Origin of the sequence: Brevundimonas alba (genome assembly GCF_011927945.1) — a bacterium.
GTDB classification, from domain to species: domain Bacteria; phylum Pseudomonadota; class Alphaproteobacteria; order Caulobacterales; family Caulobacteraceae; genus Brevundimonas; species Brevundimonas alba.
Map to the genome: position 1 here is coordinate 110602 of NZ_JAATJM010000002.1, position 52099 is coordinate 162700.

The window sequence follows — 52099 nt, forward strand, 5'->3', positions numbered from 1 at the left end:
CCTACGCCGACGTCAGCGGCGAACGCGCCTTTGTCGAGCCGCGGGGCGAGTGGGCCGAACACTGACCTCGACAGACGCCGCGCGCCCGGTCAGTCTGGCCGGAAACGGGGACCGTCCATGAAACGCCTTCTGCTCGCCGCCGCGATCACCCTCCTGAGCGCCACTTCGGCGCTGGCCCAGACGGTCATCATCGTCCGCCATGCCGAAAAGGCCGACGCCAGCGCCGATCCGGTGCTGTCCGAAGCCGGGCAGGCGAGGGCGCGGGCGCTGTCCGCCGAACTGGCCGACGACCATCCCAGCATCATCCTGACCAGCCCGCTACAGCGCACCCGACTGACGGCCGCGCCGACGGCGGAGGCCAATTCCGTGATCTCCGAGGCCATCGCGCTGGACGGCGGCGTTCAGGCGCACCTCGCGGCCATTCTGGCGAGGGTCGAGGCGGCGCCGGACGACGCGGTCATCCTCATCGTCGGCCACAGCAACACCGTGCCGCTGATCGCCCGCGCGCTCGGCTACACCGACGCGCCGGATATGCCGGACTGCGAATACGACCGGCTGATCACCCTGCATCTGCTGGGCGAGGGCCGCGCCCACGCTATCCCCGGCCGCTACGGCGCATCGACGACCTGCTGAGGCCGAACCGCGGCTAGGGGTCGACCTTGCCGATCTGCGGACCGTTGACCTCGAAAATACGGTCCCCGGCGATCACATAGATCGGCATCCGGTTCTGCAGCGACAGGAAGACGTGCGTCTCGACGGGGCCTTGCGACACGATCTGCGAGACGGCGAGAGCGACGGGCTGGCCCTGGTCGTCCGTCGGCTGGCGCGGCATGTTCAGGCAGCCGTTGCTCAGCATGTCCCGCCGCAGCACCGTCGAGCCATCAGCGCTGATCCGGAAGCGGTAGTGGCCGCCCATCGGTATGATGTCCGCGTCGGTGGTCGCGGTCAGAAGCCAGACAAGCCACCCATCGCTGTCCGAATCATCCAGCACGACTGTGTTGAAGCTCTGCGAACAGCGGAGCCGGCCAATGTTGGCGATGGCGGTCTGGCGGGCGAGGAAGCTGGCCTTCTCCTGCGCCGAAAGGGCGCCGTCGGCCACCACCTCGACCGGGCCGGCCCGGCCCTCGCGCACCAGCACATCGAAGGCGGATTTCAGAGACCCCTGGTCCTGCCTGACGAAACGCACCCGCTGGGTTTCGCCCTCATCGACGACGATCCAGCCTGAGGTTCCCGGCGGCGGCGGGGCGCCGGCGAGATGGGCCAGCAAGGCGTCGGTCGCGACCCAGGCGGCCACATCCTGCTGGTAGATTGCCTGCCCCATGGCGCCGACCTTCTCCAGCGACCATTCCTCGATCGGAACCGGATCGGGCGCGGACTGGGCGAGGGCGGGTGCCGTGGCGAGGCCCAGCAGGGCGAAGGCCAGGGCGAGACTGCGGCGCATGGATGGACTCCCTTGTTACGGGAGCCATCCTGACATCACACGTCCAGCTCATCCACCACGAAGCGGGCGTTGTCCTGGATGAAGCGGTAGCGTTCCTCGGCCTTCTTGCCCATCAGCCGCTCGACGAGGTCTTCGATCTCGTCTTCCGAAGCTGGCACCGTAACCCTCGCGAGGGTGCGCTTCTTCGGGTCCATGGTTGTCTCCTTGAGCTGGGAGGCCATCATCTCGCCGAGACCCTTGAACCGCCCAATCTCGACCTTCTTGCCCTTGAACACCGTGGCCAGAAGCTCGTCGCGGTGGGCGTCGTCGCGGGCATACTCCGACAGCGGGCCCGCCGAAATCCGGTAGAGCGGCGGCAGGGCCATGAACAACCGCCCCTGACGGATCGTCTCGGGCATCGCGCGATAGAAGAAGGTGATCAGCAACGCCGCGATATGGGCTCCGTCCACGTCGGCGTCGGTCATGATGACAATGCGCTCGTAGCGCAGGTCTTCGATGTTGAACCGGCTGCCCGGCTGGACGCCCAGCGCCAGCGCAAGGTCCGACAGTTCGACGTTCGCCCGCAGCTTGTCCGCCGTGGCCGAGGCCACGTTCAGGATCTTGCCGCGCAGGGGCAGGATGGCCTGGGTCGTGCGGTCGCGCGCCTGTTTGGCCGAACCGCCGGCCGAGTCGCCCTCGACGATAAACAGTTCGGTGCCCTCGGCGGACTGGCGCGAGCAGTCCGACAACTTGCCCGGCAGGCGGAGCTTCCGCGTGGCGGCCGCGCGCTGGACTTCCTTGTCCTTGCGCCGCTTCAGACGGTCCTCGGCGCGTTCGATGACGAAGCCCAAAAGGGTGTTGGCCTGTTTGGGGCTCTCGGTCAGCCAGTGATCCAGCGGATCGCGCATCAGCTGTTCGACCAGCCGCGCGCCCTCTGGCGAAGACAGGCGGTCCTTGGTCTGGCCCTGGAACTCCGGGTTGCGGATGAAGACCGAGATCATGGCCCCGGCGTTGGCGATGACGTCCTCGGCGGTGATCAGCCCGGCGCGCTTCTCATTGGTCAGCTCACCATAGGCCTTGAGGCCCTTGACCAGCGCGGCGCGGAAGCCCGCCTCGTGGGTGCCGCCGTCGGGGGTCGAAACCGTGTTGCAATAGGAGCTGACGAAGCCGTCCGCCTCCCCGAAGCCGATCGGCGACCAGCTCACCGCCCATTCGACCGCGCCGGCCTCACCCTTGCGCTCGACGCGTCCGGCGAAGGCGGGGGTGACCGTTTCCAGCTCGCCGATCCGCTCGGTCAACGCGTCCGCGAGGCCGCCGGGGAAGTGCAGGGTGGCGCTGGTCGGGGTGGCGTCGGTGATGCGCTCCTGGGCGCAGGTCCATTTGATCTCGACGCCGCGGAACAGATAGGCCTTGGAGCGCGCCATGCGGAACAGCCGCGCGGGCTTGAAGGCCGCGCCGACGCCGAAGATTTCCTCGTCCGGGTGGAAGCGGATCAGGGTGCCGCGCTTCTTCGACGGCTGGACCTGCTGGATCGGCCCCAGCACATGGCCCTTGGAGAAGGACTGCTTCCACTCGAAGCCGTCCCGCCACACCGTGACGTCCAGCCGGTCAGACAGGGCGTTGACGACGGACACGCCGACGCCGTGCAGACCGCCGGAGGTCTCATAGGCCTTGCCCGAGAATTTCCCGCCCGAGTGCAGCACGGTCATGACGACTTCGAGCGCCGACTTGCCCGGGTGTTTCGGGTGCGGGTCGACGGGGATGCCGCGACCGTCGTCGAAGACCGACAGGAAGCCGTCGGCGTCCAGATCCACGCGGATTTGCTTCGCATGGCGGGCCACGGCCTCGTCCATGGCGTTGTCGAGGACTTCCGCGAACAGGTGGTGCAGCGCTCGCTCGTCCGTGCCGCCGATATACATGCCGGGGCGTTTGCGGACGGGCTCCAGCCCCTCCAGCACCTCGATCGAGGAGGCGGAGTAGCCGGTCGCCGCCGCCAGCGGGGCGGAGGAGGGGACGTCAGCCGGCCTGGCCACCGGCGCAGGCGCCGGTTCGGGCGTGAGTGCAGGTCGGGGCGCGGCGGCCTGTGGCGTCAGCGCCGGATCGGCTGTCGGTATCGCGGCAGGCGTCGCTGCCGGGCCTTGCGGCTCGGGGATGTCATCGAACAGGGAAGGCGCGGCGTTGGGACCCATACCGATACTGTGCTGCGATTCGGGGACCGGTCTGGTAGGCCCGGCCGCGCTTCTCCACAAGCGGAACGGCGGCGGTGCTTGGCGCCGGCAGGATGGCGCGCGTCAGCACGGCGAGGAACAGCACCCACGGCAGGCCCTGGTGCGCCAGCAGGATCGACTCCGACAGGCTCAGCACGAAGAAGGCGCCCAGAAAGCCCAGCGCCCACCAGCCCTCGCGCATGCCCTGGCCCATGGACCGCAGCACCGTGACCGCGGCGGTGGCCGCCATCAGCACCCCGACCAGCACCGCGCCGGGCCAACCCAGCTGCACCAGCAGGTCGATCCAGCCGTTGTGCGCGCTGGGCACGATCCAGCCGGTCTCCTTGCGGACCCAGTCGGCGGGCACGGACTCCCCGATCCGTCCCCAGAAGGCGCCGTAGCCGTAGCCGGTCCACGGCCGATCGGCGACCTTGCGCATCAGACTGTCCCAGATCTCGGTGCGGCCGGTCAGCGAGGGATCCTTGCCCAGCGCCTCGAGCACCGCGACCGAATGGGTGTCCCAGAGCCACAGTCCGCCCCCGGCCACGACCACGGCGACCCAGATGGCGACGACGCTGAACGCGGCGCCGCCACGCTTGAGCGACCAGAAGCCTCCGATCATCGAGAGGCCGACCATCAGGCACAGCAGCGATGTCTTCGACTGGGTGGCCAGCACCAGCCCGCTCGCCAGCACAAGGGCGATGGCGGGCAACAGCCGGCGCGGGTCCGGCGAGGCGAGGCAGGCGGCGGAGGCCGTAGCGCCGATCACCATCACCGCCCCCATCTGGTTCTTCTCGTACCAGAGCCCGCGCCAGAGGCCGGCATTGTCGTACTGGTGCACGCCGATGGAGGGGAAGGCGAAGACCATGATCAGGCTGCCGACGGCCATCAGCAGCGCCGCGTGCATCAGCAGGCGCGGCAGATGCGGCCCTCTGAATACCGCGCCCAGATAGAGGGCGAAGACCCCGCTGATGGCGAGGGCGATGACCCGCCGGCTGGTGGTGGCGAAGTCGATCGACCAATAGCGCGACGCGAAGGCCAGTCCGACCAGCATCACCAACGCGATCGCCGCGGGCCAGGCGCGCCAGAGCCGGTCGATGCGGAACAGGGCCATGCCGAAGATCGCCGCATAGGCCGGCAGCCACACCAGACGCAGCACCGGCGTCTCTTCCTGCAGCGGGGCGAACACCGGCCCGATCAGGGCGCCGGTCATCATGGCGATGATGACGACGCAGATCGCCCGCTCCCAGAGACTGGGAGCGGTTTCGATCAGCACCGCGTCTGGACGGGATTCGCGCACCCGTGCAGGGTCGGCCAACGGGCTTAACGAAGGGTTGGAGCGAATGGCCGGCAGTCTGCTGCGCGAAAAGGGAGGGCAGCCCGCGAAGGTCGGCTTCATCGAGCTGTTCTTCGACCTCGTCTTCGTCTTCGCTGTCACCCAGATTTCGCACACCCTGCTCGAGCACCTGACGTGGATGGGCGCGCTGCAGGGCGCGATCATGCTGTGCGCCCTGTGGTGGGCGTGGATCGACACCAGCTGGATCACCAACTGGCTGGACCCAGAACACCCGCACGTCCGGCTGCTGCTGTTCGCCCTGATGGCGGCTGGTCTGGTCATGTCGACCTCCCTGCCCGAGGCCTTCGGCGAGAAGGGACTGGTGTTCGCCTGCGCCTTCGCGGCGCTTCAGGTCGGCCGGGGGCTCTTCACCCTTCGGGCCGTGCGGCACGACAAATCGATGCACGCGAACTTCCGTCGGATCACGGTCTGGGCCGCGGCCGGGGGCCTGCTCTGGATCGTGGGCGGAGTGCTTCAGGACGGGGCTCGGCTCGCCGTCTGGCTGGTGGCGGTCGCGCTCGAGTTCGCCGGGCCCGCCTGCTATTTCTGGGTGCCCGGACTGGGCCGCTCGCACACCAGCGAGTGGGAGGTGCAGGGCGAGCATCTCGCCGAGCGCGTCGGCCTGTTCGTCATCATCTGTCTGGGCGAGTCGGTGCTGGTGATGGGCGCGACCTTCGCCGGCCTGAACTGGACCGCGCCCGTAGTCGGCGCCTTCGCCGCGGCCTTCATCGGCACACTGGCCATGTGGTGGATCTATTTCGCCCGGGCGCATCAGGCGGCGTCGGACGCCATCGAGCAGTCCGACGATTCCGGCCGCGTCGCCCGCCGCGCCTACACCTATGCGCCGATCCTCGTGGTGGCCGGGGTCATCGGCACGGCGGTCGGGGACGAGCTGTCGCTCAGCCACCCGGGCGGCCCCATCGAGTTTCCCGCAGCCATGGCCCTGATCGGCGGCCCCATGCTGTTTCTGATCGGGGCGCTGACGTTCAAGCTGGCGAGCTTCGGCGTCTGGTCGCCGTCGCGGCTGGCCGGAGTGGCGGCTCTGGCGGCGCTCATCTTCGCCGTGCCGTGGCTGACGCCGGCGGGGCTGGCCGCGTCGGCGACGGCGGTGCTGGTCGGGGTGGCGGCGTGGGAGAGTCTGGCCCGGCGACCGACCCCCCACAAAGCAGCCCCGAAGAAGAAACGGCCAAGCTAACCTGCGAAAACTACTCGGCTTTTCAACGCAAGGTCGGGAACATCAGGCCATGGCCGCCGCTTTACCGGACACCAAGGAGGTATCCATGAAAGCGCTCAATCTTCTCACTCTCATCCTGCTGATCGTCGGCGGCATCAACTGGGGCCTGGTCGGCGCCTTCGAGTTCGATCTGGTGGCGGCGATCTTCGGCGACGGCTCGGCCCTGTCGCGTCTGATCTATGTCCTCGTCGGCCTGTCGGCCCTGTTGCAGATCATGCCGCTGATGAAGGCCTTCCGCATCGGCGAACCCCATGCCGAGGCCAATCACCGCGCCACCTCGGTGCGAATGTAAGACCGGCGGCGGCGGGCTTTCGGGCCCGCCGCGCCTCCGCTCAGACCCGCGCCAGTTCGGCGGCGTGGGCGCGGATCCGTTCCAGCGTAGAGGCGTCGCTGTCGAACACCCCGTACCATCCCTGCGGCTCATGTGGCGGATCGCCGAGGAAGGCGTCGTCGCCGATACGGAAGCGGGCATCCGGATGCGCCGCCCGGCCTTCTCCGTTCCAGGCCCAGAAGTTCGATCCCGCCAGTGGCCCGCCTTCGCGCGCGCTCGCCAGCACAGCGCCGTGCACCATGGTGTAGAAGGCGTCCCGCATCGTCGTCGGCACGTCCCCGCCATAGCGGTCGCCGTCGCGGGGATAGCCGAACTCCTCGACCACCAGCGGCTTGCCGAGACGCCGCGCCAGTTCGACGTGGCGGGCCACATAGTCCGCCGACTGCTCCATCGCCCGCGCGTGGGTGCCGGCCATGTCGGTCCGGTTCAGCCAGCCCCAGTTGCCAGGCCAGACGTGGGCGGTCGTGTAGTCGATCTCGTCGAACGCCTGTGAGGAGACGACCAGGGCCTCGCGCTCCAGCGAGCCCTTCAATCCCTCGCCGCCGGTCGAAATCAGCTGGTGCGGCGCCAGCGAGCGGATCAGTTTCGCGGTTGAGCCGATCCAGCCGTGGAAGTCCGCCAGCGTCCGGTCGCCGACCGCGTCGCTGCCGCCGGGACGGGGTTCGTTGGCCAGTTGCCATCCCATGATCGCCGGGTCGTCGGCATAGGCCACGCCGGTCACGCTGTTCACCCGCCCGATGATGCGCCGGACATGGTCGTGATACAGGGCGATGGCCGCCTCGCTGCCGTAGAAGCCCGCGACGAAGTCCGGAAATTCCGGCCACGGATGGGCCGGGTCGTTCATGTCGATGTAGCGGCCGCCGTTGGTCCACAGCAGGTAAGTCGCCATCCCGCCTGACCACTCCCAGAAATTGGTCAGGTAGAGCACCGACTTCATGCCGCGCCGCCCGATCTCGGCAACCGCATGGTCGAGGCCGGTGAGCAGCCGCTCGTCATATGCGCCGGTCTCGTCGCGGAAGGCGGGGCGGACGGAGTTCTTCAGCGGCGACTGCTCGGCCGAGGCGGCGATGCGCAGATTGGTCACGCCAAGGCCGGCGAGCCGGTCCAGCTCCCGTCCCAGCCGCGGTTGCCCGCCGATCCATGCCGCGTACCAGAGGTTGGCGCCCACGAACCGGTAGGGCCGCCCGTCGAGGGTCAACGCCATGCCTTCACGTCGCGCAAAGCCGGCGGGCGGCGCGGGGCGAGCGGTGGCGGCGCCGCCGATGGCGAAGGCGGCGGCTGAAGCGGCGAGGGCGGCGCGGCGGGTGATCATGGCGGGGCCTCCGGGCGCCTCAGAAGCCTTCCAGCACCTGATCTATTCGGCGGATGTCCTCCGGCCGGTCCTTGCGGCTGAGTTTCAGAGCCTCGCCGTCGCGGCGGACGGTGGTGCATCGAAGCTCCCGCAGATTGCGCTCGATCTCCGCCCGCCGCTCCGCGTCATACGGCTCCTCGCCCATCCAGTGCTCGCACATCTCGCCCCGCTCGACGAACCGGGCGACTGCGTCGTCGCTGTAGGAGGCAGTCGCGCAGCCCGCGAGGATGGCGCCCGAGACGGCGAGAACCAGCATACGCATCAGGTCTTCTCCAAGAGGTCTCAACGGGATGTCTGATCCCGCCGAAGTCAGGAATAACGCCATCGTCCGAACGGAGCAGCCTACCCAACCGCGGGGTTCTGGCCAATCAGTCGGGAGCAGGCGCCAACGACATGGCCTGGCCGAAGGTCAGCTCGGTAGGGAATGGCTCAAAGGCCATCGGGACGGTCAGCAGAGGAAAGGAATGCCCACATACGCTGACCGCACGCTCGCGCCGTGTTTCCTCCGCGAAGCCCATTTCATATGCCGGACCCACGAACAGCAGATACCAACCCGCCACCATCATCGGGAAGCGACCGCTACTGTTTTCGCTGTAGAGCAGAATCTCGGTCGGCGGCTCCCCCTTGAAGGTCTTGAGGGGTTGAACGACGTACTCGACGCCACTGAACTCGCCGGGTTCGGTCGTCGACCAGTCCATCCGCCCCGAGGTCACACGGCCGATGAACACGAAATCAGACGCCGCAAACTCTTCCCCGACGGTCGGATAGCGTTCGCAGGCGGCGCGAACCTCTGACGAGACGCCGATCACGCTGACGATCGTGGCGAACGCCAGGACAACGGCCGCCCACCGCATCACGTCTTCTCCACAAACGTATCGATAACCTTCTTCTCACCCGCCTTGTCGAAGGCGACCAGCAGCTTGTTGCCCTCGATGCCGGTGACGTGGCCGTAGCCGAATTTCTGGTGGAAGACCCGCTCGCCCTTGGACCAGCCGGAGCCCGCCTTGGGGTCGGCGGTGGCCACCAGGCGGCCGTCGCCCTCGATCAGGGCGTGGCGGGCAGGACGGTCGGTGGGCGACCGGCCTGCGGTGAACGACTGCGCCCGTTTCCAGCCGGGGGAGGAATAGCCGGAGCCGAAGGTCGGCATCTCGTCCCAGCGGCTCTTGGCCTCCTTCATGCCGGGCGTGACGCCGTAGTAGCCGGTGTCGCTCTCGGCCTCGACGTGGTCGATGGGCAGTTCGTCGACGAACCGGCTCGGCAGTTGCGAGGTCCAGCGGCCATAGACCAGCCGGTTGGCGGCGAATGAGATGCGCGCGTCCTGCTTGGCCCGGGTGACGCCGACGTAGGCCAGCCGGCGCTCCTCCTCGAGCCCCTTCTCGCCCTTCTCGTCGATGCTGCGCTGGCTGGGGAAGACGCCTTCCTCCCAGCCCGGCAGGAAGACTAGCGGGAACTCCAGCCCCTTGGCGCCGTGCAGGGTCATGATCTGTACGGAGTCCGCCGCGTCGCCGCGGTCGAGGTCCATAACGAGCGAGACGTGCTCCAGATAGGCGGTCAGGCTGTCGAAGGCCTGCATCGACTGGGTCAGCTCTTTCAGGTTGTCGAGCCGGGTCTGGCCGGTCGCCCGGTCGGCCTTCTGCATGTCGGTGTAGCCGCTCTCCTCGAGCACCGTCTCGGTCAGCTCCCAGTGGGTCGAGGTCTGGGCGAACTGACGCCAGCGATCGATGTCGCGCACGAAGTTGGACAGGGCCGTCCGCGTCCGCGCCTGCAGCTCGTCGGAACCCAGCAGGTCGCGGACCGCCGCCATGGCCGACACGCCCGACAGCCGGGCGATCTGCAGCACCTTCTGCACGCTGGTGTCGCCGATGCCGCGCTTGGGCACATTGACGATCCGCTCGAAGGCGAGGTCGTCGTCCTCCGACAGGATCAGCCGCAGATAGGCGTGGGCGTCCCGGATCTCGGCCCGCTCAAAGAAGCGGGGCCCGCCGATGACGGTGTAGGGCACCGCCAGCAGCACGAACCGCTCCTCGAAGGCGCGCATCTGGAACGAGGCGCGGACCAGCACCGCCATGTCCTTGTAGCCGACGCCCTGGCGCCGGGCGGTCTCGATCTCGTCGGCGATCAGCCGGGCCTCGGCCTCACCGTCCCAGACCCCGCGCACCCGGACCTTGTCGCCGGTCTGGTCCTCGGTCCACAGCGTCTTGCCGAGGCGGCCCTTGTTCGAGGCGATCAGGCCGGAGGCGGCGCCGAGGATGTGCTGCGTCGAACGGTAATTGCGCTCCAGCCGGACCACCTTGGCGCCCGGGAAGTCGCGCTCGAAGCGCAGGATGTTGTCCACCTCCGCGCCGCGCCAGCCATAGATGGACTGATCGTCGTCGCCGACGCAGCAGACGTTGCCGGTCGAGGAGGTCAGCAACCGCAGCCACAGATACTGGGCGACGTTGGTGTCCTGATATTCGTCGACCAGGATGTATCGGAACCGCCGCCGGTATTCCTCAGCGATATCCGCGTGCTTCGACAGGATGGTCAGATTGTGCAGCAGCAGGTCGCCGAAGTCGCATGCGTTCAGGGAAACCAGCCGCGCCTGATAGGCGGCGTAGAGCGACTGTCCCTTGCCGTTGGCGAAATCCTCGGTCGAGGGGAGTTTCTCGGGCGTCCAGCCGCGGTTCTTCCAGTGGTCGATCAGCCCGCTCAGCGAGCGGGGCGTCCACCGCTTGGTGTCCAGATTGGCCGCCTCGAGCAGCTGTTTGCAGACCCGCTCCTGGTCGTCGGTGTCAAGGATGGTGAAGGTCGACTTCAGCCCGACGAGCTCGGCATACCGCCGCAGGATCTGCGCCGCCACCGAGTGGAAGGTGCCCAGCCAGCGCAGCCCCTCGGCCGACGGGCCGATCAGATGGGTGATCCGCTCCCGCATCTCCCGCGCGGCCTTGTTGGTGAAGGTGACCGCCAGCAGTTCCCAGGGTCGCGCCCGCCCGGTCGCCAGGATGTGCGCTAGCCGCGTCGTCAGCACCCGCGTCTTGCCCGTGCCCGCGCCCGCCAGCACCAGCACAGGCCCGTCCACCGTCTCCACGGCCTCGCGCTGTTCGGGGTTCAGCCCCGCCAGATAGTCGGCCGGCGCCGAGGGCTCGACGCCTCCGGGGCCGCGCGAGCGGGCGAGATCGGAGATACGCGGGGAGGGGGCGTCAGGCAGACTCATCGGGAGAACATAAGGGGCACGGAGGCCGATGTCAGCGCCCGCGTCGCCGGACGCTCCGGGAACCGTCAAGCCTGACCGTCGTTCCGGTGGCTGACAGAGGGTCACAGGGAAGGGATACCGATGGCTGACAACATCAACAACACGACCGGCGGCGGCGGGAGCAACGCCGGTCTGGCCTTCATCGTCGGCGGCATCGTCGTCGTTCTGGCCGTGATCGCTTATTTCGTCTTCGCCCGCGGCGGCGCGCCGGAAACGAAGAAGGTCGATGTCGACGTCAACCTGCCCGAGGTCTCGGCCCCGGCGGTTCCCGGCACCGGAGGCTGATCGATGACCGATCCCAACATGCCTCCGCCCCGCGACGACCGCCCCGAGGTCGTGCATCACACCACGATCAACAATCCGCCCGCCGAGCGCGGCGGCGGCTCAGGCTGGATCGGCTTCCTGGTTGGCGGCCTGCTGGTGGTGCTGGTCATCATCGGCATCGTGGTCTTCTCGAACGGCGGCCTGAGCCGCGCCACGGACACCAAGGTCGACGTCGATGTCGATCTGCCGTCGCCGAGCCTGCCGGACGCGCCAAAAATGCCTGACTTGCCGGATCTGCCGGAGGTCGAGCCCCCGACCGTGCCGTCGCCGTCGCCCGCCCCGGCCAACTAGACCCGTCGCGTCGCGGCCGTCAGCGCAGCTGATAGGTGACGGTCGCGACCACGCGGACCCGCTTGTTCAGCGAGGTCGATTCGTCGTCGATGTCCTCGCGGGCGAGGATTTCGAAAGATCCCTGCGTCGCCTGCCGGATCGGGCCCAGCGGTGCGCCCGAGTCCTTGGCGAACTGCTCTGCGCCGGACCGGGCCGAGGCGGTCGCCGCCGCGATCATCGACGGCCGGACATCGTTCAGCTTGGTGAAGACGTAGTTGGGCGCGGCGAAGTCGAGCTGGACGCCCTGGCGCACCAGATCGTTCAGCGAACGCTCGGTCGTCGCCACCCTCTGCACGTCGGTGGTCCGCACCACGACGCTCTGGGTCAGGATGTAGCGAACGACGTTCTCGCCCGAGCTGTATTCCCGCGCCCGCGTGTCGACGACCTGCAGCCGGCCGATGGTCACCGCGGCCTCTGGATAGCCCTGACGCGTCAGGAAGGCCCGGACGAGACCGAGGTCGCGGTCGATCTGCGCCTGGGCGGTCGGCAGGTCGTCATTGGCCGCCTTGAAGCTCAAGGTCAGGACGGCGAGGTCGGCGACCACATCGCGCTCGGCGACGCCGCGCACCGTCACCTGCCGGTTGCCGACCTGCGCATTGACCACGCCAGACCCGATGAACGCCCCCGCCCCGATCAACCCCGCGGCGATCAGGCCTCCATAGACGGCGGCGGGCAGAAGCGATTTGTCGAACACGGGCGTGGTCCTTGCTGGAAGCTTGACCATGCGCCAACCATTTCGGCTGTCAATCGCCCGAACGGGGTTCCGCGAAAGATCGGTCGCCGCCGGTCCAGGCCAGCGCCAGAAGCCTGCAGGCCGAGGCCAGAGGGGTCCGTCCGCGCCGCTCGTCGATCCGCTTCATCAGGCCTGCGAAGGTCAGGCCCAGATCCGCGGCGATCGTGTCCAGCACGGTCCAGAATGCGGGCTCCAGCGCCACGGAGGTGGCATGGCCGGACAGGGAGACGGAGCGTTTCCTCAGCATGCGCCGAACCTAGCTGAGCGGCCCCTCCGCGGCGAGCGGTCGCTGCTTCCTGATCGCCGTTCACCTGAAGCGCCGGACGCGCTATGTTAAGTCGTCCCTGCGCAGGATCGCCGCATGACCGCCGTCGCCGACTTCCCCGACCACGACCGCTTTCGTCCGCAACGGCTCGAGCCGCTGACGGCCTTCCGCGCCTTCCGCAGACTGGTGCGCAACAAGGAAGACACCGCCCAGGTCTTCGAGATCATGCGCGCCCTCTCGGGCCGGTCGATCGCGCGCGGCTACAATCGCATGCTCCGGACCATGGAAGGCGGCCGGCAGGCCTTCCTGCGCGAGGAACTGGCTCACAAGCTCGACGATCCCGTCTGGCTGTCGCGGTTCGGCCCCGGCACCGTCGGCGCGTCCTATCGGGACTTCCGCGAGGCGCGCGGCTTCACCGCCGAGGGTCTGGCCGACGAGGCGCGCAAGGTCGCGCCGCTGGTCGACGCCCAGCACCCTGTCATCTGGTACTCGCGCCGCCTGCGCGACGTGCACGACATCTGGCATGTGCTGACGGGCTATGAGACCGACGCGCTGGGCGAGGCCTGCGTTGTGGCCTTCTCCTACGCCCAGACCCGCAACCTCGGCTTCGCCTTCATCGGCTGGGGCGCCGCGCGGGAAATCCAGCGCGAGGACCGCACCATCCCGGCCCGCCACGCCGTGTTTGAGGCCTGGCGCAACGGCCGCGCCGCCCGCTGGCTACCGGGCCTCGACTATGAGGCTCTGTTCGCCGAGCCTCTGGACGGCGCCCGCGCCCGGCTGAACCTCCGCCCGGCGACCGTCTACGCCGGCATCCCTGCCGCAGCTCGCGCCGCACTCAAACTCAGGGCCTGACGCGGTTTCCGGACGTCATAAGCGCAGCTTGTGCGGCCGGGACAAATCCTCGGCTTGCGCCTGATCGCCGCCTCATCCACTTGGCGGACATGACCGCTCCCTCCGAGTCCCTCGCGCCGCCGCCGTCGGGCCTGTCCCGCGCCACCCTGCTGGCGATCGGCGGCGTGGCCCTGTGCGCGACAATCTGGGGCACGACCTGGTTCGCGATCACGCTTCAGCTCGGGCAGGTGGACCCGCTGGCCTCCATCGTCTGGCGGTTCGGTCTGGCGGCCATCCTGATCTTCGCCGGCTGTCTGATCACGCGCCGGTCGGTCAAACTGACCCTGAACCAGCATCTGGCCGCGGCGGGGCAGGGCGTGTTCGCCTTCTCCATCAGCTACAGCTTCACCTACGCCGCCGAGGGCCGGATCGCGTCGGCCATCGTGGCCGTCATCTTCGCGTCGCTGGCCCTGCTGAACCTGATCCTGTTCAAGGTCGCCGCCCGGCAGAAGGCCGCCTGGCTGTCGTGGGGCGGCGCCGCGCTCGGCGTTGTCGGGGTGGCGGTCCTGTCCGGCTCGGAAATCCTCGGCGCGGGTCTCGACGAGGCCAGCGCCACCGGCGTCGGCTTTGCGCTGACGGCCGTCGCGGCCTCCGCCTTCGGCAACTATTTCGCCTGGCGCGGCCAGAACGCCGGTTCGGCGGTGATCCCCTCGACGGCCTGGGCCATGGCCTATGGCACGGGATTGCTGGCGCTCTACGGGCTTGTGACGGGCGTCGAATGGTCGATCGAGCCGAGCGTCCGCTACATCGGCTCGCTGCTCTATCTGTCCGTGTTCGGCTCGGTGATTGCCTTCGTGGTCTATTTCACCATCGCCCGCACGCGGGGATACGCGCTGGCCAGCTACATCTCGGCCCTGACGCCGCCGATCGCCATGCTGGTGTCGATCCTGTTCGAGGGCGCGCATTTCGGCTGGCCAGCGCTGGTTGGCCTCGTCCTCGTGCTGGCCGGACAGGTCCTGCTGATCCGCGCGCCGAAGATCTCGGCGGCCTAGCCGAACCAGCCGCGCTTTTTCTTCGGCGGTTGCGAGGTGTCTTTCTGAACGGCGGCCGCCTCCGCCTCGGCCTTGCGACGCTTGCGCTCGGCGGCGACCCGGATGGCCACCAGCACCGGGATCAGTCCGTGCCGGTTTTGCGGAACACCGCCCATGTCAGTCCTCCAGCTTGGCGCCGTCGAGCAGCTGGTCCGCGCGGTCGCGCTCCTTCTCCGTCTTCGTCCGGACGGCCTTGGGCACGCCGTGCGCCGCGCGATTGGCGGCCGCGGTCGATTTCTTCTCCGCCTTGGCCCTGTCCTTCCGGACCCGGTTCAGGTTCACGACCTCGCCCATGACGCCTCCGTTATGCAACCCGAGCTGAGCCGCGGACGTATTCCCGCCGACCCAAGCCTCAGGAGCGTACCATGGTAGACCTCTCCCTCCTTCGTGAAAGCCTAGAAGTTGTCGGCTCCGACGGCGAGCACGTGGGCCGCGTCGACCATGTCCACGGCGACCAGATCGAACTGGCCAAGCTGGACCTCGGCGCCGGCTTCAAACACCACATGATCCCGGTCAGCTGGGTCGACCACGTCGACGCCCACGTTCATCTGAACATCACCAAGGATGAGGCCAAGGCGCGCTGGACGGAGAAACATTGATCGGCGCGAGGTCGAGCAATTCTGGAGGACGCTGACTAGTCGCCGAGCCCGCGCCATTCGAGCCCACCCGGCAGATCGAAGTCCGCGTAGTCCACCTGCAGCACGCGACGACGCCGGGGCGTGACGGCCCTGTCCGAGGCATGGAGGATCGGCGTGCTGTACGCCCAGACGTCTCCGGCCTCGGCCAGACAGACCTGCTGCGGCCTTCGCGCCGCGCTCGCACCCGCATCGGTCGCTGCAACCCGCCCCAGCCGATGCGAGCCCATGGCGATCCTCAGCGGCGCGTTATCATTCTGCACGTCATCGAGATGCACCCGAAGCGTGACCATGCGCTCCAGCACCTCAAACGGGGGCGCGACATGGAGAATTCCGTCCTTGCTGGACCATGGGCCGAAACCCTCCGCCTCGACCTGTTGCCTCACGGGGATCGTGCGGTCCTGATGCCAGGCCACGATCCAGTTTGCCTCTTTCGTCTTGTCGAAAACGACCGCCCGAACCGGCCGCGCGCCCGACGACGTCAGGTCTGCTGCGATCTGTCCCACCCGACCGGAAGCGGACAACAGGCTGGTCAGCGACGGGTCCCCGACAACACGTCCACCCGGACGCCCGGCGGTCTGCGCGTTCGCAAACGCTCGCAGCGCTTCGAGGGGTTCAGAGCCGAGCACGCCCCTGAACAGCAGCGCCCCGTCCCGTCCGAACCCCTCCCGGTCGATCACCCCGGCGAGATCATCTTCTCGGGCCGCACCCATTCGTCGAACTCCTCGTTCGTCAGATAGCCGCCGCCCACGGCTTCCTCGCGCAGGGTGGTGCCGTTCTTGTGCGCGGTCTTGGCGATCTTGGCGCAGGCGTCGTAGCCCAGCTTGCCGTTCAGGGCCGTCACCAGCATCAGGCTGTTCTCCAGCCCGCGTTTGATGTTGTCCTCGCGCGGCTCGATGCCGACAACGCAGTTGTCGGTGAACGACACCGCAGCGTCGGCCATCAGCCGGACCGACTGCAGGAAGTTGTAGGCCATCACCGGATTGAAGACGTTGAGCTCGAAATGCCCCTGCGAGCCGGCGAAGGTCAGGGCGGCGTGATTGCCGAACACCTGCACGCACACCTGCGTCAGCGCCTCGGACTGGGTCGGATTGACCTTGCCCGGCATGATCGACGAGCCGGGCTCGTTCTCCGGCAGGGCCAGTTCGCCCAGGCCAGAGCGCGGGCCTGAGCCGAGGAAGCGGATATCGTTGGCGATCTTGAACAGCGACGCCGCGACCGTGTTGATCGCCCCGTGGCTGAACACCATGGCGTCATGGGCCGCCAGCGCCTCGAACTTGTTCGGGGCGGTGGTGAAGGGCAGGCCGGTGATGGCCGAGATCTGCTCTGCCACCTTTTCGGCGAACCCGACCGGCGCGTTCAGCCCGGTGCCGACGGCGGTGCCGCCCTGCGCCAGTTCCATCAGTTTCGGGAGGGTCTGTTCGATCCGCTCGATGCCGTTGGCGACCTGCTGGGCATAGCCGCCGAACTCCTGTCCCAGCGTCAGCGGGGTGGCGTCCTGGGTGTGCGTGCGTCCGATCTTGATGATGCCCTGCCAGGCGTCCGACTTGGCCTTCAGCGCCGCATGCAGATGCTTCAGCGCCGGGATCAACGTCTTCACCACCTGCTCGGCGCAGGCGACGTGCATGGCCGTCGGATAGGTGTCGTTCGACGACTGGCTCATGTTGACGTGGTCGTTGGGGTGGACCGGCGCCTTGGAGCCCATTTCGCCGCCCAGCATCTCGATGGCGCGGTTCGAGATCACCTCATTGGCGTTCATGTTCGACTGGGTGCCCGAGCCGGTCTGCCAGACCACCAGCGGGAAGTGGGCGTTGAGCTTGCCTTCGATGACTTCATTCGCGGCGGCGACGATGGTCTCGCCGATCTTCGGGTCCAGCTTGCCCAGCGCCATATTGGTCTCGGCCGCGGCGCGCTTGACGATGCCCAGCGCCCGCACGATCGGCAGGGGCTGCTTCTCCTCGCCAATCTTGAAATTGCCGAGCGAGCGCTGCGCCTGCGCACCCCAGTAGCGGTCCGAGGCGACCTCGATGGGGCCGAAGGTGTCGGTTTCGGTGCGGTTCGTCATGGCGCGGCAGGCTCTTCAGGCGTGGCGGGAGGATGCGCGGCGGTGTAGCACGGGGAGGCGAGGGGACAAGGACGGGAGACGACGATGAACTGGTTGGTGGCCGTGGTTTCCGCCGCGACGATACAGACTCCCGCAGCGTCGGTTGGCCAGACGGTCGGCCCGCCCATGCCGCCCATCATGGCGACCATCCATACCGACCGGGGGGACATCCAGCTCGCCCTCGATGTCGAGGCGGCGCCGGTCACCGTTTGCAACTTCGTGAGGTACGCCCAGGCCGGCCGCTACCGCGGCGGCCGCTTCTTCCGCACCGTGGTGGCCGAGACCAATGACAACCCCAATCCGATCGACGTCATCCAGGCCGAGACCGACGCCGGCAGCGACGACGCCGGCTTTGGGCCGATCCCGCTGGAACGGACCCGGGACACCGGGCTGCGTCACGCGGCGGGAACGATTTCAATGGCGCGGGATGGGCCCGACACGGCGACGTCCAGCTTCTTCATCGTGACCCGGGATACCCCGGCGCTCGACTTCGGCGGCGGCCGCAATCCGGACGGGCAGGGCTTTGCCGCGTTCGGCGTCGTCACCGGCGGCCTGGATCTGGTTCGCGGCATCCAGGCTCAGCCCGCACAAGACGAACAGCTTACCGAGCCGGTGGCCATTTCCGACATCGAGGTCGGACCCGCCGCTGCCTGTCTTGTCGATTGGCGGGCCAAGGGCTCGTGACGGCCGGCTGGATCGGAACGGGCAAGGTCCGCGCCCGCGAGGCCGGGGGCGCGGTCGAGATCACCATCGACGGCCTCACGACCCAGGCCAAATACTACAAGCCGCTGGTCTACGAATTCATGCGCAAGGAGTGGGCGTCACGGCCGTCCTGGGGCGACTATGTCGTCGAGATCCGTATGGAGCACGTCGGCGATCCGCCGCACATCGACCTCGACAATCTCGCCAAGGCGCTGCTCGACGCCATCAAGGGCTACCTCTTCCACGACGACGCCCAGGTCGCCCGCCTGCTGGTCGAACGCCATGAGGGCGAGCGCGAGCGGATTACCATCCGGGCGTATCCGCGGACGAAATAGTCATCGCTCGAACCTCAGCGTCGGCAGCCGAAGCTGCATTTCGGAGCCTACGAACAGCTGCGGGTCGGAGGTCAGTGTGATCCCCGCCTCCTGCTCCTTGCGCGCGACGCAGGCCCGGGCCCCGGCCGCCAGCGACAGGAAGTCCGTCGCCGTCGGAAGAGCCTCCACGACGCAGCCGTCGAACCATGGGTACGCCTCATCCGCTCCGCAGCCGAACGAGGTCCGCTCACGGCTCGCGGCGGTCAGGACCATCCGGTTCGGAGCCGCCAGGGCGTTGATGAAGATGCCCGAATAGCAGGCCGAGACGATCACCACAGTCGGCCGGGTTCCGCACCACTGCCGCACAAGATTGGCCATGTCGGACGGCTCGAGCTTCGCGTCAGGGCCAAAGATCATGCCCTCGGGCGATCCATGCGAGGTGAAATACAGCAGACAGCCGCGCGTGGCTCGCCGTGTGACATCGCTGACGCCGTCCAGCACCTCCGTCACCGTGGTCGCGCCGGTGACGTCGGGGCGCATGGAATAGTCGACAAACGTCTCGCGCGGCAGGCCGGCCGCCAGGAAACCCCGGGTCACGTCCCGGCGGGCGTTGTCGAAGGCCCGGATCGGCCGACCATCCCCATCGCGCCAGTCCGCCGCGATGACCGCCGCGGCCCAGCCGTCGAAGCGGCCGGCGTTCTGGGGGGCAGGGCTTTCGCCGCACGCCGGACCGGCCAGCAGGGCCGCGAGCATCAGCAGAAGCAAACCCGGTCGCATGCGCCCCCTCCTCCCTCGATCCCGGAGTGACGTTAGCGCAAGCCATGCAGTGGGGAAGGGGTCTTACTTCTTCCGGAACTGGTCCAGCGAGACGACCTTCGGTCCCTCGTCGCCCGTGGAAGCCGGCGCGGCGGCCGTTTCGGCCTCAGGCGCCTCCTCGACGGCTTCCTCGATCAGCGGCATCTCGAACTGCAGCAGGAACTGCACCGAGGGGTCGTAGAACCGGGTGACGGCCGTATAGGGCATCGACAGCACCTTGGGCATGCCGCCGAACTTCAGCATCACCGAGAACCGGTCGGCCTCGACCTTCAGGTCCCAGTACTGGTGCTGCAGCACCACCGTCATCTCGTCGGGATATTTGGCCAGCACGTCGGGCGGGACGCTGACGCCGGGCGCCCGGGTCTTGAAGGTGATGTAGAAATGGTGCGCCCCCGGGATGCCTTCCGGCATGGCCGCGCGGTCCAGCGCCGAGCGGATGACGCCGCGCAGGGCGTCCTGCGCCAGCTGCTCGTAATGCATCTCGTCGACTGGCGGGGTCTCGTCGGCCATCGGGTCCCTCGGCGTTGCAGTCGAGGGTTTAGACGCGCGGCGGCGCGGGCGGAAGATGGCGAGACGGTAAACTGGAAAGGAAAGTGCCGGGATTCTGTTGCCAGGCTCCCGACAGGCCCCGCCCTGGGATCTGAACCCCAAGGACTTAAGTGTTCGAAATCACCCGAACCGCTTACGCGGCGAGAGCGACTTCTCCAGCGAAGTTATCGTTCGCAGTTAGTTAAAGGCCCGATACGGTGGGCCAGGACGGGCGAAAGCAGTCCTCTTTACACGTCCGTCGATGCTAGTCGGCCCCGCACCGCCCGCCGATACACGGGAGGAAATGGTGGAGCCGCCGGGAATCGCACCCGGGTCCGGTCCGCTTATTACAGGCGCGTTTATCGCCATAGTCCGGGCGAACCCGGACAGGACCAATATAGGCCTTTCGGGCCTCTCTTCCAAGGGCGGATCGGGGTAGGTCGGGCGACTGGTGAACAAAGCGCCGCCGTCCGGCTTTCCCATACGAAAGACACACTTTAGAGCCTTCACTGTGGAACACCGGAACGTGCAGCCATGGTCGGTTTCGAGGTCGCTGGCGCTTCTCGCCGCGATCTTCGCCATCGTCATGGGCGCGACCCTGCCGTCGGCGGTGGCGGCCTCGCCGGCGACCGGTCACGCGATCCAGCTCTGCTCCGGCGATCGGATCATGGTCGTCGAGGACGCGTCCGGCCGGCCCCTCCGTCAGGATCCCGCGCCGTCCGACAGCGTGAAATGCGCCGCCTGCCTCGCCGCGGCCTTCGTCGCGGTCACGCCTCCGCCGCCGGTGCAGGGGCCCGCCTCGGTCCCGTCTCCGGCTCGGAAGGCCCAGACGGCGCCGGCTCCGTCCAGGCCGACCATCCCAGTCAAGCTCGCGCCCCGACCGCCTTCGACCGCCCCGCCTGTCGCCTGAGGACTCCTCGCGGACCGCGTCCGCAAGCTTTCCCTCTTCAGGACAGATCCATGAAATTCATGCTCACAGCGGCGCCCGGCGCCCTGCTGGTCGCCGTCATGGCGCCCGCCGTCCACGCCCAAGCATTCCGGAGCGTGTAAGCGCCATGACCGACACGTCTTCCAGCGGCCTTTCAGGCGCCTATCGAGCTGTCTGGCGCTGGCATTTCTATGCCGGCCTCTTCGTGCTGCCAGTGATGATGCTGATGGCCCTCACCGGCGGGCTTTATCTGTTCAAGGCCGAGATCGAGGGCGCCGTATACGGCCGCCTCGCCCACGTCGTTCCCCGCGCGGAGCGGGTCTCGCCCGATCGCTGGGTCGGGGCCGCGGAAGCCAGGGCCCGCGGGGAGGCCGCCTCGGTCTTCGTGCCGGCCCCGCCGGACCAGGCGGTGCAGGTGACCGTGCGAACCGGGCAGGGCGACCGCACCGTCTTCGTCGATCCCCACGATGGCCGCGTCCGCGGTTCGATCAAGGGCGAGGGGATCATGGGCACGGTGAAGCGGCTGCACAGCCTCACCCTGCTGGGCCGGCCGTTCAACATTCTGGTGGAAATCGTCGCCGGCTGGGCGGTCATCCTCGTCGCCACCGGCGTCTTCCTGTGGTGGCCGCGCAAGCGTGATGTCGCCGTCACCGTCCCACGCGCTGGCGATCCGAAGCGCCGCCCGTTCTGGCGCGACGTGCACGCGGTGACCGGCCTCTACGCCGGAGCGGTCATCGCCTTCCTCGCCGTGACGGGCATGCCGTGGTCGGCGGTCTGGGGCGACCAGATTCTCAACGTCATGCGCGAGAGCGGTCTGGGCCGACCTCCGGCGCCGGCCGCGAGCTCCTGGTCGCACGCCGGGCCTCACGAGGAACCGGGCGGGACGGGGTGGACCATGGAGCATGCGGTGCTCCACGCCCCCGGCTACGGTGAGGCGCGTCTGGCCACGGTCGTCGCAGCGGTCGAGGCCGCTGGCCTGCCCAAGCCCTGGACCATCACCATCCCCGCCGACCGGACCCTCGCCTGGACTGCCGCCCGCGCGACCGAGCGCGCCGGAGAAGCCCGCATCCTCTACGTCGATGGCCGCACCGGAGAGGTCCGGGCCGACGTCCGCTGGGAGCAGTTCGGCGCGGGTGCCAAGGTCTTCGAGTGGGGCATCGCGGTGCATCAGGGCCAGCAGTACGGCTGGGCGAACCGCATCGTCATGCTGCTGGGCTGTATCGCCGTCTGGGTGCTCGCCATCAGCGGCATGGTGATGTGGTGGAAGCGCCGCCCGCGCCGTGTTGGTCTGGGCGCGCCGCCGGCGCCGCCCGGCCCGCGTGCAAGGGCCGCCGTGCTCGGCATCGTCCTGCCTCTGGCCATCCTCTACCCGCTGACCGGCCTGTCCCTGCTCGCCGCCATCGCCCTGGACCGCCTCGGAGCGGCTGTGTTCCGCCGACGCGGGGCGGCGGGCTGAGGCCGCTCCAGGTGGCGCCGGCGCGTTGCCATGGGCGCGCGCCCTGATAGGCTCCCGTGAGGGGAGGGCCGGATGACGGACAAGCGAGACACTACGCGCCTGCGGCTGCTGCTCTTCTACGGCTTGCTGTCGCTCGCCGCCGTCGCCGCGGGCTGCGCGATCTGCGCCATGGCGGACGTGCCGACCGGCTCGTGGCTGCGCAATCTCGTGGCCTGGGCGGTGGGTTTCGCCCTCGCCGGAGCACTTGCGGCGCTGGCAGGCAGGCGCACATCCGCCGTCTTTCTTGTCGTGGCCCTTTTGGTCGTTCTGGCCAGCCTGTTCGGCCCGCCGCAGCAGGGCGTGCATCGCTGGCTGGACGTCGGTCCGCTGCACATCAACGTCGCCTTCATCGTCCTGCCGATGGCGGTCGTCGCCCTGTCGTGGAGAGTCGGCCGCCTGTGGGTCTGGGCGCCGGCCCTCGGCGTGCAGGCCCTGCTCGCCGTCCAGCCCGACGCCTCTCAGGCTGCCGCCTTCGGTATTGCCCTGGCGATCGTCGCAGTCCGGTCCGCATCGCCGGTCTGGGTTCGCATTGGCGTGCCAGTCACCAGCCTGGCTCTGGCGGTCATCGCCTGGCTCCGGCCTGACCCGCTCGAGGCTGTGCCGGAGGTCGAGGAGATCGTCGCCCTCGGCTTCAGCGTGTCGCCGCTGCTCGCGATCGCCGGAGTGATCCTGACCATCGCCGCCGTGCTCGCTCCCACCGTCGCCGCCCGCCGGACGCCGGATGCGGCGAGCGCTGGTCTCGCCCTGTCCGGCTATATGTTCGCTACGGCCGCGACGACGGTCTCCGGCGCCTTCCCGATGCCGCTGCTGGGCATTGGCATGAGCCCGATCGTCGGCTTCTGGCTCGGAGTCGGCCTGCTGGCCGCGATGGTCAGCCGGACAGCCGCGTCCAGTCCGGCGTCTGGTTCCTGAACCAGGTCAGCTGCCGCTTGGCGTAGTTGCGGGTCGCCTGACGCGTGGCCTCCACCGCCGCCTCCAGCGAGGTCTCGCCCGCCAGATGCGCCGCGAACTCGCGCACCCCGACCGCCTTCATCGCCGGCAGGTTCGGATCAAGCCCGCGCGCGGCCAGCGCCCGCACCTCGTCCAGCGCCCCGGCCTCGATCATCCGCGCCACCCGGAGGTCGCAGTTCGCGTACAGGGCGCTGCGCGCCGGCTCGATCACCACCCCGGCCCATGAACCCGGCGCCAGCAGCGGCGTGGTGTCGGCCGTCCAGTCGCTCAGCACCCGTCCCGTGTGTTCCGCCACGGCCCAGGCCCGCGTCAGCCGCTGCCGGTCGCCCGCCTCGATCCGCGCCTCGGCCGCCGGATCGACGGCGGCCAGCCGGGCCCGGAAAGGCGCTTCGGCTAGCTGATCGAAGAGCGCGCCTGCCGCCTCCCGAACTTCCAGCGGTACATCCGGAATATCCGCCAACCCCTTGGTCAGGGCCGTGAAATACAGGCCCGTCCCACCGACCAGCAGCGCCGGTCGCCCCTCCGCCGCCAAGCTCTCCAGCTCCGGCATCACCGCCCGGCTCCAGCGCCCGACAGACCAGGCCTCCGCCGCGTCGGCCACGCCATAGAGCCTGTGCTCCGCCCGCGCCTCCTCCTCGATCGAGGGCCGGGCACTGAGCACCCGCAGGTCGGCGTACAGCTGCTGGCTATCGGCGTTGACGATCACAGCGCCCGTCCGCTCCGCCGTCTCCAGCGCCAGCCGCGACTTGCCCGAGGCCGTGGGCCCCGCGATCAGCGTCACGGGCCGGGTGATCTCGAGTACGGTCAAGGGCGGTCCCGGATTTTCGTCCAGACAGGAAGGGGTGTTCGGCGATAGAACGCGGGCCCCGACCCGGCAACCCATCAGGACCCGCCTTGCCCGACCGTTCCGCCGTCCTCGCCGCCCTTGATGCCGTTTTCGACCCGAAGAGCGGGCAGGGGCTGGCCGCCGCCGGACTGGTGCAGGGGCTGGTCGTCTCGGAAGACCGCGCCGGCTTCGTGCTCGAGGTCGCGGCCGGCGATACGGCCCGCTACGCCCCCGTCCGGGACGCCGCCGAGGCCGCGCTGAAAGCCATCCCGGGGATCGCTCGCGTCTCCGTCGTCCTCACGGCCGAAACTGCGCCGGCGGCCAAGCCCGCCCGCACCGCCTCCCTCTCGCCCCAGGCCGTCGACCAGACCCGTCCGAAGGCGCCTGTCCCCACCGACCGCCCGGCCCACGTGCGCCGCGTGCTCGCCATCGCCAGCGGCAAGGGCGGGGTCGGCAAGTCCACGGTCTCGGTGAACCTGGCCGCCGCCCTCGCGGCTCGCGGCCTGTCGGTCGGGATCCTCGACGCGGACGTCTACGGCCCTTCGCTCCCGACCATGACCGGGGTCTCCGGCAAGCCCGAATACCGGGACGGCATGATGCAGCCGCACCTCGCCCATGGCCTGAAGCTGATGTCCGTCGGTCTGCTGACGGCGGCCAGCGACGCCATGGTCTGGCGCGGGCCGATGGCCTCGCAGGCCATCACCCAGATGCTGACCCAGACCCGCTGGGGCACGGAGGACCAGCCCCTGGACATCCTCGTCGTCGACCTGCCGCCCGGGACCGGCGACGTGCAGCTGACCCTGATCCAGAAGACGCCGCTGGACGGCGCCGTCATCGTCTCCACGCCGCAGGAGGTCGCTCTCGCCGACGCCCGCCGCGCCCACGCCCTGTTCCAGAAGGTCGGCGTTCCTACGCTCGGTCTGGTCGAGAACATGTCGGGCGATGTTTTCGGTCGCGGCGGCGGGGCGGCGGAGGCTGAACGTCTCGGCGTCCCCTTCCTCGGCGACCTGCCGCTGGTCGCCGCGTTGCGTCATGCGGGGGATGCAGGCGCTCCTCTGGTCGCCTCCAATCCCGACGGCGATATCGCGCGTCGGTTCGCGGTGGTGGCGGCCCGCATGGCGGACGTACTCGGCATCTAGCTCACAGCTTGCCGAACGCAACGCCCTTCCAGCCCCAGCCGCCCTCGGCCGCGGCCTTGTGCAGCGGCCCTTTGATCTCGCTGGTGTTGAACCGGTAGCTGTAGATCTCGCCCCACGACCCGTCCTCGCGAAAGGCGTGGACGCTCTCGTAGCTCATCTCCCAGCTCTGGCCGCGAAAGCCGGAAGCTGCGACGCTCATGTCGGGCACGCCGGCCCGCCACTCCACCGACCACTCCTGATCCGCCGAGCGCACCACGCCGCGCGCCTCGTCGATCTTCATCAGCACCTTGAAGACGCGCTGGATGCCAGCCTTGGCGAAGATCTCGTACCAGTCCGCCTCGACGATCCGCCATTCGGCGACCAGATCGACGCCCTCCGGCTTGCCATCCCGGATCACGAACGGCGCCGTGTCCCGGTTCAGTCCCAGAAGTCGTTTGCGAAGCGCCGCCGCGGACTCGCGAGGCACGCCGGGCGGGGCCGCGCGCGTGCCGGTCAGCCAGCTGAACATCCCCATGTCAGGTCCCCCGACCCCGCCCGCTCCGCCGGGCGCACCGACCATGGCACGAAGCCGGCCGCCACGTCCTTCCCGGATTATCGAAAAACCTGCCGCGCACGGGTTTCCAATCGCAACTCCAATCGCCACCTTGCCGGTTCCAGTAATCGCGAGCGCCCCATGTCCGTCGACGCCCTGTTCCGCCCGTTCGAGGTCAAGTCCCTGAAGATGCCGAACCGCATCGTCATGGCTCCGATGACCCGCTCCTTCTCTCCCGGCGGCATTCCGACCAGCGACGTTGCCGGCTACTACCGGCGCCGCGCCGAAGGCGGCGTCGGGCTGATCGTCACCGAGGGGACGGTGGTCGAGCGTCCCGCCGCCCGCAACGACGCCGCCGTGCCGGTCTTCCACGGCGAGGCCCTGCCTGAATGGAAAAAGGTTGTGGAGGAGGTCCACGCCGCCGGCGGTCTGATCGCGCCCCAGCTCTGGCACGTCGGCTCGGCCCGCGGGCAGGGCGCCGACTGGGCTCCCCTGGGCAAGGTCGACAGCCCGTCCGGCATGACCACGCCCGGCAACCGCAAGCTTGAGCCGATGACCGACGAGGACATCGCCGACACCATCGCCGCCTTCGGCCGCTCGGCCCGCGCCACGCGCGAGCTCGGCTTCGACGCCGTCGAGATCCACGGCGCCCACGGCTATCTGATCGACCAGTTCTTCTGGTCCGGTCTCAACGACCGCGCCGACAAATGGGGCGGCGGGACCATCGCCGACCGCGCCCGCTTCGGCGCCGAGGTGGTCAGGGCGGTGCGCGAGGGCGTCGGTCCGGACATGGCCGTGATCCTGCGCCTGTCGCAGTGGAAGTCGCACGACTTCGGCGCGAAGAACGCCCATGATCCGGCCGAGCTGGAGGCTTGGCTCGCCCCGCTGGCCGAAGCCGGCGTCGACGTCTTCCACTGCTCCCAGCGCCGCTTCTGGGAGCCGGAGTTCGAGGGCTCGGACCTCAATTTCGCCGGCTGGACGAAGAAGGTCAGCGGCCTGCCGACCATCACGGTCGGCTCGGTCGGTCTGGACGGCGAGTTCATCGCGGCCTTCGGCGGCGCCGGCTCCAAGCCCGCCTCGCTGGACGGCCTGATCGCCCGGCTGGAGCGGGACGAGTTCGACCTCGTCGCCGTCGGCCGCGCCCTGCTCGCGGACCCGCACTGGGTCGAGAAGATCCGCGACGGCCGTCTCGACGAGCTGAAGGACTTCGAACGCAGCGCGATGGCCACGCTGAGCTAGGCCTGGGCGGGCTCCACCACCACCGCGGTGCCATAGGCCAGCACTTCGGTGATCCCCGGCATGATCTCGTTGGCGTCGTAGCGCATGGCCAGGATGGCGTTGGCGCCCATGTCGCGCGCGTGGGCGATCAGCTCGTCATAGGCCTCCTGCCGCGCGGCTTCGGCCAGTTTGACGTAGGCGCCGACCCGCCCGCCGAGGATGGACTGCACGCCGCCGACCATGTCGCTGATGGCGTTGCGTGATCTCACGGTGATGCCCCGCACCACGCCCAGGGTGCGGACGACCCGATGGCCGGGAATGTCGTTGGTGGTGACGATCAGCATGGCGGCGGCTCCCTATCGGCGCTCCAGCACCCGGAAGACGAACGGATGATCGTCCTTTTCTCCGGCCGGAAACGTCTCTGACGATACCTCTTTCCATGCCGTTTCGTCGAACGGCGGGAAGACCGCGTCGCCCTCGGGCTCCGCCTCGACCTCGGTCAGATACAGCCGCTTCGCCCGCGACAGCGCGGTCTCGAACAGCGCCGTCCCGCCGATGACGCAGACCTCGTCGACCCCGTCCTCCTCGGCCGTCTCGCGCGCGATCTCGATCGCCTCGTCCAGGGTGGTGCAGACCAGCGCGCCCTTGGCTTCAAACGACTCGTCCTTCGACAGCACGATGTTCAGCCGGCCCGGCAGGGGCTTCAGCGGCAGGCTCTCCCACGTTCGCCGCCCCATGATGCACGGCTTGCCCATGGTCACCGCCTTGAACCGCTGCAGGTCCGAGCGCAGCCGCCACGGCAGGTCGCCCTCCCGGCCGATCACGCCGTTCCGGGCCCGCGCGACGACAAGGGCAAGGTGGGGGAGGGGCATCGCCTAACCTGCCGGGTCGAAATGGATTTCGACGTCGCCGCGCTCGCCAGCCCGCGGCTCGATGATCAGCAGTGAGGCCGGGGCCCAGCCCTCGGCTTGCTCCAGCCGGGTCCACAGCGCCGGGCCGGACTCATTGACCCGCAGTTCCCGCACCGGTCCGGTCCAGTCCGACCCCTCGGCGCCGACCGCCTCCCGCGCTGCCGCCACCAAGGCCCCGTCGTCGCCGATCCAGCCGCCGGCCATCAGGCCGCACTCCTGCCCGTTGCGGAATGACTGCGCGTAGTCGGCATCGGCGAGGTCCGGCAGCATGCCGGCTCCCGTCTGCTGTCCAGAGAGGCACTGTTCGAGCGTCGTGCGCACCACGGTCGTCAGCCCGGGAGCCTGCTGCGGCGCCGTGGCGAGGGCCAGCGCGGCGAAAAGCGAGGCGATCATGACGTCTTCTCCAGCCAGTGCAGCCATTTCCGCTGCATGGCCGCCTCGATGTCCACCCCCGCGCCCTGACAATAGATCAGCAGCATCCCCAGCACGTCCGCCGCCTCGTCGCCCAGCTTGTCCGCATCCGCCGCTCCGCGCGCCCGCCCGCTCATCCGCAGGTGCTCGGCCGTCAGCTCTCCCAGCTCCTCCTGCACCTTCAGCAGCGCCCAGTCTCCCGACCGTTCAATGCCATGCTCGGCCGCATAGATGTCGGAGATGCGCAGGACGTCGGCCTGCAGGGTCTTCAAATGCATGGCGTCAGACCGCCACCGGCGCCTTGATGTGGGGCCAGGGCGCGTAGCCGTCGAGCACGAAATCCTCGACCCGGTAGGCGAACAGGTCGTCCTTCGGGGTGATCGTCATGGTCGGCAGGGGCAGGGGTTCACGGCTCAGCTGCAGCGCCGCCTGCTCGACGTGGTTCAGGTACAGATGGGCGTCGCCGAAGGTGTGCACGAACTCGCCGGGCTCGAGGCCCACCACCTGCGCCACCATCATGGTCAGCAGCGCATAGGAGGCGATGTTGAACGGCACGCCCAGAAACACGTCGGCAGACCGCTGGTACAGCTGGCAGCTCAGCTTGCCGTCGGCGACGAAGAACTGGAACAGGCAGTGGCAGGGCGGCAGGGCCATGTCGTCGACATCCGCCGGGTTCCACGCCGACACGATGTGCCGCCGTCCGTTCGGATTGGTCTTCAGCCCGGCGATCAGCTTCTCGATCTGGTCAATGACACGGCCGTCGGGCGCGGCCCAGGACCGCCACTGCTTGCCGTAGACCGGGCCCAGCTCGCCCTCGGCATTGGCCCATTCGTCCCAGATGCTGACGCCGTTTTCCTTCAGCCAGCCGATGTTGGTCTCGCCGCGCAGGAACCACAGCAGTTCGACGATGATCGACCGCAGATGCAGCTTCTTGGTCGTCAGGACCGGGAAGCCCTTGGACAGATCGAACCGCATCTGCCGCCCGAACACGCCGCGCGTGCCCGTGCCCGTCCGGTCGTCCCGCACCGCCCCGTTGTCGAGGATGTCGCGCAGCAGGTTGAGGTACTGCCACTCCGGATGATCGGCCGCGACGGCTCCCGTGCGGGCGTGGACATCGGACAGGAGGACCTGGGCGTTCATAGGCCGAGTGTGCCCCCGATTCGCGTCCCATGGTCAGAGGCGCGAATCGGTTGCCCACAGCGAACGTCGCTCTGTCCTCAGGCCAGTTTGCGCCCGACCAGCAGCGACCCCAGCCGGCTCGAGGCCCCGTCATAGAACCCCGCCTCCTTCGGCGCGGACTTCGGGTTGTTCCAGGTGCCGAAGATCATGTCGATCAGCGGCAGGTCGCAGTAGTTGGAACGATGCACGCCCCGCTCGTGGTGCGCCGCATGCATCTCCGGCCGGGCGATGATCCACCCGAGCCAGCGCGGCGTGCGCAGATTGGCGTGGGTGAACATGCCCATGAAGCTGTTCAGCAATACGATCGGGATGACCGCCTCGACCGAGATGCCGACAATCCAGACCAGGGCCAGGCTGCCCTGCAGCGTCCAGGCGACCATGTCGAGCGGGTGGAACCAGAAGGCGCCCCAGACATCGACCCGCTCGGCGCTGTGGTGGGTCTGGTGCAGGTGCCGCCACAGGAAGTCCACGCCGTGAAGCGACCGGTGCCACAGGTACATGGTCAGCTGGAACATGACGAAGCCGACGCCGAGCTGCAGCCACAGGGGCTGGGCGGTCAGATCCAGCAGCCGATGTCCGGCAAGGAAGACATCCCAGACCAGCGGCGCGAACAGGGCGATGGTCATGTAGAGCATGAAGGCCGCCACGCCTTTCAATCTCCACCAGGCGGTCGCCGGGTATCGGCGCGGCCTCCAGAAGGTATCCAGCAGAATAAAGCCGACGAACATCGCCAGGATGGAAACGGTTACAACATTGATCATCTTTAACCTCGCGAGGGCTGATCCGGGGAGGCCGAAGTGATAGAAGGCGCCGCCGTGCGATATCAGTCGTCACATGGTCCAGTACCGCTGCGGGGCGTGTAACCCGTGTGTTTCCAACATCTTCCGGGTCGCTGACGCTGCTTTCGCCGCGCCGGCATGTGGCCGAAATGAGGAAAACCGCACTCATGGTGCAGACAATGACCCGTGAACGGCCCGCCCAGCGCGTCTCGCGAGGCGAGCAGACCCGCGACCGCGTCCTCGACGTGGCCGAGGCCTCCGTTCTGGCCAAGGGTTTCGCCGCCACCTCGATCGACGAGATCCTGTTCGAGGCCTGCATCACCAAGAGCGGCGTCTTCTACCACTTCCGGGACAAGAACGATCTGGCCCTGGCCCTGATCGAGCGTTTCCGCGATCGCGATCTGGACATCTTCGAACAGATGTTCCGCCGGGCCGAGGAACTGACCGACGACCCGCTGCAGGTCTATCTCGTCGGGCTCAAGCTGCTGGCCGAGACCATGGCGGACGTGCAGGCCGAACGGCCCGGCTGCCTCGTGGCCACCTTCGTCTATCAGGACCAGCAGTTTGATCACCGGGTTCGGACCCTGCTGGTCGAGATGACGGAAACCTGGCGCGGCCAGTTCCTGGCCCGGGTCGAGGCGATCGCGGTCGTCTATCCGCCGAAGGTCGCCATCGAGCTGCAGGACCTGGCCGACATGCTGATGGCCATCGTCGACGGCGGAATTCTCATCGCCAAGGCGCTGGGCCAGCCGCGGCTTCTGGAAAGCCAGGTGCTGACCTACCGCACCTTCGTCCGCACGGTGTTTCTTGGAACCTGAGAGCCGCTACTCCGTCGTGCGCTCCCGCCGGGCTTTCGCCGCCTCTGCACGCGCCTTGACGCTCCGGTCGCGCTTCACGACCTGCCCCGAGCCGGCAAGCCCCAGCCCGAGCGGCTTGCGCCTCTTTACGCCGGGCCTGATCAGCCCGTAACGCCTCCGCGAATAGGCCCGCGCGCATTCCATGCAGTGGCGATAGGTCCGCGCGGCATAGGAGGCGTGCCAGTTGCGCCCCTCCTGAAGGACCACTTCGCACTCACGGCAACGGTGCACAGGATCAGCCCCTGAACCCGTCGGCTTCGAGGAAGGCGGCTTCCTCCGCCGTCGTCTCCCGGCCCAGCGCGCGGTTCCTGTGCGGGAATCGGCCGAAGCGGTCTATGACCGAGTGGTGGTGCTCGGCCCAGCGGTCGTCTGCGGGCCGCTCCATCCCTTGGAACAGCTTCACCTGCCGGTCCTGCAGGACCCGATCCTCGGCATGCTGAAGCGGCAGGTAGAAGAACCGCCGCAGGTCATTCTCGACCGCCTGATCGAAGCCGGCGTCCAGCGCCCTCAGTGCGAACATCCGCGCCAGCGAATCGGTCGCGAAGGCATGGCCCGAGCCGCGGAAGACGTTGCGCGGAAACTGGTCTAGCAGGATCAGCAGCGCCAGCGCCCCCTCCGGCGTCTCGGCCCAGCCGTCGAACTCCCGCCGCGCCGCCGCGAAATGCGCTTCCTCGAACCGCCGGCGAAACCCAGCGTCGAACGCCTCATCCTTCGCAAACCACATCTTCGGCCCCGCTTCTTTCCAGAAGGCGACCACGTCGGAAGGCGCTATGTCTGTGCTCATGACCGATAAACTAGCCGCCCCGCTCCCCGTCTTCCATGACCGTGACTGCGATCTGTCGATCATTCGCGGCAAGCGGGTGGCCGTGATCGGCTACGGCAGCCAGGGCCGCACCCATGCCCTCAACCTCCGGGACTCCGGCGTGGCCGACATCGTGGTGGGTCTGAAGACGGCCTCTGCGACACGTGCCAGGGCCGAAGCAGACGGCTTTCCCGTCCTCACCGCGGGCGAGGCCGCCGCCGGCGCGGACGTGGTCGCCGTCATGGTTTCGGACGAGGCCCATCGCGACCTGTGGCGCGACGAGCTCGAGCCGAATATCCGGCCCGGCGCGGCCCTGATCTTCGCCCACGGCCTGTCGGTTCGTTTCGGCCTGGTGCAGCCGCGCGCCGATCTGGACGTCATCCTCGCCTCGCCCAAGGGCATCGGGCCGCGCATCCGCGACCTCTATGTCGAGGGGGAGGGGGTCTTCGCCCTGTTCGGCGTGCATCAGGACGCCAGCGGCGCGGCTCATGCGCTCGGCCTCTCCTATGCCGCCGCCCTCGGCTGTGGCCGCAAGGGCATCCTCGAAACCACCTTCGCCGCCGAATGCGAGAGCGACCTGTTCGGCGAGCAGGTGGTGCTCTGCGGCGGGGTGGGCCAGCTGATCGACGCCGCTTTCACCAAACTGGTCGAGGCCGGCTATCCGCCCGAGGTGGCTTGGTTCGAGTGCTTCTACGAGGTCAAGCTGGTCACCGATCTGATGTTCTCGATGGGCATCGCCGGCGCCTTCGGACGCATCTCCAACACGGCGGAGTACGGCGCCTATCTGACCGGTCCGCGCGTCATCGGCGAGGCCTCGAAGGCCGCGATGGACGAGGTGCTGGCGGAGGTCCGCTCCGGCGCCTTCGTCAGACAGCTGATGGCCGACTACGACGCCGGCTCTCCCGACCTGCTGGCCCGCCGCGCGGCGCTGGGACAGCGCCCCATAGAGGCGGTCGGCGAGCATCTGACCGCCGTGGCGGCGAAGGCGGGCGACTGATCGGCTCTGGCGAGCGTCGCCTTCATCTGCCAAGGCGATGAGTGACTGGATGACGGGTCGGGAGCGACGTGCGCGGCAAGGTACTCAGGGCGAATCCGGAAACGGGTTCGGGCATGATCTCGGGCGATGACGGCGAGCGCTATCCGTTCGGCCCGGGCGCCTCCAGAAACCCGCCCGGCGCGGGCGATCTCGTCGACTTCGAGCTCCGGGAGGGGCGGGCCACCGACATCCTCGTTCTGCAGACCGGATCGGCCGTGGCCGCGGAGGCGGCGGCGGCCCGCCCGCAGCCGGCGTCCCAATACCCGCAGCCCGGCGTCTGGGCCCTGTTCAGGCGCGCTGTCACCGTCCGCTATGCCGACGCGCGCGGCCGTGCCTCACGCAAGGAATACTGGTCGTTCATCCTCATCTCGTGGATCCTGGTGCTTGCGCCGATCGGCCTCGGGCGGGCGGCCGATTTCGCCGTGAGCCGGTCCTTTGACGCGCCGGGCCTGCCCAGCGACATCGGCCTGGTGATCGGGGGCGTGATCTTCCTCGGCCTGTTCTTGCCGTCGGTATGCGTGCTTATCCGGCGATTCCACGATACCGGCCGGTCGGGTTGGGCGGCGCTGTTCGGCCTGCTGCCCTATGTCGGAGCCGTGGTCGTCGTCCTCATCAGCCTGTTGCCGTCGGACGCTAGGGTGAACCGCTACGGCCGCATCACCTTCTACGATGTCTGAGATTTGCGGGCGGCGCCGGGGCCGTCGCGCGGCGCCCGGGAAGCGCCAGATCAAATGGTCGGAGTGGCAGGATTCGAACCTGCGACCCCTGCGTCCCGAACGCAGTGCTCTACCAGACTGAGCCACACTCCGACTTGAGGAGCGGGCTTATAGCGACGGGGTTCGGGGCCCGCAAGCGAGGAAACGCCACGCCGCGAAATAGTCTGGAATCCGCGTCTTGCATCCCCCGCGGCCTTGTCGTATCTCGCACGCCTTCCGGCGCTTCGGCCCCGGTTCGCCGGACCTGCTGGGGAATGGTGTAATGGTAACACTCCGGTTTTTGGTACCGTCATTCTAGGTTCGAGTCCTAGTTCCCCAGCCATCCGTCGTCGCTCGCGACATTGCCCCGGTAGGGCTCACAGGCGACTCCGTCGCCATCACCATCCATCTTCAAGCGATATGACGGTTCCCACGCGGCGATGTTCTCGTGGTCGTTGGCACGCGCCGCGTTGCAGCCGGCGTAGTGCTGATCAGTGAATCGCTTGCCGCTTTTCGGGGCCGCTGTTTCCATTTGCGAGACTTCTGCCGAGACTTCCACTGGCCTCGGCGACAAGGCGTAGGTCGTTGCGCCGAACAGAGCGACGAAGATCGCCGCCGGGAGCGCCAGGTCTCTCCAGCGTACCCAAGTTGAACCGGGCGAATATCCAGATGCCATTACGGAAATCTGACGGATCGCCGTTAGCGCACCGTCACGCGAAAAGGTAAACCGTCAGCGGCCTTAGTGCGCCTGCAGCGATTCCAGCGGCAGGCGGATGCGGACGCCGACACCGGCCTCCGGGGCGGTCTCGATGCTCATCGAACCGCCGAGATGCTCGACCAGGCCCCTGACGAGCGCCAGGCCCTCGCCCGGCTCCAGCGTCTCCGCCCCGACACCAGAATCACGCACCACCAGGCTGACGCCGCCAACAGCGCGCGAAAACGCCACGGCGATCGAGCCGCGGCGGTCATCCGGGAAGGCGTGACGGCAGGCGTTGGAGATGAGTTCGTGGGTGATGATGGCCAAAGGGAGCAGGTGGCTGTCCGGCAGCAGGGCCGACTGGCCGCGCACGTCCAGCCGCACCGGCCGGCCTTCGCAGGCCCGGGTCCAAAAGACCGCGACGTCGTCGAGATAGCCGGCGAAGTCCAGCGGACCCTGAACCGTCATCCGCCGGCTGATCAATTCCATGGCGGCGGTGACGTCGCTCAGCCAGGTCAGGTGACGCACGCTTTCAGGGTCCGTGACGCTGCGAAGGCGGATGCCGACAAGCGTCTGAAGAAGCTGATAGCCGCCCAGCAGCCGACGCTGCAGTTCGACGATCCCGTCCCCGGCGACCGTGGCCATCATACCCCCAACACTGAAAACCCCGGATTTTTCTACTCCACGCAGAACCAAATAGCCAACGAGGCGTTCTTCCGTCCGCTAGCGGACACAGTAGTGGTAAACGCGTGTGGTTAGTGCCGGGGGAACTATAGTGTCCGAGCCGCCCGACCTTCGGGTCATCATCGTTGAGGATCAGGCTCTGCTTGCCATGGAGCTGGAGCTGGTGCTCGGGGAATCGGGCTGCGACGTCGTCGGCTGCGCCATGGATCAGACCAGCGCCTTCGCCATAGCCGCCCGCGAGCGTCCTGATCTGGCGATGGTGGACGTCAACCTGCTCGACGGGATGACCGGTCCCCGAATCGCCCAGCGGCTCGTCAGCGAGTTCGGGACGGCGGTGGTTTTCCTCACCGCCAATCCCGAACAGATTCCCGAGGGATTTGCTGGCGCCCTCGGCGCGGTGTCCAAGCCCTTCGACGAGCAAACCATTCGCGCCGTCGTCGACTTCGCCCGCCGGTTCATCCACCACCGCACCGTCGGGGAGCCGCCCCGGCGCTTTCGCCTCGCGCCTTGGCTGACCACCCCGCCCGGGGACATCGCGCCGCACTGAGAGGCGGGTGCGGCGCGGTTCGCCTCAGTCGATCTTCAGCCGCATGAACAACATGCCGCCGTCGGGATCCCCGCCATAGGCGGGCTCCAGATCGCCCGGAACGCGGTTCAGGCTGTACAGGGCGCCGACGCCGAACCGGACGTGCTCCGACAGGCGCCAGTCATGGATCGCGCCGATGGAGGCCTTGGAGACCGTATACAGGTCGCCGTGGCCGCCGCCCGGGCCAGCCAGCAACTCATCCGTGTCGATCCGCTCGGCCCGCGCAAACACTGTCCACCGATCGTTGGGGCTGACCGCCGTCTCCAGCAGCCAGGCGTCCTTTGATTCGTCGTGGTCGTTGGTCTTGCGACCCCAGGCGAGGGTCGACGACCACCATCCCTGATCGCCGAGCCGGCGCGTGTGGATGGCGCTGGCGGACCATTTCCTTTCGTCCTCGTCGGGCTCGAGTTGTTCGGGCGCTTTGACATCCGCGTACGAGACCTGCAGCGACCACTCCGGGGCCGGGTTCCATGATGCCCGGACGGACCAGCTGTCCAGCTCCGGCGCTTCGATGTCGTAGCGGTCCTCGTCGGGCTCCCGGCCCCGAAACGATGAGGCCTCGACCTTGAAGCCGTCGTGCGCCCACCCCAAGGTCGCGACGCCGAACACGATGTGCGTCGAGTCCAGCCAGTGATGGGTGATCGGGGCCTCCGGGCTGTCCATTGCGCTCATGCGGTGCATGAAGGCCGGCGGCCCGAAGGCGGGCTCCCCGGGCAGGCCGACGTAGGCGAAGACGCTGTCCTTCTCGGACAATCGCCGCGCGTAGCTGGCGGACAGCTCCATCACCAGCTCGTGCGGATGCTGGCGATCAACCAGCGGCGTCATCCCGTCCGCCGTCTCGCCGGCGGCGAGCAGCAGGGGGTATCCCTCCCTGCCCATGAGCGGATCCGGGCTGACCATGGCGCGAAGGTTGAGCGTGGAGCCGTCAGCGAAATCGCGCCGGGCCGCGCCCATGATCATGCCGCTGACGAAGGTTGTCTCATCTCCGCGCGGTCCGTTCTGCCAGTCATGGGTGAGGTTCAGCTGGACGTGACCCATGAAGGACCAGTCGCCGCGACGGCCGTGCACGCCGCCATGTTCCGACAGGTCCGGCTGCCAACTGGTGCCGGACGCGTCGCGGCTCATCGGCCAGTTTCCGAGCGGGCTGGTCATGGGGTGCGCGTCTCCATCCATCGACATGGCGTGCCCCTGGTGCGGATCGTCGGGGGTCGGTTGAACGGCAGAGTCCGCGGGCATGTGGTGGCCCGCGTGGGGATCAACCGCCAGCGCGGCCGGAACCTGCGCCGTGGCCGGTACGGGCTCGGCGGCATGGTGCGAATGGTCTTGTGCGGATGCAGGCGAGGCGAGCGCCAGCAGGGACGCGCCGGCGACGGGCGCAAGGGAACGGGCAGCCATGAAGGCCTCCTGAGCAAGCTTGATGTGGCGCGGGTGATCGGCCGCGCGGGCTGTCTTCAGAGGAGGATCGGGCGGGGAGGGTGCGGCTCGGGCGCGGGCTGCTCGCCCACCGGCATCGCCGCGGGCAGTGGGAGCTTCGTGGGGCGCGGCGAGACTACCCGGACAGGCTCGGGCGAGCGTAGCTGCGGAGCGGCGACACAGCCGACGCAGCAGTCCATGGCCTTCATCATTTTGCCCGAGGCGGGCGAAGGCGTCTCCGCCGCGCCGCGATGCGACCTCTCCTGATGACAGGGCGGGGCAGATGTAGCGGCGCCGCCTGCGCTGGCCGGGAGGGCGCCGGTCATCAGCACCGCGAGGGCGCCGAGCAGCATCATCAGGGCCTGTAGGGCGCGCATGCCGCTCAACTAGGCGCTGGCGTTCGTCGCTTCAAGCGAGGCCGCCGCTGAGGTCGAGCCCGGGCGCACCCGGCGGCCCGCCATCGGGCGCGAGATCGAACTGCATCAGCGTCACGTCCAGCCAGCGGTCAAACTTCCAGCCGACCTGCCGGTAAACACCCGCATCGCGGAAGCCGAGCGACCGGTGCAGGGCGATGGATGCGGCGCTGGTGTCGCTGTCGCTGATCGCGCCGATGATGTGCCTCAGCCCCATGGCCCGGACCCGCTCCATCAGCGCCTCCAACAGGGCGCGGCCGACGCCCTGACCGCGAGCCGCCTCTTCCACATAGATCGAGCCCTCGACGCCATAGCGATACGCGGGGCGGGGCCTGAACGGCGAGGCGTAGGCGTATCCAGCAAAAGCGCCGTCCACCTCTGCGATCAGCCATGGCAGGTTGTGCCGCTTCACCGCGGCGAACCGGTGCGCCATCTCTTCGGGCGACGGCGGGTCCAGTTCAAAGGTCGCCGTGCCGTTCAGCACCTCCCGGCCGTACAGGTTTGCGATCCGGGGCAGGTCTTCGATGGCCGCATCGCGGATCGTGCACGTCATTCGATCAACTCCCGCTTGCCGCATCGTCAGTAACCATCACTGGATTCGTCGCAGACCCGTGATAGCTTGGCTGCCGCAACCGGGGGAGACCTGCCATGAAACCATCCATCGTCGCGGTGCTCGCCGCCGCTTCGCTGTCCACGCTGGCGCCCGAGGCGGCGCTGGCACAGGCCAAGCAGAACAAGTCAGTCTCGGCGACTGTCGACATCCAAGTGTGTAACGAGAGCGGCCGCAACGGCACCGTGGCCATCTCTTATGTCGAGGTGGGCACCAGCCGGTTCATCAACCGCGGCTGGTACGAAGTGGCGAACGGGACCTGCGAAAGCATCGTCAGCACCGACAATTCGAACTTCTACATGTATGGCGACACGCTCGACGGCTCGGGCCGGACGTGGTCGGGCAATCACGCGCTCTGCGTTCAGTATCCGGGGCCCTATACCTTCTGGTCGGATGGCAGCGACACCTGCCCCAGCGGTTACGAGACCCGCGATTTCGTCGTCATGCACGCCGACGAAACCGGGACCTACACCTGGACGCTGCAGCCCTGACATGGGCCGGTTGGGAGCGGTCAGGCCGGCTCCTCCCAGCCCTTGTCGATCGCCCACACCGCGAAGGCGTAGTCGTGGGCGACCTCCTTCAGATAGTCGAAGCGGCCCGAGGCGCCGCCGTGCCCGGCCTCCATGTTGATCTTTAGCAGCACCGGCTTGCCCGAGGTCGTCGCCGGCCGCAGCTTCGCCACCCACTTCTCCGGCTCCCAATAGGTCACCCGCGGGTCTGACAGGCCTCCGGTCGCCAGCACGGCCGGATAGGCCTTCGCCTCCACCTGATCGTAGGGGCTGTAGCTCATCATATAGTCGTAAGCCTCGACGTCCTCGATCGGATTGCCCCATTCGGGCCATTCCGGCGGGGTCAGCGGCAGGCTGGTGTCGCTCATGGTGTTGATGACGTCGACGAACGGCACCTGGCCGATGATCCCGGCCCACAGGTCCGGCCGCATGTTATTGACCGCGCCCATCAGCATCCCGCCGGCCGACCCGCCCTGGGCCACGATGTTCCCCGCCTTGGCGCAGTTGCGCGCAATCAGGTGCTCCGCCGCCGCGATGAAGTCGGTGAAGGTGTTCTTCTTGGTCATCCGCCGGGCGTTCAGGAACCAGTTCCAGCCCTTGTCCGAACCGCCGCGGATATGGGCGATGGCATAGATCCAGCCGCGGTCGACCAGCGACAGCCGGTTGGTGGAGAAGCTCGCCGGCATCGGAATGCCGTAGGATCCATAGCCGTACAGCAACAGCGGCGCCGAGCCGTCCACCGGCGTCGACTTCCGCCGCAGCAGGGTCACCGGCACCATCTCGCCATCCGCCGCCGGCGCATCCAGCCGCTCGACGACATAGTCAGCCGGATCATGCCCCGACGGCACCTCCTGCACCTTGCGCAGGGTCCGCTCGCGGGTCTTCAGGTCGTAGTCGTACGTCGAGGTCGGGGTGGACGGCGAGTTGTAGCCATAGCGCATCACGGTGGTGTCGAACTCCGACGCCCCGCCCAGCGACAGGGAATAGGCCGGCTCGTCGACCGCGATCTCGTGTTCGGCGCCCGACCGATCACGGATGATGATGCGGGTGTTGGCGTCGGCGCGTTCCTGGCGGCCGATGTAGTCCTTCACCAGCGCCACGCCCTCGATGTAGCGGCCCGGCGCGTGCGGGACGAGGTCCTTCCAGTTCGCCTTGCCGCCGGCGTTGGTCGGGGCCTCGACGATCTTGAAGTCGCTGGAGTCGTCGGCGTTCGTGCGGATCACCCACCGGTCACCCCAGTGGTCGGCGTCATACAGCCGCGCCACCTGACGAGGTTCCAGCACCACCGGCGTCGCGGTCGGCGTCGCGGCCGGGATCACCCGGGCCTCCGACGTCTCCTGATTGGCGATGGAGATGACCACGAAGGCATCGTCGGACGTGCGCCCGACGCTGATGAACATCCCGTCGTCGGCCTCCTCGTAGACGAGGGTCGTCTCGCCGCCGCGGGCGGGGCGGCGGAAGATCTTGTCGGGCCGGCCATTGTCGTCGCGGTTGGTCCAGAACACCCACTGGCTGTCGGGCGAGAAGGTGAAATTGCCTGTCGCCGAGCCGACCGGATCGGGCAGGACCTGGCCGGTGGCTAGGTCCTTGACGAAGATCTGGTGCACCTCCGACCCCTGCGCGTCCTCGGCGTAGGCGAACAGGGCATGGTCGGGGCTGTGCTCGGCGGCGCTGACCTCGGAATAGGCCTTGCCGGCGGCGAGGGCGTTGGCGTCCAGAAGCAGTTGGGGCTGCTCGTCGGCGTGATGGCGGGACACGATGGTCAGTTCGCCGACGGTATAGGGCAGGGGCCGCGGCCTCCGCATGAACCGCGGATGCTGATCGCCCGTCTTGAACTCGGTGTAGTACTCCCAACCGCCATCGGCGGACGGGACGGAGCTGTCATCCTCCTTGATCCGCCCCTTCATCTCCTCGAACATCTGCGCCTGCAGCGGCAGGGTCGAGGCCATCATCGCCTCGCGATAGGCGTTCTCGGCCGTCAGATGCTCCTTCACCTCCGCCTTGATCAGCGTCGGATCGCGCAGCACCGCCTGCCAATTGTCGTCCTTCATCCACTGGTAGTCGTCGACCCTGACGCGGCCCAGCTGTTCGATCCGCACCGGGATCTTCTTCGCGACGGGCGGGACGGGCGGGGTCTGAGGCATCGAGGCTCCGGTGGTGCTGGCCCGGGCGGGCAGGGCGGTCGCCGCCAGCGCGGCGGAAGCGGTGGCGAGCAGGTCGCGGCGGTTCATGATCTGGCCCCCAAGGCGGATTTCGGGGCCGACCTTGTGCGACCGGCGCCGCCGCCGTCAAATGAACAAAACGACCCCGGCGTCATATCACCCATGTTCGATCTGCAGACCCCGCCCGCACCGACACAAGAGCCGCCGGCGCCGGCCGTGACCACGCCCGCATGGGACCTCACCCTCGGCTTGATCTCCGCCACGGTGCAACTGGACCAGCGCAACGGCGAGGGCGCAGCCACCCGCCGCGTCGGAACCGGCTTCCTGATCGACGCGCCGCGGCCCGACGGCACGCCCCGAACCGTGCTGGTCACCGCCCATCACGTCCTGAACGGCATGCCCGCGCCGGACGCCCGCATCGGCTGGCGCTTCGAGACGCCCGGCGGCGGCTGGAAGTTCACGCCCGAGCCCCTGCGCATCCGCGACGAGGACGGCGACCCCGTCTGGACCCGTCACCCCGACCGCGACATCGCCGTGATGGAGGTCTCTGCCCCGCCGGAGTTCGCCCGCGCCGCCATCCCGCTCGGCTGGCTGGCGGACGCCAATGCGCTGGACGCCTGGCAGGTCGGGCCGGGCGACGAGCTGATGACCCTCGGCTATCCGCTCGGCTATTCGTCGAACACGGCGGGCTTCCCGATCCTGCGCGTCGGCCGCATCGCCTCCTGGCCGCTGACGCCGATCACAGCCTTTCCCGTCTTCCTGCTCGACTTCCCGGTCTTCCCCGGCAACTCGGGCGGCCCGGTGTTCTGGACTCCTTCGGCCCGCAAGGCGCCCGGCTCGTTCCAGCCCGAGCACCCCTTCATCGCCGGCGTGCTGGTCTCCGAGGTGCGCCCGGGCGACGAACCGCTCGGTATCGGCATCGTCGCCCACGCGGCCTATGTCCGCGAGGCCATAGCCCTGCTGGATTCCCCCGCCGGTCCCTGATCAGCCGGCCAGCACGTCGACGCTCATCCGCTCCAGCAGCTCGCCGCCCTGACCCACGGCTGCCAGCCGGCTGGAGACATGACCCAGCACATTGGCGGCATAGACCTCGTACAGTGCGATCCGCCCTTCCAGCCACGCCGGATCGCCCTCGCCGGCGTCCAGAATGGCCCGGGCCGCGAGCGCGCCCTTCGCCAGCATCCAGCCGCCGGTCACGTCGCCGACCAGCTTCAGATAGGCGTCCGCACCGGCCAGCACGTCCGCGCCCCGCGCCGGGTTCGCCTTGGCGTCCAGCAGCCACAGGGTGGCGTCCTCCACCGCTTCGACCGCGGCGGCGAACCGCTCGACCGGCTTGCCGGAATACAGCCGCGGCAGCACCGCCAGCGTCGCCTTCATCTCGGCGATCAGTTCGCGCGCCGACTGGCCGCCGTCCTGACCCAGCTTGCGCCCGACCAGATCCATGGCCTGGATGCCGTTGGTGCCCTCGTAGATCGGGGCGATCCGGGCGTCGCGATAATGCTGGGCCGCGCCCGTCTCCTCGATGAACCCCATGCCGCCGTGCACCTGCACGCCCAGAGAGGCCACCTCGACGCCTACATCCGTCGCCCAGGCCTTGGCGATGGGGGTGAACAGGTCCTCGCGGCCCTTCCAGCGCCGCCGTTCCTCCTCGGTGGCGGCGTGCTTCGCCAGATCGGCGGCCACGCCGGTCGACAGGCAGATGGCGCGCGCCGCCGCGATCTTCGCCTTCATCACCGACAGGGTCCGGCGCACATCCGGATGGTCGACGATCGGGGCGTTGGCCTCGCCGGTCCAGACCGACCGCCCCTGCCGCCGCTCGCGCGCGTATTCCAGCGCCTGCTGATAGGCGCGCTCTGCGATGCCCACGCCCTCGACCCCGACCGCCAGCCGCGCCGCGTTCATCATGACGAACATATGGGCCAGGCCCTGATTGGGCTGTCCGACCAGCTCCGCCGTCGCGCCCTCATAGGCCATGACGCAGGTGGGCGAGGCGTGGATGCCCAGCTTGTGCTCGACCCCGACGGGCCGGAAGGCGTTGCGCTCGCCCAGCGTGCCGTCCGCCTTGACCAGATACTTGGACGCCAGAAACAGGCTGATCCCCTTCGGCCCCGGCGGCGCATCGGGCAGGCGGGCCAGAACCATGTGGACGATGTTGTCCGTGGCGTCGTGATCGCCCCAGGTGATGAAGATCTTCTGTCCCGTCAGGGCATAGGTGCCGTCGCCATTCGGAACCGCCGTCGCCGTCAGCGAGCCCAGATCCGACCCCGCCTGCGGCTCCGTCAGCACCATGGCGCCCGTCCATTCGCCGGAGACCAGCTTCGTCAGATACGTCGCCTTCTGCGCCTCTGTGCCGACCGCCTCCAGCGCCTCGATCGCCGCCAGCGACAACATGGGGCACAGGCCGAACGCCATATTGGCGGCGTGCACCGTCTCGAACGCCGCCAGCTCCAGCGCCTTGGGCAGTTGCTGACCGCCGGCGTGGGCGGGGGCGGACAGTCCGGTCCAGCCGCCTTCTGCGAACTGCCGATAGGCGTCGGCGAACCCTGGAGCCGCGGTGACCGCCCCATTGGCGTAGAGCGAGCCCTTCTGGTCGCCGATCCGGTTCAGGGGCGCCAGCACGCCTTCCGAGAACTGACCCGCCGCCTCCAGCACCGCCGCCATGACCTCGGCGTCGTAGTCGGGAAACGCGCCCGTCGCGGCCACGGCGTCGACGCCGGCCACCTCGGTCAGGGTGAAGATCAGGTCGCGGACGGGGGCGCGGTAGGTCATCGGACGGGCTCTCGATATTTCTCCGACGTTCATGCCGCCTTGCCGCCGGGTCAGGCAAGGCGCGGCTTGGCGAACCTTGCGGTCTGCGCCAAGCTGCCGCTTCGATATCGCCGACAGGAGGGCCCGTGGCCGAACCGCGTAACCGTTATTCGACCGTCTCGCTGATCCTGCACTGGCTGATCGCAGCGCTGGTGTTGGCGCAGGTGCTCCTGATTTCCGCCCACGAAGCCACTGACGGGCCCCTGTCCCGTGAGTTCGTCACCATTCACAAGTCGGTTGGGCTCAGCCTCCTGCTGCTGACCCTGTTCCGCATCGGCTGGCGCGTCGCCAACCCCGCCATTCCGCTGCCGGCGGAAACGCCGCGCTGGCAAAAGCTGGCCGCGCGGGCCACCCACGTCGGGTTCTACGTCATGCTGCTGGCCATGCCGCTGCTCGGCTGGGCCGCGTCGTCGGCCGCGGGCCGTGAGATCGTCTGGTTCGGCCTGTTCGACTGGCCGCTGCTGCCCGTCGGCGGCGGTCGCGACGTCGCGCGCGATCTGATGGACCTGCACGAGGACGGCGCCAAGATTCTCTATGTCCTGATCTTCCTGCACGTCGTCGGCGCCCTGAAGCATCACTTCATCGACCGCGACAACGTCCTGCACCGGATGATCCCGCTGATCCCGCGCCGGCCGTGAGGCGGCGGGCGATCCTCCTCGCCGGAGTACTGGCGGCATCCGGTCTGGGCGCGGCCGCGCCGCCGTGGGTCGTGATCCGCGAAGGCTCGACCATCGACATGACCGTGCGGGCCCTCGGTGGATCGCATCGCGGCCGGTTCGACGACTGGCATGGCGACATCGCCTTCGATCCCGCCTCGCCGGGCGCCACGCGCGCGACGGTGGTCGTCCAGGCGGCCTCGCTCAGGATGAACTCCTCGGTCCTGACCAGCCGCGCCGTCGGCCCGGCCATGCTCGACGCGGCCCGCTATCCCGTCATCCGTTTTGAGCTGAGGTCGCTTCAGTCCTTGGGCGGAGACCGCTACACGGCTCGGGCCGATGTGTCGGTGAAGGGCCGGACCCGCCCGGTGACCTTCCCGCTGGACTTGCGAGTCACCGGCGAGCAAGCGCATCTGACCGGCGCGTTCACCCTCGACCGCACCGAATTCGGGATAGGAACCACAGGCGCGTGGAACAGACTGGTCGGCCGCGAGGTGACGGTGCGGGTGGCGCTTCAGGCGCGCCGCGCTCCGGCGTGACCGATGCCGAGGCCGCCGCGGCGCTGTCCGCCGGCCATCTGGTCATCCTGCCGACCGAAACGGTCTATGGCCTCGCCGCCGACGCCGGGAACGCCAAAGCGGTGGCCGCCATCTTCGAGGCCAAGGGTCGCCCGCGCTTCAACCCCTTGATCGCCCATGTCGCCGACCTCGCCGGGGCCGAGGCCATCGCCGTCTTCGACGAGCGCGCCCGGGCTCTCGCGGACGCCTTCTGGCCCGGTCCCCTGACCATCGTCGCGCCGGTGCGGGACCGCGAACGTGTCTGCGACCTCGCCCGCGCGGGCCTCGACAGCGTCGCCGTCCGCGTCCCCGGCCACCCCCGCGCCCGCGCCGTCCTCTCGGCCTTCGGCGGCCCCGTCGTCGCCCCCTCCGCCAACCGCTCCGGCCGCCCCAGCCCGACCACCTTTGAAGACGCTCTGGAAGAGACCGGCTTCGCCGCCTCCGCCGCCATTGACGGCGGCCCTTGCGCTGTCGGCGTCGAAAGTACGGTCGTCTCGGTTCTCGACGGCCGCGTCGCCCTGCTACGCCCGGGCTCTGTCACTCGCGACCAGATCGAAGCCCTAGTCGGCCCACTCGAGCAGGACGGGGAGGGGCATCGCTCGCCCGGCCGCACGGCGCTCCACTACGCCCCCGACGCCCCGGTGCGCATCAATGCCGATCGCGCAGGGGAGGGCGAAATCCTGCTCGGTTTCGGCCCCGGCGTCGGAGACCCGCGCTGGAGCCTCAGCCCGACAGGCGACCTCCGCGAAGCCGCCGCCAACCTCTTCCGCATGCTGCGTGAGGCGGATCGGGAAAAGCCGGTCGGCATCGCAGTGTCGCCCATCCCGGCGCAAGGGCTCGGCGAGGCGATCAATGACCGGCTCAAGCGGGCGGCGGGATTCGTCGGTTAGGCGGTGTCGGTTCGGAAGGAATATATTCCTTTTCCCGGCTTGATGATCGCTTGGCCATCCCCATGTTCTGGCTTCGACCGGTCTTTGAAAATCAGATGCGCAGGCGAAGCGGAATAGCCCGTCTGCAGATCAACATTTCCGATAATCTGGCAGGGTTTTGGCCGGCCAAATTGTCAAGCTGCTGTATTCGCGCGCTTTCGTTGGCCGATTTTGGCAGGGTTGGCGCCCCGAATTGGTAAAGGGCGCTACGGACAGAACCGGGATCAGCCGCGAGAATTCTGCGTCGGATGCCCCTACTGCGCCGTCCAGCCGCCGTCGATCGAGAAGCTGGCCCCGTTGGCGGAGGCGCCGAGGTCCGACACCAGATACAGCATCATCCCCGTCAGCTCGTCGGTGGTGACGAACCGCTTGGTCGGCTGGGAGCCGAGGATGACGTCCTTGAGGACGGCCTCCTTCGACATGCCGCGGGTGCGGGCCTGATCGGCGATCTGCTTCTCGACGATGGGCGTCTCGACGAATCCGGGGCAGAGGGCGTTGCAGGTGATGTTGTCCTGCGCCAGCTCGAGCGCCACCGTCTTGGTGAAGCCGATCACGCCGTGCTTGGCGGCGACATAGGCAGACTTGAACGGGCTGGCGACGAGGCCGTGGGCCGAGGCTACATTGATGATCCGTCCGCGGCCCTGCGCCTTCATGATCGGGATCGCAGCCCGCGTCGCATAGAAGGTCGACGACAGGTTGATGGCGATGATCTGCTCCCACTTGTCGGCCGGGAATTTCTCGACCGCCTCGACGTGCTGGATGCCGGCGTTGTTGATCAGGATGTCGACCCGGCCCAGTTGGTGCTTGCCGAAGGCGACCATGTCCGCGACCTCGTCGCCGCGCCGCATGTCGGCCCCGTGGTAGCGCACCCGCACTCCGCAGCTGGCCTCCAGCTCGGCCCGCGTGCGCTCGATCTCCGACGGATCGCCTAGCCCGTTCAACACTACGTCCCCGCCGCGCGAGGCGATGGCGCGGGCGAAGGCGAGGCCGATGCCGGAGGTCGATCCCGAGATCACCGCGACCTGGCCTTTCAGGTCGCCGATGTCGCGGAAGGGCGCGCTTTCGGCTTCCGAGCCGTCACCGCGTTTGGGCCATTGGAACATAGGTTATTGTCCGTCTTGTCTCTCGGATCAGCCTAGCCGTTCGCGATTGCGAAGGCGACAGGCCTCATGAATTTCCTGTTCTGGTGAATATCCAGTCCACATCCGTCGACCCGGCCTTGTCGAACCGGTAGCCGTCCCGGTCGAAGGCCTTCAGGTCGACCGCCTTTTCGATCCGCTCCTCGACGGCGAACCGGGCCATCGCCCCCCGCGCCCGCTTGGCGAAGAAGGAGATGATGCGGCTCTCGCCGTCCTTCGCCTCACGGAAGTGCGGCGTCACCACCGGCAGCTTCAGCGCCTTGGCGTCGACGGCTCCGAAATATTCCTGGCTCGCCAGGTTCACCAGGGTGCGGTCCGCCATGCCCTCGGCATCGGCGTTCAGCTGCTTCGAAATCCTGTCGCCCCAGAAGTCGTAGAGGCTGTTCCCACGCCGCGTCTTCAGCCGCGTGCCCATCTCCAGCCGGTAGGGCTGAATCCGGTCGAGCGGCCGCAGCAGGCCGTACAGGCCGGACAGGATGCGGATGTGATCCTGGGCGAAAGTCAGTCCCGTCTCGTCCAGCTCGCGCGCCTTCAGCCCTTCATAGACATCGCCGGCGAAGGCGAAGGTCGCCTGAACGCCATCGGTCGAATCCGCGTCGAAGGCCTGGAACCGCTCGCGATTCAGCCGGGCCAGATCGTCCGAGATGCTCATCAGCCGGCGCAGTTCGGCCACCGTGCGGCCCCGCGCCGTCCGCGCCAGCGACGCCGTGTCCTCGCGGAACCGCCGCTTCGTGGCGGGCAGGGCGGGGTCGGCTTCGGTGAAGTCCAGCCGCTTGGCCGGGGACAGGACGATCAGCAAGGCGGGCCTCCGGCGGCGGGAGGGCATCGAATAGGCCGCTTCGGTGACGAATTGAACCGGGCGCGGCGTCGCGGCTTCGCTGTCAGTGGTGCTCGCCGTACAGTGCGGCCAACACGCTAGGCAGCCGCTCCGGCAGGTCCTCCGCGATCAGTCCCGGCCCGAACCCCCGCGCCGCCTCCGCATGAAGCCAGACCGCCGCCCGGGCCGCATCGAAGCTGTCCATCCGCTGCGCCATCAGCCCGCCGATCATGCCCGCCAGCACGTCGCCCGTCCCCGCCGTCGCGAGCCAGGGTGTGCCGTTGTCGTTGACGGCCACCCGCCCGTCCGGCGCCGCGATCACGGTCGCCGGTCCCTTCAGGACCACCACCGCGCCCGCCCGCCGCGCGGCCTCTGCAGCCCCGCCCTCTCGCGCGGTCTCGAGCAAGTCGGGGAACAGCCGTTTGAACTCGCCCTCGTGCGGCGTCAGCACGTCGTCCCGGTCCAGCACCTCGAACAGGCCCTCCGGCCAGCCCTCGAACACCGTCAGCCCGTCCGCGTCCACGACCAGCGCCGCGCCCGTCACCGCCAGCGCCCGGATGTGCGCCCGTGTCGCCTCCGTCAGCCCGGCCGCTGGCCCGATCACCACTGCGTCCATGCCCTCGCACGCCTCGACCAGCGCCTCGGGCGAGCCGAACGGCGTCAGCATGATCGCCTCGACCGCGGACGCGATGACCGCCGCCGCATCGGGCGGACACAGGATGCGGACCACGCCGGCTCCGATCCGCAGCCCCGCCCGGGCCGCCAGCCGCGCCGCGCCCGTCTGCGTCGCCTTGCCGGACACCACGCCCAGCCGCCCTCGCGCATGCTTGTGCGTCTCCGCGCCTGGCCACGGGAAGCTGTCGCGCCAGTCGGGAAGGAGCGTTCCGGTCACCGGCCGCGTTCTCCGTTCACGGATGGCGCCAGTCGCTGAAAAAGGCTTGCCTTATTGTGCAATGCAATGTCCCTTTACCGCCCGAGCGCGAGGCGTATCAGGCCCGCTGGGATCGCCGATGAAAAAGATCGAAGCCGTCATCAAGCCCTTCAAGCTGGATGAAGTGAAGGAAGCGCTCCAGGACGCCGGGGTGCAAGGCATGACCGTGCTGGAAGCCAAGGGATACGGCCGCCAGAAGGGGCATTCCGAGCTCTATCGCGGGGCCGAATACGTCATCGACTTCCTGCCCAAGATCAAGATCGAGGTGGTGGTTCCGGACGACATGGTCGCCTCGGTCATCGAAGCCATCCAGACCGCCGCCCGCACCGGCAAGATCGGCGACGGCAAGATCTTCGTCTCCGACGTTCTGGACGTCATCCGCATCCGCACCGGCGAGACGGGGGCCCAAGCCGTCTGACCGCCAAGACCACCGGCCGCCTCTCGAGGCGGCCGTTTCATTATCCTCCCCAAGAAACGGACCCTCGAGAATGAGCGCCAAGAAAATCCTTTCGGAGATCAAGGAGAAGGACGTTCAGTACGTCGACCTCCGCTTCACCGACACCAAGGGACGCATGCAGCACGTCACCTTCGACATCGATCTGGTCGACGAGGAGTTCCTGGAAGAGGGGACCATGTTCGACGGCTCGTCGATCGCCGGCTGGAAGGCCATCAACGAGTCCGACATGCTGCTCAAGCCCGACCTGAACGGCTACTGGATCGACCCCTTCTACCAGCAGACGACCCTGTTCCTGTTCTGCGACGTGCTGAACCCGGACACCAACGAGCCCTACAACCGCGACAGCCGCTCGATGGCCAAGAAGGCGCTGGCCTACGTCCAGTCCTCCGGCGTGGGCGACACCGTCTTCTTCGGCCCGGAAGCCGAGTTCTTCATCTTCGACGACGTGCGCTGGAGCACCGCTCCGCACGACACCGGCTACACTTACGATTCGATCGAACTGCCGGCCAACACGGGCGCCGAATACTCCGAAGGCAACATGGGCCATCGCCCGACGCACAAGGGCGGCTACTTCCCGGTCAACCCGACCGACAGCGCCCAGGACCTGCGCGGAGAGATGCTGGGCGTGATGCGCGACCTCGGCATGCAGCCCGAGAAGCACCACCACGAAGTCGCCCCGGCGCAGCACGAACTGGGCCTGAAGTTCTCAGATCTGCTGACCATGGCCGACCGGCTGCAGCTTTATAAGTACGTGATCCACAACGTCGCCGCCGCCTACGGCAAGTCGGCCACCTTCATGGCCAAGCCGACCTTCGGCGACAACGGCTCGGGCATGCACGTGCACCAGTCGATCTGGCGCGATGGCAAGCCGCTGTTCGCGGGCGACAAATACGCCGGCCTGTCGGACCTGTGCCTCTGGTACATCGGCGGCATCATCAAGCACGCCAAGGCCATCAACGCCTTCGCCAACTCGACGACCAACTCCTACAAGCGTCTGGTCCCGGGCTACGAAGCGCCGGTGAAGCTGGCCTATTCGTCGCGTAACCGTTCGGCCTCGATCCGCATCCCGTTCGTGTCCTCGCCCAAGGCCAAGCGCATCGAGGCCCGCTTCCCCGATCCGATGGGCAACCCCTATTTGACCTTCGTCGCCCTGCTTATGGCCGGTCTCGACGGGATCGAGAACCGCATCGATCCGGGCGCGCCGGCCGACAAGAATCTCTACGACCTGCCGCCGGAAGAGCGCGGCAACATCCCCGAGGTCTGCGGCTCGCTGAAGGAGGCGCTCGACAGCCTCGACAAGGATCGCGCCTTCCTCAAGAAGGGCGGCGTCATGGATGACGACTTCATCGACAGCTACATCGAGCTGAAGATGGAAGAGGTGATGCGTCTGCAACTGCACCCGCACCCCGTCGAATTCGACATGTATTACAGCTGCTGATCGACCCGTTCCGATCGACAGGGGGCTGACGATCGAAGGGCCGGACGGGCAACCGTCCGGCCCCTTTTTTTCATCCGCGGAGCAGGATCAGCGGTTGGTGGTCTCGACCTCGATGCCGTTCGAGCCGGCGCGGACGGTGGTGCTGTCGCCGTCGCGGCGGCTGTCCCGCTCGATGACGACCGGCGGGGTCGCGACGGGAACCTCGCGCTCAACCACGACAGGCGCGGCGGGGACTTCGCGTTCAACGATGGTGGTGGTCGACGCCGGGGCCGCGGTCTCGGCGGTCGTGTCGGCGTTATTGTCCGCGGGCGTGCAGGCGACGGCGCCCAAGGCGAGGGCGGCGGTGGCGGCGAGGGCCACGGTGGACTTGAGGGTGTTCATGGGTGGCTTCCTTGTGTCGGATATCCGACCCAACGGCCCCGCTACGGCTCCGGTTCCGTTCGGGGCACCTCGGCCCCGTCCGCGCTCCGGCGGCGGAACTCGATCAGCCGCACACACCAGATCGAAATCTCGTAGAGCAGCACCAGCGGAACGGCGAGCATCAGCTGGCTGATCGGGTCGGGCGGCGTCACAACCGCGGCGACGACCACGACCGCGACGATGGCGTAGCGCCGACCCTCGGCCATCACCTTCGAACTGATGATCCCGGCCAGGCCAAGCAGGGTCATGACGATGGGCAGCTGGAAGCACAGTCCGAACGCCAGCAGCAGGGCGGTCACCAGGTTCAGATATTCGGAGATCTTCGGCAGCAGGGCCACCGTGACGCCCGCGCTGGCGACCTGCTGGCCGAGCGAGAACCACATGACGAACGGCAGCATGACGAAATAGACGAGCGCGCCGCCCAGCGCGAAGAGCAGGGGCGCGGCGATGAGGAAGGGCAGGAAGGCGCCCTTTTCGTTGCGATAGAGGCCGGGCGCCACGAACCGGTAGAGCTGATACGCCAGCACGGGGAAGGCCATCACCACGGCGCCGAACCCCGCGATCTTCATCTTGGTGAAAAGCTGTTCCAGCGGGGCGGTGGCGATCAGTTCCACCGTCGACTGCCCACCCGCGGGAATGGGCTTCAGCCACGCCGTCGCCGCGATCAGGTCGAAGGGCGAAGCGCCGTGACCGTTCGGCCCGGCAGCCGCGTGCAGGGCTGAGGCGGCCTGGAATGGGTGGATCAGGATCAGCTGGATTTCGGCCGCGAAATAGAAGCAGACGAGGAAGGCGATCACGAAGGCGACGACGCAGATGACCAGCCGTTTGCGCAGCTCGATCAGGTGATCCATCAGCGGCGCGCGGGACGCCTCGATCTCGGCCTCGTCCTGCTCGATCCGGCTCACAGCTCGATCGCCTTCTTGCGCGAAACCTTCGGCTTGGCGGGCTCGGCGTTCGCGGTTGCTGCTTTCGGTTTGGCGGTCTTCCTGGCGGCCGGAGCTTTCGCGGTCGCTTTGGGAGCCGTCTTGCGCGGCTTCGGCTTCGCCGGCGGCGTCGTCGCTTCCAGCGGCGCCATTACAGGCGCGCTGTCGGGCCATTCGTCAGGCGCGCCGAGCTGCGGGGTGGTTTCGACCGGTTTGTTCAGTTCGGTGCGGATGTCCCGGAACGCCGCGTTGGCGTCGGCGCCGAGGGCGTGCATGCCCTGACCGGTGCGCAGCGCCTCGACCTCCTTGCGCAGATCGTCGAGTTCCGACTGCCGCGCCATTTCATCGAAGCTGGAGCGGAACTCATTGGCCATGCCGCGGGCCTTGGCCACCAGCTTGCCGAGCTT

Annotated in this window: 64 protein-coding genes, 2 tRNA genes and 1 other RNA gene (2 of these 67 running past the window's edge); 28 read left to right on the plus strand and 39 right to left on the minus strand. The window is 68.3% G+C overall.

Features of this window, described 5'->3' with window-relative positions; all coding sequences use genetic code 11:
- Both GGQ87_RS10870 and GGQ87_RS10875 read left to right on the plus strand, forming a co-directional pair.
- Positions 1–65, plus strand: partial view of a glycosyltransferase gene (locus GGQ87_RS10870; RefSeq protein WP_168049200.1) — the 3' end only. Its footprint begins 1186 nt before the window's first position; the window shows 65 of its 1251 coding nt (coding positions 1187–1251); its start codon lies beyond the left edge, outside the window; the stop codon is at positions 63–65.
- A 52-nt stretch (positions 66–117) separates the two neighbouring features.
- Positions 118–633, plus strand: a complete 516-nt coding sequence (locus GGQ87_RS10875; protein ID WP_168047706.1) for a SixA phosphatase family protein — start codon at positions 118–120, stop codon at positions 631–633.
- A gap of 13 nt (positions 634–646) precedes the next feature.
- Here the strand turns inward: GGQ87_RS10875 and GGQ87_RS10880 are convergent, their stop codons facing one another.
- From GGQ87_RS10880 to GGQ87_RS10890, 3 genes are read right to left on the minus strand one after another with little or no spacing between them, the layout of a single operon-like run.
- Positions 647–1441 (minus strand): hypothetical protein, encoded by a 795-nt coding sequence (locus GGQ87_RS10880; RefSeq protein ID WP_168047708.1) that lies wholly within the window; start codon positions 1439–1441, stop codon positions 647–649.
- 35 nt (positions 1442–1476) lie between these two features.
- Positions 1477–3609 (minus strand): DNA topoisomerase IV subunit B, encoded by a 2133-nt coding sequence (gene parE / locus GGQ87_RS10885; protein WP_168047710.1) that lies wholly within the window; start codon positions 3607–3609, stop codon positions 1477–1479.
- Positions 3575–4927, minus strand: a complete 1353-nt coding sequence (locus GGQ87_RS10890; RefSeq protein ID WP_342448348.1) for an O-antigen ligase family protein — start codon at positions 4925–4927, stop codon at positions 3575–3577. Before GGQ87_RS10890 ends, parE begins: the two co-directional genes overlap by 35 nt.
- Positions 4928–4970: 43 nt before the next feature.
- On the opposite strand from GGQ87_RS10890, the gene GGQ87_RS10895 reads away from it, so the two are divergent.
- Both GGQ87_RS10895 and GGQ87_RS10900 read left to right on the plus strand, forming a co-directional pair.
- Positions 4971–6158, plus strand: a complete 1188-nt coding sequence (locus GGQ87_RS10895) for a low temperature requirement protein A (RefSeq protein WP_168047714.1) — start codon at positions 4971–4973, stop codon at positions 6156–6158.
- An 85-nt stretch (positions 6159–6243) separates the two neighbouring features.
- The gene (locus GGQ87_RS10900) at positions 6244–6489 is read left to right on the plus strand and encodes a DUF378 domain-containing protein (RefSeq protein ID WP_168047716.1); all 246 of its coding nucleotides are present in this window, start codon (positions 6244–6246) and stop codon (positions 6487–6489) included.
- Positions 6490–6529: 40 nt separating this feature from the next.
- Here the strand turns inward: GGQ87_RS10900 and GGQ87_RS10905 are convergent, their stop codons facing one another.
- The 4 genes from GGQ87_RS10905 to GGQ87_RS10920 form a co-directional block, all read right to left on the minus strand.
- Entirely contained in the window at positions 6530–7840 is a 1311-nt protein-coding gene (locus GGQ87_RS10905) for a glycoside hydrolase 5 family protein (protein ID WP_168047718.1), read from the minus strand.
- 19 nt (positions 7841–7859) lie between these two features.
- Entirely contained in the window at positions 7860–8141 is a 282-nt protein-coding gene (locus tag GGQ87_RS10910) for a hypothetical protein (RefSeq protein ID WP_168047720.1), read from the minus strand.
- Positions 8142–8247: 106 nt separating this feature from the next.
- Positions 8248–8733, minus strand: a complete 486-nt coding sequence (locus GGQ87_RS10915; protein ID WP_168047722.1) for a hypothetical protein — start codon at positions 8731–8733, stop codon at positions 8248–8250.
- Positions 8733–11072, minus strand: a complete 2340-nt coding sequence (locus tag GGQ87_RS10920) for an ATP-dependent helicase (protein ID WP_168047724.1) — start codon at positions 11070–11072, stop codon at positions 8733–8735. The genes GGQ87_RS10915 and GGQ87_RS10920 overlap by 1 nt, the downstream gene beginning before the upstream one ends.
- A gap of 120 nt (positions 11073–11192) precedes the next feature.
- Here GGQ87_RS10920 and GGQ87_RS10925 point away from each other — a divergent pair, with 120 nt between their 5' ends.
- Positions 11193–11396: a flagellar basal body-associated FliL family protein gene (locus tag GGQ87_RS10925; RefSeq protein ID WP_168047726.1), complete on the plus strand. Its 204-nt coding sequence runs from the start codon at positions 11193–11195 to the stop codon at positions 11394–11396.
- 3 nt (positions 11397–11399) lie between these two features.
- Positions 11400–11726: a hypothetical protein gene (locus GGQ87_RS10930; protein WP_168047504.1), complete on the plus strand. Its 327-nt coding sequence runs from the start codon at positions 11400–11402 to the stop codon at positions 11724–11726.
- A 19-nt stretch (positions 11727–11745) separates the two neighbouring features.
- On the opposite strand, the gene GGQ87_RS10935 is transcribed toward GGQ87_RS10930, so the two are convergent.
- Both GGQ87_RS10935 and GGQ87_RS10940 read right to left on the minus strand, forming a co-directional pair.
- Positions 11746–12459, minus strand: a complete 714-nt coding sequence (locus tag GGQ87_RS10935; protein ID WP_342448349.1) for an SIMPL domain-containing protein — start codon at positions 12457–12459, stop codon at positions 11746–11748.
- 49 nt (positions 12460–12508) lie between these two features.
- Positions 12509–12745 (minus strand): ribbon-helix-helix domain-containing protein, encoded by a 237-nt coding sequence (locus GGQ87_RS10940; protein ID WP_168047730.1) that lies wholly within the window; start codon positions 12743–12745, stop codon positions 12509–12511.
- 114 nt (positions 12746–12859) lie between these two features.
- Between GGQ87_RS10940 and GGQ87_RS10945 the strand changes: the two genes are divergently transcribed.
- Both GGQ87_RS10945 and GGQ87_RS10950 read left to right on the plus strand, forming a co-directional pair.
- The gene (locus GGQ87_RS10945) at positions 12860–13615 is read left to right on the plus strand and encodes a Coq4 family protein (RefSeq protein ID WP_168047732.1); all 756 of its coding nucleotides are present in this window, start codon (positions 12860–12862) and stop codon (positions 13613–13615) included.
- Positions 13616–13704: 89 nt separating this feature from the next.
- Positions 13705–14646: a DMT family transporter gene (locus GGQ87_RS10950; protein ID WP_245161575.1), complete on the plus strand. Its 942-nt coding sequence runs from the start codon at positions 13705–13707 to the stop codon at positions 14644–14646.
- On the opposite strand, the gene GGQ87_RS10955 is transcribed toward GGQ87_RS10950, so the two are convergent.
- On the minus strand, positions 14643–14801 hold the full coding sequence (locus tag GGQ87_RS10955; RefSeq protein WP_168047734.1) for a hypothetical protein: 159 nt from the start codon (positions 14799–14801) through the stop codon (positions 14643–14645). The genes GGQ87_RS10950 and GGQ87_RS10955 overlap by 4 nt on opposite strands.
- A 1-nt stretch (position 14802) precedes the next feature.
- Positions 14803–14979 carry a DUF4169 family protein gene (locus GGQ87_RS10960; protein WP_168047754.1) on the minus strand — a complete coding sequence of 59 codons (177 nt, stop codon included), beginning with the start codon at positions 14977–14979 and terminating at the stop codon, positions 14803–14805.
- Between the two features lie 71 nt (positions 14980–15050).
- Here GGQ87_RS10960 and GGQ87_RS10965 point away from each other — a divergent pair, with 71 nt between their 5' ends.
- On the plus strand, positions 15051–15284 hold the full coding sequence (locus tag GGQ87_RS10965) for a DUF2171 domain-containing protein (protein WP_168047756.1): 234 nt from the start codon (positions 15051–15053) through the stop codon (positions 15282–15284).
- Between the two features lie 35 nt (positions 15285–15319).
- On the opposite strand, the gene GGQ87_RS10970 is transcribed toward GGQ87_RS10965, so the two are convergent.
- Positions 15320–16033, minus strand: coding sequence for a phytanoyl-CoA dioxygenase family protein (locus tag GGQ87_RS10970; RefSeq protein WP_168047758.1), 714 nt, complete (start codon positions 16031–16033; stop codon positions 15320–15322).
- A complete protein-coding gene (gene fumC, locus GGQ87_RS10975; protein WP_168047760.1) occupies positions 15997–17385 on the minus strand; it encodes a class II fumarate hydratase in 1389 nt (462 codons plus the stop codon). The genes GGQ87_RS10970 and fumC overlap by 37 nt, the downstream gene beginning before the upstream one ends.
- Positions 17386–17469: 84 nt before the next feature.
- Between fumC and GGQ87_RS10980 the strand changes: the two genes are divergently transcribed.
- Positions 17470–18108 carry a peptidylprolyl isomerase gene (locus GGQ87_RS10980; RefSeq protein WP_168047762.1) on the plus strand — a complete coding sequence of 213 codons (639 nt, stop codon included), beginning with the start codon at positions 17470–17472 and terminating at the stop codon, positions 18106–18108.
- A complete protein-coding gene (locus GGQ87_RS10985) occupies positions 18105–18461 on the plus strand; it encodes a RusA family crossover junction endodeoxyribonuclease (protein WP_168047764.1) in 357 nt (118 codons plus the stop codon). The genes GGQ87_RS10980 and GGQ87_RS10985 overlap by 4 nt, the downstream gene beginning before the upstream one ends.
- Here GGQ87_RS10985 and GGQ87_RS10990 read toward each other — a convergent pair whose 3' ends face one another.
- From GGQ87_RS10990 to ssrA, 3 genes are all read right to left on the minus strand, one after another.
- Positions 18462–19217 (minus strand): C13 family peptidase, encoded by a 756-nt coding sequence (locus GGQ87_RS10990; protein ID WP_168047766.1) that lies wholly within the window; start codon positions 19215–19217, stop codon positions 18462–18464. It abuts the gene before it with no gap.
- A gap of 63 nt (positions 19218–19280) precedes the next feature.
- Positions 19281–19766 (minus strand): SspB family protein, encoded by a 486-nt coding sequence (locus tag GGQ87_RS10995; protein WP_168047768.1) that lies wholly within the window; start codon positions 19764–19766, stop codon positions 19281–19283.
- Between the two features lie 82 nt (positions 19767–19848).
- Positions 19849–20211: a transfer-messenger RNA gene (gene ssrA, locus GGQ87_RS11000) on the minus strand.
- Positions 20212–20295: 84 nt separating this feature from the next.
- Here ssrA and GGQ87_RS11005 point away from each other — a divergent pair.
- The 3 genes from GGQ87_RS11005 (at position 20296) to GGQ87_RS11015 (ending at position 23119) form a co-directional block, all read left to right on the plus strand.
- Complete coding sequence (locus GGQ87_RS11005) at positions 20296–20694, plus strand: hypothetical protein (protein WP_168047770.1); 399 nt, start codon at positions 20296–20298, stop codon at positions 20692–20694.
- Between the two features lie 145 nt (positions 20695–20839).
- Complete coding sequence (locus GGQ87_RS11010) at positions 20840–22168, plus strand: PepSY-associated TM helix domain-containing protein (protein ID WP_168047772.1); 1329 nt, start codon at positions 20840–20842, stop codon at positions 22166–22168.
- Positions 22169–22240: 72 nt separating this feature from the next.
- Positions 22241–23119, plus strand: coding sequence for a putative peptidoglycan glycosyltransferase FtsW/RodA (locus GGQ87_RS11015; protein WP_168047774.1), 879 nt, complete (start codon positions 22241–22243; stop codon positions 23117–23119).
- Here the strand turns inward: GGQ87_RS11015 and miaA are convergent.
- Positions 23079–23966, minus strand: coding sequence for a tRNA (adenosine(37)-N6)-dimethylallyltransferase MiaA (gene miaA, locus GGQ87_RS11020; RefSeq protein ID WP_245161576.1), 888 nt, complete (start codon positions 23964–23966; stop codon positions 23079–23081). The genes GGQ87_RS11015 and miaA overlap by 41 nt on opposite strands.
- A gap of 86 nt (positions 23967–24052) precedes the next feature.
- Here miaA and GGQ87_RS11025 point away from each other — a divergent pair, with 86 nt between their 5' ends.
- Complete coding sequence (locus GGQ87_RS11025) at positions 24053–25123, plus strand: Mrp/NBP35 family ATP-binding protein (RefSeq protein ID WP_168047778.1); 1071 nt, start codon at positions 24053–24055, stop codon at positions 25121–25123.
- Position 25124: 1 nt separating this feature from the next.
- On the opposite strand, the gene GGQ87_RS11030 is transcribed toward GGQ87_RS11025, so the two are convergent.
- The gene (locus tag GGQ87_RS11030) at positions 25125–25637 is read right to left on the minus strand and encodes a hypothetical protein (RefSeq protein WP_168047780.1); all 513 of its coding nucleotides are present in this window, start codon (positions 25635–25637) and stop codon (positions 25125–25127) included.
- Between the two features lie 159 nt (positions 25638–25796).
- Here GGQ87_RS11030 and GGQ87_RS11035 point away from each other — a divergent pair, with 159 nt between their 5' ends.
- Positions 25797–26894, plus strand: a complete 1098-nt coding sequence (locus GGQ87_RS11035; RefSeq protein ID WP_168047782.1) for an NADH:flavin oxidoreductase — start codon at positions 25797–25799, stop codon at positions 26892–26894.
- On the opposite strand, the gene GGQ87_RS11040 is transcribed toward GGQ87_RS11035, so the two are convergent.
- From GGQ87_RS11040 to GGQ87_RS11065, 6 genes are all read right to left on the minus strand, one after another.
- Complete coding sequence (locus GGQ87_RS11040; RefSeq protein ID WP_168047784.1) at positions 26891–27217, minus strand: YbjQ family protein; 327 nt, start codon at positions 27215–27217, stop codon at positions 26891–26893. The two genes, GGQ87_RS11035 and GGQ87_RS11040, sit on opposite strands and share 4 nt — an antisense overlap.
- A 12-nt stretch (positions 27218–27229) precedes the next feature.
- Positions 27230–27745 (minus strand): dihydrofolate reductase, encoded by a 516-nt coding sequence (locus GGQ87_RS11045; RefSeq protein ID WP_168047786.1) that lies wholly within the window; start codon positions 27743–27745, stop codon positions 27230–27232.
- A gap of 3 nt (positions 27746–27748) precedes the next feature.
- Positions 27749–28177, minus strand: a complete 429-nt coding sequence (locus GGQ87_RS11050) for a hypothetical protein (protein ID WP_168047788.1) — start codon at positions 28175–28177, stop codon at positions 27749–27751.
- Positions 28174–28473 (minus strand): nucleoside triphosphate pyrophosphohydrolase family protein, encoded by a 300-nt coding sequence (locus tag GGQ87_RS11055; protein WP_168047790.1) that lies wholly within the window; start codon positions 28471–28473, stop codon positions 28174–28176. Before GGQ87_RS11055 ends, GGQ87_RS11050 begins: the two co-directional genes overlap by 4 nt.
- 4 nt (positions 28474–28477) lie before the next feature.
- Positions 28478–29335, minus strand: coding sequence for a thymidylate synthase (locus tag GGQ87_RS11060; protein WP_168047792.1), 858 nt, complete (start codon positions 29333–29335; stop codon positions 28478–28480).
- A 77-nt stretch (positions 29336–29412) separates the two neighbouring features.
- Positions 29413–30135 carry a sterol desaturase family protein gene (locus tag GGQ87_RS11065; protein WP_209282543.1) on the minus strand — a complete coding sequence of 241 codons (723 nt, stop codon included), beginning with the start codon at positions 30133–30135 and terminating at the stop codon, positions 29413–29415.
- 197 nt (positions 30136–30332) lie between these two features.
- On the opposite strand from GGQ87_RS11065, the gene GGQ87_RS11070 reads away from it, so the two are divergent.
- The gene (locus tag GGQ87_RS11070; RefSeq protein ID WP_209282544.1) at positions 30333–30971 is read left to right on the plus strand and encodes a TetR/AcrR family transcriptional regulator; all 639 of its coding nucleotides are present in this window, start codon (positions 30333–30335) and stop codon (positions 30969–30971) included.
- A gap of 274 nt (positions 30972–31245) precedes the next feature.
- On the opposite strand, the gene GGQ87_RS11075 is transcribed toward GGQ87_RS11070, so the two are convergent.
- Positions 31246–31794 (minus strand): DUF924 family protein, encoded by a 549-nt coding sequence (locus tag GGQ87_RS11075; protein ID WP_168047796.1) that lies wholly within the window; start codon positions 31792–31794, stop codon positions 31246–31248.
- Between GGQ87_RS11075 and ilvC the strand changes: the two genes are divergently transcribed.
- Both ilvC and GGQ87_RS11085 read left to right on the plus strand, forming a co-directional pair.
- Complete coding sequence (gene ilvC / locus GGQ87_RS11080) at positions 31793–32809, plus strand: ketol-acid reductoisomerase (protein WP_168047798.1); 1017 nt, start codon at positions 31793–31795, stop codon at positions 32807–32809. The genes GGQ87_RS11075 and ilvC overlap by 2 nt on opposite strands.
- 68 nt (positions 32810–32877) lie before the next feature.
- Positions 32878–33525 (plus strand): DUF805 domain-containing protein, encoded by a 648-nt coding sequence (locus tag GGQ87_RS11085; RefSeq protein WP_168047800.1) that lies wholly within the window; start codon positions 32878–32880, stop codon positions 33523–33525.
- A 55-nt stretch (positions 33526–33580) separates the two neighbouring features.
- Here the strand turns inward: GGQ87_RS11085 and GGQ87_RS11090 are convergent.
- Positions 33581–33657 (minus strand) — tRNA-Pro (locus tag GGQ87_RS11090).
- A gap of 155 nt (positions 33658–33812) precedes the next feature.
- Between GGQ87_RS11090 and GGQ87_RS11095 the strand changes: the two genes are divergently transcribed.
- A tRNA-Gln gene (locus GGQ87_RS11095) sits at positions 33813–33886 on the plus strand.
- Here the strand turns inward: GGQ87_RS11095 and GGQ87_RS11100 are convergent.
- Both GGQ87_RS11100 and GGQ87_RS11105 read right to left on the minus strand, forming a co-directional pair.
- Positions 33872–34219 (minus strand): excalibur calcium-binding domain-containing protein, encoded by a 348-nt coding sequence (locus GGQ87_RS11100; RefSeq protein WP_168047802.1) that lies wholly within the window; start codon positions 34217–34219, stop codon positions 33872–33874. The two genes, GGQ87_RS11095 and GGQ87_RS11100, sit on opposite strands and share 15 nt — an antisense overlap.
- A 63-nt stretch (positions 34220–34282) precedes the next feature.
- Positions 34283–34885, minus strand: coding sequence for a sensor histidine kinase (locus tag GGQ87_RS11105; RefSeq protein WP_168047804.1), 603 nt, complete (start codon positions 34883–34885; stop codon positions 34283–34285).
- A 130-nt stretch (positions 34886–35015) separates the two neighbouring features.
- Here GGQ87_RS11105 and GGQ87_RS11110 point away from each other — a divergent pair, with 130 nt between their 5' ends.
- On the plus strand, positions 35016–35471 hold the full coding sequence (locus tag GGQ87_RS11110) for a response regulator (RefSeq protein WP_168047806.1): 456 nt from the start codon (positions 35016–35018) through the stop codon (positions 35469–35471).
- Positions 35472–35495: 24 nt separating this feature from the next.
- Here GGQ87_RS11110 and GGQ87_RS11115 read toward each other — a convergent pair whose 3' ends face one another.
- The 3 genes from GGQ87_RS11115 to GGQ87_RS11125 are packed head-to-tail and all read right to left on the minus strand — an operon-like array spanning position 35496 to position 37889.
- A complete protein-coding gene (locus GGQ87_RS11115) occupies positions 35496–36905 on the minus strand; it encodes a hypothetical protein (protein WP_168047808.1) in 1410 nt (469 codons plus the stop codon).
- Positions 36906–36961: 56 nt separating this feature from the next.
- Positions 36962–37300, minus strand: a complete 339-nt coding sequence (locus GGQ87_RS11120) for a hypothetical protein (protein ID WP_168047810.1) — start codon at positions 37298–37300, stop codon at positions 36962–36964.
- Between the two features lie 31 nt (positions 37301–37331).
- A complete protein-coding gene (locus tag GGQ87_RS11125) occupies positions 37332–37889 on the minus strand; it encodes a GNAT family N-acetyltransferase (RefSeq protein ID WP_168047812.1) in 558 nt (185 codons plus the stop codon).
- Between the two features lie 95 nt (positions 37890–37984).
- Here GGQ87_RS11125 and GGQ87_RS11130 point away from each other — a divergent pair, with 95 nt between their 5' ends.
- On the plus strand, positions 37985–38437 hold the full coding sequence (locus tag GGQ87_RS11130) for a DUF1036 domain-containing protein (protein ID WP_168047814.1): 453 nt from the start codon (positions 37985–37987) through the stop codon (positions 38435–38437).
- A gap of 20 nt (positions 38438–38457) precedes the next feature.
- Here GGQ87_RS11130 and GGQ87_RS11135 read toward each other — a convergent pair whose 3' ends face one another.
- Positions 38458–40686, minus strand: coding sequence for a S9 family peptidase (locus GGQ87_RS11135; protein WP_168047816.1), 2229 nt, complete (start codon positions 40684–40686; stop codon positions 38458–38460).
- Between the two features lie 147 nt (positions 40687–40833).
- Here GGQ87_RS11135 and GGQ87_RS11140 point away from each other — a divergent pair, with 147 nt between their 5' ends.
- Positions 40834–41601 (plus strand): trypsin-like serine peptidase, encoded by a 768-nt coding sequence (locus GGQ87_RS11140; protein ID WP_342448350.1) that lies wholly within the window; start codon positions 40834–40836, stop codon positions 41599–41601.
- Here GGQ87_RS11140 and GGQ87_RS11145 read toward each other — a convergent pair whose 3' ends face one another.
- Complete coding sequence (locus GGQ87_RS11145) at positions 41602–43386, minus strand: acyl-CoA dehydrogenase (protein WP_168047820.1); 1785 nt, start codon at positions 43384–43386, stop codon at positions 41602–41604.
- A gap of 125 nt (positions 43387–43511) precedes the next feature.
- Here GGQ87_RS11145 and GGQ87_RS11150 point away from each other — a divergent pair, with 125 nt between their 5' ends.
- Genes GGQ87_RS11150 through GGQ87_RS11160 form a run of 3 tightly spaced genes read left to right on the plus strand, consistent with a single transcriptional unit; the run spans position 43512 to position 45528 of the window.
- Positions 43512–44063 (plus strand): cytochrome b/b6 domain-containing protein, encoded by a 552-nt coding sequence (locus GGQ87_RS11150; RefSeq protein ID WP_168047822.1) that lies wholly within the window; start codon positions 43512–43514, stop codon positions 44061–44063.
- Entirely contained in the window at positions 44060–44620 is a 561-nt protein-coding gene (locus GGQ87_RS11155; RefSeq protein ID WP_168047824.1) for a YceI family protein, read from the plus strand. Before GGQ87_RS11150 ends, GGQ87_RS11155 begins: the two co-directional genes overlap by 4 nt.
- Positions 44617–45528, plus strand: a complete 912-nt coding sequence (locus tag GGQ87_RS11160; protein ID WP_342448351.1) for an L-threonylcarbamoyladenylate synthase — start codon at positions 44617–44619, stop codon at positions 45526–45528. The genes GGQ87_RS11155 and GGQ87_RS11160 overlap by 4 nt, the downstream gene beginning before the upstream one ends.
- Before the next feature lie 293 nt (positions 45529–45821).
- Here GGQ87_RS11160 and GGQ87_RS11165 read toward each other — a convergent pair whose 3' ends face one another.
- The 3 genes from GGQ87_RS11165 to GGQ87_RS11175 form a co-directional block, all read right to left on the minus strand.
- Positions 45822–46670 carry a 3-hydroxybutyrate dehydrogenase gene (locus GGQ87_RS11165; RefSeq protein WP_168047828.1) on the minus strand — a complete coding sequence of 283 codons (849 nt, stop codon included), beginning with the start codon at positions 46668–46670 and terminating at the stop codon, positions 45822–45824.
- Positions 46671–46734: 64 nt separating this feature from the next.
- Positions 46735–47505, minus strand: a complete 771-nt coding sequence (gene yaaA / locus GGQ87_RS11170) for a peroxide stress protein YaaA (RefSeq protein WP_168047830.1) — start codon at positions 47503–47505, stop codon at positions 46735–46737.
- 82 nt (positions 47506–47587) lie between these two features.
- Entirely contained in the window at positions 47588–48415 is an 828-nt protein-coding gene (locus tag GGQ87_RS11175) for an NAD(P)H-hydrate dehydratase (protein WP_342448352.1), read from the minus strand.
- 118 nt (positions 48416–48533) lie between these two features.
- Between GGQ87_RS11175 and GGQ87_RS11180 the strand changes: the two genes are divergently transcribed.
- Positions 48534–48872, plus strand: a complete 339-nt coding sequence (locus GGQ87_RS11180; protein WP_168047832.1) for a P-II family nitrogen regulator — start codon at positions 48534–48536, stop codon at positions 48870–48872.
- A 70-nt stretch (positions 48873–48942) separates the two neighbouring features.
- Positions 48943–50349, plus strand: a complete 1407-nt coding sequence (gene glnA, locus GGQ87_RS11185) for a type I glutamate--ammonia ligase (protein ID WP_168047834.1) — start codon at positions 48943–48945, stop codon at positions 50347–50349.
- An 87-nt stretch (positions 50350–50436) separates the two neighbouring features.
- On the opposite strand, the gene GGQ87_RS11190 is transcribed toward glnA, so the two are convergent.
- The 3 genes in view from GGQ87_RS11190 to tatB are tightly spaced (at most 41 nt apart) and all read right to left on the minus strand, a layout consistent with a single transcriptional unit that may run on beyond the window.
- Complete coding sequence (locus tag GGQ87_RS11190) at positions 50437–50730, minus strand: hypothetical protein (protein WP_168047836.1); 294 nt, start codon at positions 50728–50730, stop codon at positions 50437–50439.
- 41 nt (positions 50731–50771) lie between these two features.
- Positions 50772–51674 (minus strand): twin-arginine translocase subunit TatC, encoded by a 903-nt coding sequence (gene tatC, locus GGQ87_RS11195; protein WP_168047838.1) that lies wholly within the window; start codon positions 51672–51674, stop codon positions 50772–50774.
- Positions 51671–52099 carry the 3' portion of a Sec-independent protein translocase protein TatB gene (tatB, locus tag GGQ87_RS15645; protein WP_425339281.1) on the minus strand. The gene runs 102 nt beyond the window's last position, so 429 of the gene's 531 nt are visible here — the last part of the coding sequence; the start codon falls outside the window, past its right edge; its stop codon occupies positions 51671–51673. The genes tatC and tatB overlap by 4 nt, the downstream gene beginning before the upstream one ends.

Bases quoted from the DNA above. Each gene is read 5' to 3' on its own strand.
- GGQ87_RS10875 (WP_168047706.1), top strand. From the start codon at position 118: ATGAAACGCCTTCTGCTCGCCGCCGCGATCACCCTCCTGAGCGCCACT.
- GGQ87_RS10880 (WP_168047708.1), bottom strand. From the start codon at position 1,441: ATGCGCCGCAGTCTCGCCCTGGCCTTCGCCCTGCTGGGCCTCGCCACG.
- parE (WP_168047710.1), bottom strand. From the start codon at position 3,609: ATGGGTCCCAACGCCGCGCCTTCCCTGTTCGATGACATCCCCGAGCCG.
- GGQ87_RS10895 (WP_168047714.1), top strand. From the start codon at position 4,971: ATGGCCGGCAGTCTGCTGCGCGAAAAGGGAGGGCAGCCCGCGAAGGTC.
- GGQ87_RS10900 (WP_168047716.1), top strand. From the start codon at position 6,244: ATGAAAGCGCTCAATCTTCTCACTCTCATCCTGCTGATCGTCGGCGGC.
- GGQ87_RS10905 (WP_168047718.1), bottom strand. From the start codon at position 7,840: ATGATCACCCGCCGCGCCGCCCTCGCCGCTTCAGCCGCCGCCTTCGCC.
- GGQ87_RS10910 (WP_168047720.1), bottom strand. From the start codon at position 8,141: ATGCGTATGCTGGTTCTCGCCGTCTCGGGCGCCATCCTCGCGGGCTGC.
- GGQ87_RS10915 (WP_168047722.1), bottom strand. From the start codon at position 8,733: ATGCGGTGGGCGGCCGTTGTCCTGGCGTTCGCCACGATCGTCAGCGTG.
- GGQ87_RS10920 (WP_168047724.1), bottom strand. From the start codon at position 11,072: ATGAGTCTGCCTGACGCCCCCTCCCCGCGTATCTCCGATCTCGCCCGC.
- GGQ87_RS10925 (WP_168047726.1), top strand. From the start codon at position 11,193: ATGGCTGACAACATCAACAACACGACCGGCGGCGGCGGGAGCAACGCC.
- GGQ87_RS10930 (WP_168047504.1), top strand. From the start codon at position 11,400: ATGACCGATCCCAACATGCCTCCGCCCCGCGACGACCGCCCCGAGGTC.
- GGQ87_RS10940 (WP_168047730.1), bottom strand. From the start codon at position 12,745: ATGCTGAGGAAACGCTCCGTCTCCCTGTCCGGCCATGCCACCTCCGTG.
- GGQ87_RS10945 (WP_168047732.1), top strand. From the start codon at position 12,860: ATGACCGCCGTCGCCGACTTCCCCGACCACGACCGCTTTCGTCCGCAA.
- GGQ87_RS10950 (WP_245161575.1), top strand. From the start codon at position 13,705: ATGACCGCTCCCTCCGAGTCCCTCGCGCCGCCGCCGTCGGGCCTGTCC.
- GGQ87_RS10955 (WP_168047734.1), bottom strand. From the start codon at position 14,801: ATGGGCGGTGTTCCGCAAAACCGGCACGGACTGATCCCGGTGCTGGTG.
- GGQ87_RS10960 (WP_168047754.1), bottom strand. From the start codon at position 14,979: ATGGGCGAGGTCGTGAACCTGAACCGGGTCCGGAAGGACAGGGCCAAG.
- GGQ87_RS10965 (WP_168047756.1), top strand. From the start codon at position 15,051: ATGGTAGACCTCTCCCTCCTTCGTGAAAGCCTAGAAGTTGTCGGCTCC.
- GGQ87_RS10970 (WP_168047758.1), bottom strand. From the start codon at position 16,033: ATGGGTGCGGCCCGAGAAGATGATCTCGCCGGGGTGATCGACCGGGAG.
- fumC (WP_168047760.1), bottom strand. From the start codon at position 17,385: ATGACGAACCGCACCGAAACCGACACCTTCGGCCCCATCGAGGTCGCC.
- GGQ87_RS10980 (WP_168047762.1), top strand. From the start codon at position 17,470: ATGAACTGGTTGGTGGCCGTGGTTTCCGCCGCGACGATACAGACTCCC.
- GGQ87_RS10990 (WP_168047766.1), bottom strand. From the start codon at position 19,217: ATGCGACCGGGTTTGCTTCTGCTGATGCTCGCGGCCCTGCTGGCCGGT.
- GGQ87_RS10995 (WP_168047768.1), bottom strand. From the start codon at position 19,766: ATGGCCGACGAGACCCCGCCAGTCGACGAGATGCATTACGAGCAGCTG.
- GGQ87_RS11010 (WP_168047772.1), top strand. From the start codon at position 20,840: ATGACCGACACGTCTTCCAGCGGCCTTTCAGGCGCCTATCGAGCTGTC.
- GGQ87_RS11015 (WP_168047774.1), top strand. From the start codon at position 22,241: ATGACGGACAAGCGAGACACTACGCGCCTGCGGCTGCTGCTCTTCTAC.
- GGQ87_RS11030 (WP_168047780.1), bottom strand. From the start codon at position 25,637: ATGGGGATGTTCAGCTGGCTGACCGGCACGCGCGCGGCCCCGCCCGGC.
- GGQ87_RS11035 (WP_168047782.1), top strand. From the start codon at position 25,797: ATGTCCGTCGACGCCCTGTTCCGCCCGTTCGAGGTCAAGTCCCTGAAG.
- GGQ87_RS11040 (WP_168047784.1), bottom strand. From the start codon at position 27,217: ATGCTGATCGTCACCACCAACGACATTCCCGGCCATCGGGTCGTCCGC.
- GGQ87_RS11045 (WP_168047786.1), bottom strand. From the start codon at position 27,745: ATGCCCCTCCCCCACCTTGCCCTTGTCGTCGCGCGGGCCCGGAACGGC.
- GGQ87_RS11050 (WP_168047788.1), bottom strand. From the start codon at position 28,177: ATGATCGCCTCGCTTTTCGCCGCGCTGGCCCTCGCCACGGCGCCGCAG.
- GGQ87_RS11055 (WP_168047790.1), bottom strand. From the start codon at position 28,473: ATGCATTTGAAGACCCTGCAGGCCGACGTCCTGCGCATCTCCGACATC.
- GGQ87_RS11060 (WP_168047792.1), bottom strand. From the start codon at position 29,335: ATGAACGCCCAGGTCCTCCTGTCCGATGTCCACGCCCGCACGGGAGCC.
- GGQ87_RS11065 (WP_209282543.1), bottom strand. From the start codon at position 30,135: ATGATCAATGTTGTAACCGTTTCCATCCTGGCGATGTTCGTCGGCTTT.
- GGQ87_RS11070 (WP_209282544.1), top strand. From the start codon at position 30,333: ATGACCCGTGAACGGCCCGCCCAGCGCGTCTCGCGAGGCGAGCAGACC.
- ilvC (WP_168047798.1), top strand. From the start codon at position 31,793: ATGACCGATAAACTAGCCGCCCCGCTCCCCGTCTTCCATGACCGTGAC.
- GGQ87_RS11075 (WP_168047796.1), bottom strand. From the start codon at position 31,794: ATGAGCACAGACATAGCGCCTTCCGACGTGGTCGCCTTCTGGAAAGAA.
- GGQ87_RS11100 (WP_168047802.1), bottom strand. From the start codon at position 34,219: ATGGCATCTGGATATTCGCCCGGTTCAACTTGGGTACGCTGGAGAGAC.
- GGQ87_RS11105 (WP_168047804.1), bottom strand. From the start codon at position 34,885: ATGGCCACGGTCGCCGGGGACGGGATCGTCGAACTGCAGCGTCGGCTG.
- GGQ87_RS11115 (WP_168047808.1), bottom strand. From the start codon at position 36,905: ATGGCTGCCCGTTCCCTTGCGCCCGTCGCCGGCGCGTCCCTGCTGGCG.
- GGQ87_RS11120 (WP_168047810.1), bottom strand. From the start codon at position 37,300: ATGCGCGCCCTACAGGCCCTGATGATGCTGCTCGGCGCCCTCGCGGTG.
- GGQ87_RS11125 (WP_168047812.1), bottom strand. From the start codon at position 37,889: ATGACGTGCACGATCCGCGATGCGGCCATCGAAGACCTGCCCCGGATC.
- GGQ87_RS11130 (WP_168047814.1), top strand. From the start codon at position 37,985: ATGAAACCATCCATCGTCGCGGTGCTCGCCGCCGCTTCGCTGTCCACG.
- GGQ87_RS11135 (WP_168047816.1), bottom strand. From the start codon at position 40,686: ATGAACCGCCGCGACCTGCTCGCCACCGCTTCCGCCGCGCTGGCGGCG.
- GGQ87_RS11145 (WP_168047820.1), bottom strand. From the start codon at position 43,386: ATGACCTACCGCGCCCCCGTCCGCGACCTGATCTTCACCCTGACCGAG.
- GGQ87_RS11165 (WP_168047828.1), bottom strand. From the start codon at position 46,670: ATGTTCCAATGGCCCAAACGCGGTGACGGCTCGGAAGCCGAAAGCGCG.
- GGQ87_RS11180 (WP_168047832.1), top strand. From the start codon at position 48,534: ATGAAAAAGATCGAAGCCGTCATCAAGCCCTTCAAGCTGGATGAAGTG.
- glnA (WP_168047834.1), top strand. From the start codon at position 48,943: ATGAGCGCCAAGAAAATCCTTTCGGAGATCAAGGAGAAGGACGTTCAG.
- GGQ87_RS11190 (WP_168047836.1), bottom strand. From the start codon at position 50,730: ATGAACACCCTCAAGTCCACCGTGGCCCTCGCCGCCACCGCCGCCCTC.